At 42.7% G+C, this 53,447-nt stretch carries 44 protein-coding genes, 4 tRNA genes and 1 pseudogene; 30 read left to right on the plus strand and 19 right to left on the minus strand.

The annotated features are described in order from the left end of the window. Nucleotides 1-11: 11 nt before the first annotated feature. From AB4589_RS06215 to AB4589_RS06240, 6 genes are all read right to left on the minus strand, one after another. Nucleotides 12-85 (minus strand) — tRNA-Cys (locus AB4589_RS06215). 64 nt (nucleotides 86-149) lie between these two features. Further along, nucleotides 150-236 (minus strand) — tRNA-Leu (locus AB4589_RS06220). A gap of 80 nt (nucleotides 237-316) precedes the next feature. Further along, a tRNA-Gly gene (locus tag AB4589_RS06225) sits at nucleotides 317-392 on the minus strand. 48 nt (nucleotides 393-440) lie between these two features. Beyond that, nucleotides 441-514 (minus strand) — tRNA-Cys (locus AB4589_RS06230). 196 nt (nucleotides 515-710) lie between these two features. Next, entirely contained in the window at nucleotides 711-2,156 is a 1,446-nt protein-coding gene (viaA, locus tag AB4589_RS06235; protein ID WP_304570641.1) for an ATPase RavA stimulator ViaA, read from the minus strand. A gap of 12 nt (nucleotides 2,157-2,168) precedes the next feature. Next, nucleotides 2,169-3,824 (minus strand): ATPase RavA domain-containing protein, encoded by a 1,656-nt coding sequence (locus AB4589_RS06240; protein WP_372099782.1) that lies wholly within the window; start codon nucleotides 3,822-3,824, stop codon nucleotides 2,169-2,171. A 287-nt stretch (nucleotides 3,825-4,111) separates the two neighbouring features. Between AB4589_RS06240 and AB4589_RS06245 the strand changes: the two genes are divergently transcribed. The 11 genes from AB4589_RS06245 (at nucleotide 4,112) to ylqF (ending at nucleotide 15,010) form a co-directional block, all read left to right on the plus strand. Next, the gene (locus AB4589_RS06245) at nucleotides 4,112-4,627 is read left to right on the plus strand and encodes an NUDIX hydrolase (RefSeq protein WP_372099784.1); all 516 of its coding nucleotides are present in this window, start codon (nucleotides 4,112-4,114) and stop codon (nucleotides 4,625-4,627) included. Nucleotides 4,628-4,667: 40 nt separating this feature from the next. Then, nucleotides 4,668-5,672, plus strand: a complete 1,005-nt coding sequence (ltaE, locus tag AB4589_RS06250) for a low-specificity L-threonine aldolase (RefSeq protein ID WP_372099786.1) — start codon at nucleotides 4,668-4,670, stop codon at nucleotides 5,670-5,672. A 759-nt stretch (nucleotides 5,673-6,431) separates the two neighbouring features. Further along, nucleotides 6,432-6,956 (plus strand): hypothetical protein, encoded by a 525-nt coding sequence (locus AB4589_RS06255; RefSeq protein WP_017097466.1) that lies wholly within the window; start codon nucleotides 6,432-6,434, stop codon nucleotides 6,954-6,956. 77 nt (nucleotides 6,957-7,033) lie between these two features. Continuing rightward, nucleotides 7,034-7,531 carry a hypothetical protein gene (locus AB4589_RS06260; protein ID WP_009845433.1) on the plus strand — a complete coding sequence of 166 codons (498 nt, stop codon included), beginning with the start codon at nucleotides 7,034-7,036 and terminating at the stop codon, nucleotides 7,529-7,531. Nucleotides 7,532-7,645: 114 nt separating this feature from the next. After that, nucleotides 7,646-8,371, plus strand: coding sequence for a molecular chaperone (locus tag AB4589_RS06265; protein WP_009845434.1), 726 nt, complete (start codon nucleotides 7,646-7,648; stop codon nucleotides 8,369-8,371). Between the two features lie 2 nt (nucleotides 8,372-8,373). Next, nucleotides 8,374-9,060, plus strand: coding sequence for a molecular chaperone (locus AB4589_RS06270; protein WP_372099788.1), 687 nt, complete (start codon nucleotides 8,374-8,376; stop codon nucleotides 9,058-9,060). Next, nucleotides 9,044-11,536, plus strand: coding sequence for a fimbria/pilus outer membrane usher protein (locus tag AB4589_RS06275; RefSeq protein WP_372099790.1), 2,493 nt, complete (start codon nucleotides 9,044-9,046; stop codon nucleotides 11,534-11,536). Before AB4589_RS06270 ends, AB4589_RS06275 begins: the two co-directional genes overlap by 17 nt. Next, nucleotides 11,526-12,407 (plus strand): hypothetical protein, encoded by an 882-nt coding sequence (locus AB4589_RS06280; protein ID WP_372099792.1) that lies wholly within the window; start codon nucleotides 11,526-11,528, stop codon nucleotides 12,405-12,407. The genes AB4589_RS06275 and AB4589_RS06280 overlap by 11 nt, the downstream gene beginning before the upstream one ends. Nucleotides 12,408-12,502: 95 nt before the next feature. Continuing rightward, complete coding sequence (locus AB4589_RS06285) at nucleotides 12,503-13,186, plus strand: helix-turn-helix transcriptional regulator (protein ID WP_009845438.1); 684 nt, start codon at nucleotides 12,503-12,505, stop codon at nucleotides 13,184-13,186. 407 nt (nucleotides 13,187-13,593) lie between these two features. Then, nucleotides 13,594-13,908, plus strand: coding sequence for a cytochrome c (locus AB4589_RS06290; protein ID WP_009845439.1), 315 nt, complete (start codon nucleotides 13,594-13,596; stop codon nucleotides 13,906-13,908). Nucleotides 13,909-14,074: 166 nt separating this feature from the next. Next, nucleotides 14,075-15,010, plus strand: a complete 936-nt coding sequence (ylqF, locus tag AB4589_RS06295) for a ribosome biogenesis GTPase YlqF (protein ID WP_017069126.1) — start codon at nucleotides 14,075-14,077, stop codon at nucleotides 15,008-15,010. 185 nt (nucleotides 15,011-15,195) lie between these two features. On the opposite strand, the gene AB4589_RS06300 is transcribed toward ylqF, so the two are convergent. Then, nucleotides 15,196-15,741 carry a GNAT family N-acetyltransferase gene (locus AB4589_RS06300; protein WP_009845441.1) on the minus strand — a complete coding sequence of 182 codons (546 nt, stop codon included), beginning with the start codon at nucleotides 15,739-15,741 and terminating at the stop codon, nucleotides 15,196-15,198. Nucleotides 15,742-15,907: 166 nt separating this feature from the next. On the opposite strand from AB4589_RS06300, the gene AB4589_RS06305 reads away from it, so the two are divergent. Next, nucleotides 15,908-17,050 carry a fatty acid desaturase gene (locus AB4589_RS06305; RefSeq protein WP_029223877.1) on the plus strand — a complete coding sequence of 381 codons (1,143 nt, stop codon included), beginning with the start codon at nucleotides 15,908-15,910 and terminating at the stop codon, nucleotides 17,048-17,050. 262 nt (nucleotides 17,051-17,312) lie between these two features. Further along, nucleotides 17,313-17,603 carry a putative quinol monooxygenase gene (locus tag AB4589_RS06310; protein WP_102250016.1) on the plus strand — a complete coding sequence of 97 codons (291 nt, stop codon included), beginning with the start codon at nucleotides 17,313-17,315 and terminating at the stop codon, nucleotides 17,601-17,603. Between the two features lie 230 nt (nucleotides 17,604-17,833). Here AB4589_RS06310 and manA read toward each other — a convergent pair whose 3' ends face one another. The 4 genes from manA to mngA all read right to left on the minus strand — a co-directional run bounded on the left by manA (nucleotide 17,834) and on the right by mngA (nucleotide 25,048). Next, entirely contained in the window at nucleotides 17,834-19,021 is a 1,188-nt protein-coding gene (gene manA / locus AB4589_RS06315) for a mannose-6-phosphate isomerase, class I (RefSeq protein WP_371709319.1), read from the minus strand. Nucleotides 19,022-19,023: 2 nt separating this feature from the next. Next, nucleotides 19,024-20,190, minus strand: a complete 1,167-nt coding sequence (locus tag AB4589_RS06320; RefSeq protein ID WP_372099795.1) for a glycerate kinase — start codon at nucleotides 20,188-20,190, stop codon at nucleotides 19,024-19,026. 45 nt (nucleotides 20,191-20,235) lie between these two features. After that, nucleotides 20,236-22,875 carry a mannosylglycerate hydrolase gene (gene mngB / locus AB4589_RS06325; protein WP_372099797.1) on the minus strand — a complete coding sequence of 880 codons (2,640 nt, stop codon included), beginning with the start codon at nucleotides 22,873-22,875 and terminating at the stop codon, nucleotides 20,236-20,238. A 238-nt stretch (nucleotides 22,876-23,113) separates the two neighbouring features. After that, entirely contained in the window at nucleotides 23,114-25,048 is a 1,935-nt protein-coding gene (mngA, locus tag AB4589_RS06330; protein ID WP_004731291.1) for a PTS 2-O-a-mannosyl-D-glycerate transporter subunit IIABC, read from the minus strand. 317 nt (nucleotides 25,049-25,365) lie between these two features. Here mngA and AB4589_RS06335 point away from each other — a divergent pair, with 317 nt between their 5' ends. Next, nucleotides 25,366-26,082 carry a GntR family transcriptional regulator gene (locus tag AB4589_RS06335; protein ID WP_372099799.1) on the plus strand — a complete coding sequence of 239 codons (717 nt, stop codon included), beginning with the start codon at nucleotides 25,366-25,368 and terminating at the stop codon, nucleotides 26,080-26,082. Between the two features lie 566 nt (nucleotides 26,083-26,648). Then, nucleotides 26,649-28,016: an anaerobic C4-dicarboxylate transporter DcuC gene (gene dcuC / locus AB4589_RS06340; protein WP_372099801.1), complete on the plus strand. Its 1,368-nt coding sequence runs from the start codon at nucleotides 26,649-26,651 to the stop codon at nucleotides 28,014-28,016. A gap of 219 nt (nucleotides 28,017-28,235) precedes the next feature. On the opposite strand, the gene AB4589_RS06345 is transcribed toward dcuC, so the two are convergent. Both AB4589_RS06345 and narQ read right to left on the minus strand, forming a co-directional pair. Next, the gene (locus AB4589_RS06345) at nucleotides 28,236-28,868 is read right to left on the minus strand and encodes a response regulator (protein WP_009845450.1); all 633 of its coding nucleotides are present in this window, start codon (nucleotides 28,866-28,868) and stop codon (nucleotides 28,236-28,238) included. After that, a complete protein-coding gene (gene narQ, locus AB4589_RS06350) occupies nucleotides 28,855-30,585 on the minus strand; it encodes a nitrate/nitrite two-component system sensor histidine kinase NarQ (RefSeq protein WP_372099803.1) in 1,731 nt (576 codons plus the stop codon). Before narQ ends, AB4589_RS06345 begins: the two co-directional genes overlap by 14 nt. A gap of 253 nt (nucleotides 30,586-30,838) precedes the next feature. Here narQ and napF point away from each other — a divergent pair, with 253 nt between their 5' ends. The 13 genes and pseudogenes from napF to AB4589_RS06415 all read left to right on the plus strand — a co-directional run bounded on the left by napF (nucleotide 30,839) and on the right by AB4589_RS06415 (nucleotide 45,052). After that, on the plus strand, nucleotides 30,839-31,318 hold the full coding sequence (gene napF / locus AB4589_RS06355) for a ferredoxin-type protein NapF (protein ID WP_372099805.1): 480 nt from the start codon (nucleotides 30,839-30,841) through the stop codon (nucleotides 31,316-31,318). A 23-nt stretch (nucleotides 31,319-31,341) separates the two neighbouring features. Then, a complete protein-coding gene (locus AB4589_RS06360; RefSeq protein WP_009845453.1) occupies nucleotides 31,342-31,647 on the plus strand; it encodes a chaperone NapD in 306 nt (101 codons plus the stop codon). Then, a complete protein-coding gene (gene napA, locus AB4589_RS06365) occupies nucleotides 31,644-34,133 on the plus strand; it encodes a periplasmic nitrate reductase subunit alpha (protein WP_009845454.1) in 2,490 nt (829 codons plus the stop codon). The genes AB4589_RS06360 and napA overlap by 4 nt, the downstream gene beginning before the upstream one ends. Before the next feature lie 125 nt (nucleotides 34,134-34,258). Continuing rightward, nucleotides 34,259-34,720, plus strand: a complete 462-nt coding sequence (locus AB4589_RS06370; protein WP_009845455.1) for a nitrate reductase cytochrome c-type subunit — start codon at nucleotides 34,259-34,261, stop codon at nucleotides 34,718-34,720. Between the two features lie 29 nt (nucleotides 34,721-34,749). Beyond that, nucleotides 34,750-35,331, plus strand: a complete 582-nt coding sequence (locus tag AB4589_RS06375) for a NapC/NirT family cytochrome c (protein WP_009845456.1) — start codon at nucleotides 34,750-34,752, stop codon at nucleotides 35,329-35,331. 11 nt (nucleotides 35,332-35,342) lie between these two features. Next, nucleotides 35,343-35,480, plus strand: a complete 138-nt coding sequence (locus tag AB4589_RS06380) for a TIGR02808 family protein (RefSeq protein WP_009845457.1) — start codon at nucleotides 35,343-35,345, stop codon at nucleotides 35,478-35,480. Nucleotides 35,481-35,889: 409 nt separating this feature from the next. Continuing rightward, entirely contained in the window at nucleotides 35,890-37,089 is a 1,200-nt protein-coding gene (locus tag AB4589_RS06385; protein WP_009845458.1) for an HD-GYP domain-containing protein, read from the plus strand. 241 nt (nucleotides 37,090-37,330) lie between these two features. Next, nucleotides 37,331-37,735 (plus strand): hypothetical protein, encoded by a 405-nt coding sequence (locus AB4589_RS06390; RefSeq protein WP_372099807.1) that lies wholly within the window; start codon nucleotides 37,331-37,333, stop codon nucleotides 37,733-37,735. Continuing rightward, nucleotides 37,713-38,699: a TolC family protein gene (locus tag AB4589_RS06395; RefSeq protein WP_372099808.1), complete on the plus strand. Its 987-nt coding sequence runs from the start codon at nucleotides 37,713-37,715 to the stop codon at nucleotides 38,697-38,699. Before AB4589_RS06390 ends, AB4589_RS06395 begins: the two co-directional genes overlap by 23 nt. A gap of 1 nt (nucleotide 38,700) precedes the next feature. After that, a complete protein-coding gene (locus tag AB4589_RS06400) occupies nucleotides 38,701-39,927 on the plus strand; it encodes an efflux RND transporter periplasmic adaptor subunit (protein ID WP_371709315.1) in 1,227 nt (408 codons plus the stop codon). Further along, the gene (locus AB4589_RS06405; RefSeq protein ID WP_372099819.1) at nucleotides 39,917-43,072 is read left to right on the plus strand and encodes an efflux RND transporter permease subunit; all 3,156 of its coding nucleotides are present in this window, start codon (nucleotides 39,917-39,919) and stop codon (nucleotides 43,070-43,072) included. Before AB4589_RS06400 ends, AB4589_RS06405 begins: the two co-directional genes overlap by 11 nt. Further along, a pseudogene (locus AB4589_RS06410) lies at nucleotides 43,062-43,742 on the plus strand (response regulator transcription factor). Before AB4589_RS06405 ends, AB4589_RS06410 begins: the two are co-directional and overlap by 11 nt. A gap of 2 nt (nucleotides 43,743-43,744) precedes the next feature. Beyond that, nucleotides 43,745-45,052 carry a HAMP domain-containing sensor histidine kinase gene (locus AB4589_RS06415; protein WP_135381545.1) on the plus strand — a complete coding sequence of 436 codons (1,308 nt, stop codon included), beginning with the start codon at nucleotides 43,745-43,747 and terminating at the stop codon, nucleotides 45,050-45,052. A 181-nt stretch (nucleotides 45,053-45,233) separates the two neighbouring features. Here the strand turns inward: AB4589_RS06415 and AB4589_RS06420 are convergent, their stop codons facing one another. The 6 genes from AB4589_RS06420 to AB4589_RS06445 form a co-directional block, all read right to left on the minus strand. Next, on the minus strand, nucleotides 45,234-46,163 hold the full coding sequence (locus AB4589_RS06420) for a DUF2860 domain-containing protein (RefSeq protein WP_372099810.1): 930 nt from the start codon (nucleotides 46,161-46,163) through the stop codon (nucleotides 45,234-45,236). A gap of 291 nt (nucleotides 46,164-46,454) precedes the next feature. After that, a complete protein-coding gene (phaC, locus tag AB4589_RS06425) occupies nucleotides 46,455-48,266 on the minus strand; it encodes a class I poly(R)-hydroxyalkanoic acid synthase (protein ID WP_372099812.1) in 1,812 nt (603 codons plus the stop codon). 73 nt (nucleotides 48,267-48,339) lie between these two features. Next, the gene (locus tag AB4589_RS06430) at nucleotides 48,340-48,687 is read right to left on the minus strand and encodes a phasin family protein (protein ID WP_012600514.1); all 348 of its coding nucleotides are present in this window, start codon (nucleotides 48,685-48,687) and stop codon (nucleotides 48,340-48,342) included. A gap of 132 nt (nucleotides 48,688-48,819) precedes the next feature. Further along, nucleotides 48,820-50,031 (minus strand): acetyl-CoA C-acetyltransferase, encoded by a 1,212-nt coding sequence (locus tag AB4589_RS06435; RefSeq protein WP_371709326.1) that lies wholly within the window; start codon nucleotides 50,029-50,031, stop codon nucleotides 48,820-48,822. 26 nt (nucleotides 50,032-50,057) lie between these two features. Continuing rightward, nucleotides 50,058-50,798 carry an SDR family oxidoreductase gene (locus AB4589_RS06440; RefSeq protein ID WP_012600512.1) on the minus strand — a complete coding sequence of 247 codons (741 nt, stop codon included), beginning with the start codon at nucleotides 50,796-50,798 and terminating at the stop codon, nucleotides 50,058-50,060. A gap of 567 nt (nucleotides 50,799-51,365) precedes the next feature. After that, nucleotides 51,366-52,046 carry an SH3 domain-containing protein gene (locus AB4589_RS06445; protein ID WP_372099814.1) on the minus strand — a complete coding sequence of 227 codons (681 nt, stop codon included), beginning with the start codon at nucleotides 52,044-52,046 and terminating at the stop codon, nucleotides 51,366-51,368. A 96-nt stretch (nucleotides 52,047-52,142) separates the two neighbouring features. On the opposite strand from AB4589_RS06445, the gene AB4589_RS06450 reads away from it, so the two are divergent. Together AB4589_RS06450 and AB4589_RS06455 are read left to right on the plus strand one after the other, a co-directional pair. After that, nucleotides 52,143-52,718, plus strand: coding sequence for a hypothetical protein (locus AB4589_RS06450; protein ID WP_012600510.1), 576 nt, complete (start codon nucleotides 52,143-52,145; stop codon nucleotides 52,716-52,718). Nucleotides 52,719-52,978: 260 nt separating this feature from the next. Beyond that, nucleotides 52,979-53,221: a hypothetical protein gene (locus tag AB4589_RS06455; protein ID WP_009845471.1), complete on the plus strand. Its 243-nt coding sequence runs from the start codon at nucleotides 52,979-52,981 to the stop codon at nucleotides 53,219-53,221. Nucleotides 53,222-53,447 lie beyond the last annotated feature (226 nt).

The following is a 53,447-nucleotide window of genomic DNA, read 5'->3' on the forward strand; positions in this document are numbered from 1 at the left end:
TTTCTGAATAGTGGAGGCGCCTCCCGGAGTCGAACCGAGGTCCACGGATTTGCAATCCGCTGCATAGCCACTCTGCCAAGGCGCCTTCAATAGTGTTTTAAGAGAACAACTCTTTTGAACATTACCAAACAAGATAACAATCAAATAGATGGTGCCCCGGGCCGGACTTGAACCGGCACAACGCGAACGTCGAGGGATTTTAAATCCCTTGTGTCTACCAATTCCACCACCAGGGCACGCAATTCTTTATTGCGATGCCGATTACTGAAAAGTAAAACACCATCTTAATGTCGAAATGAATCAACATTACAAAATTTGGAGCGATACATCGGGTTCGAACCGATGACCTCAACCTTGGCAAGGTTGCGCTCTACCAACTGAGCTAGTATCGCAATTTCATTCGTCTAATTTCTCATTAACTAAATAAGAGAGAAAGAGAATGGAGGCGCCTCCCGGAGTCGAACCGAGGTCCACGGATTTGCAATCCGCTGCATAGCCACTCTGCCAAGGCGCCATTTTTCAACACGTTAGCACCGACTAAACGTTAGCACCACTGTGTTCGGGTGCCTACTTTACGGATCGAGGGGAGATAGTCAAACAAAAAAATGAATTTCAATTTCGTTTGCTGACATTTAAATCAAATTGCTGCATGTTCGATCTCTTCAATCAATAAACACGCAGCAAAATGGAGCAAATTAAGGAATTCGACGTTACCACTTCTTCATAAAACGACCGACTAGGCTTGGATGGTAAGCCCAACAATGGTCAAACATCGTCATAAGTTGTGGGTTGCCATATTTCGAAAGACTAACCGCATGGAAACGGTTTTTGTGCTCTTTCAGTTTTTCAACCTGTGCAATCATTTCATCAGATTGCTTAGGGGCAATAAAGTCAGAAAGTACGATCAAATCTGCGTTCTTGTATTTATCACCCGTCATTAGGTCAATCGACTTCATGAGTACAGGTTCTAGATCCGTACCGCCGTGGAATGAATAGCTTAAGAAGTCACTCGCTTCACGTAGGCCATCTTGCCTTGTTAATTCATAGGTAATCTGCTCAGAAGAGAACAAAATCACGTAACAGTCTCTCTCTTCGGCTAGAGCTATCTGCATCAAAGCATAAGCCATAGCTTTGGCTGACTGCTCTGGGAAACCGCTCATAGAACCAGAAGCGTCGACACAGACGATAAACGGGCCTTTTTCAATATCGATATTCTTGCGATCAGGCTTTTGCGCTTTTACTTTACGTAATGTCCGTGATTTACCTTGCGAACGATAGCTCAATAAACGCTTGTCGGCCAAGTGCTTATAAAAGATAACCTCAAGTTCAGGGTAAGCGAGGAACATGGTTTCGTTTGGCAGCATCTTGTTGAGATCATCACTTTCGTGAATCCCAACAATATCATCGACCGCTTCATCGCTTTTCTCTTCAACCATCTGCAGTTCTTCTACAGGAGCTTTGTGTAGCGAAGGATCATCTTCTTCACCAGCCATACGGCCTAGCTTTTCAGCGATCTCTTGCAAGCCCTTGTGCTTATTCAAGAACTCAGCATGACGTTTCATGATGGTAAGGTCTGTTTTGCTTAACTTGGCAGATGCCATGTCCCACAAGCGCCCTACACTGCCTTCATCACCCGACTCTGTCACTTTATCCATGTTTTTCATGGTTTCCATGCGCTGATAAAGATCGGCTAAGACTTTTTCTTTGCTTGTTTCGAGTTCGGTGACTTGAGCTTGTTTAATCGCATCTGATAGTGATTGGTACCATTGGTCGCAAAAGTAGTGTGGAAACATCGCGTTATAAACACCTTTATTGTTTTCCATCAAACGTCTTGCTTGTAGATAAAATGCTGAGTGCCACTCTAGCTTCTTGATAACGCTATCAATCTCGTCAAAGAACTGAGATTCATCCCAGTAAATCACTTCTTGGTAAAGTGCGATTTCCTCTTGGAAACGGTCGGTTTCACACACTTTAGTGACGCGTTTTTTTACTTTACCGCGCCATTTAACTAAGTGGTTTTTGACTGATGTTTTCACACCTTTATTCTCAGCAGCCATCATCACTTGAGAACGAGCGATAAGATCATTCATCGCGGTATCAATGATACCTGAGTCAGCCACCATCAAAGCGAGGTTTAAGCCGTCAGCTCCTAACATATGCTCCCCCTCTTACTCAAAGTACTGACTCATGAACTTGATGCGTTGCGCGATCTTGCTACTCTTCACTTTTGTCGTTTCAAGCTCTTGTGTTACCGCCTGTAAGCTTGATTCCATCGCTTTCGGTAAATCAGGGTCAATATAGTTATGCGGTAATGCGTCATGGAATTCAGTGCGTACTCTTTTTAACTTGAATTCAGCTGAAGTTAACTGTTCTAGGGCTTTCTCAGCGCCATTCAACCACTTGTTATACAGTTCTTGGTCTAAACCGTCAGTAGTCACCACACTCACCAATACAGAACGATTAGCAATGTCTTTGATCACTAATTGATTGGATGCATCCAAGTCGAGCTTTAAACGGCATAGATTTTTGTTTTCGTTTACGTAACCGTAAATGTCGCCATGACCTTCTTTTAGAACACGGTCAAAATCATCTTTGGCTACATACACCCAACGACTATCGCCTTTCTCAGATTCAGACACCGACATATTGCTTTGCAGCATAACCAATTTAATAAGATTGTATGCGCTACCGACGCTGTACATTTTCGCGTTCTTGATATCATGTTGGTAAACGTCTTTACGTCGTAAGCCACTGGTTGACTCCACAGAGAGCGACACCGACAGAGTCGATTCAACATCATCTTGAATCTCTTCTAGCTCTTCACGAGACATTTCGATTTGAGATTTAGACTCTTGCTGCTCAAACGCTCGGTTCAACGCAAAATCTTTTACAACGCTACGAACCACATCGCGAGATTCAGGGCTATGCCACAAACAATCTTGAAGAAGCATAATATCGAGCGGGTTAACGCTATCACGGCCACTGAAGAATGCGCTCGCTTTCAATAGTTTAACCGCTTTCTTCCAGCGTCTGTCCGAAACATACAAATCCGACTCTGATGCTGAACCTTGCTTCTTAACCGTCTCTTCAAGCATGGTTTTTAGCTCAAATAACTTGTTAAACGAGTTATCCGTCAGCTCCAGATTATCGAGTTCTTTCTGCCATTGATGATATTCAATGTCTGTAATCGCTAACCCTTTTGGAATGACGGCTTCTTGAGAAGTACCTGTTGTCAGCATCGATTTGAAGTTTTGTTTGTTTTGAATACGGTTGACGAACACACGAACTAACATTCGGTCATAAAGTGCTTCTAGCCCGCTGTCTTCGTCTGGAAGTTCATTAGACGCTGAAACCAACAAGCGCATCGGCACACGCTCAATGTCTGCGCCGTTTTTAAATGTCTTTTCGTTAACCACAGTCAGTAACGTATTGAGAATGGCAGGGCCTGCTTTCCAGATCTCATCAAGGAATACGACTTGCGCGGTTGGTAGGTAGCCTTCGGTCAGCCTTACGTAACGACCGTTGTCTTTTAATTCTTGAATGCTTAGTGGGCCGAACACTTCCTCAGGAGTAGAGAAACGTGTCATCAAATATTCGAAGTAGCTACTGTTGTCAAAAGCCTGGATGAGGCGTTTAGCGATAAGGCTTTTTGCGATACCCGGAGGGCCCAATAGGAACACACTTTCGCCAGCCAGAGCCGCCAGTAAACAAAGCTTAATGGTGTCTTCTCTTTCATAAACGCCATCAGAGAGAGCATGCGCTAATTTATTGATTCTTTCAGAGAGTAGCGCCTTGTCAGCATGTGAGGAAATAGAAGGGTTCATGCGTTACTCCGAAAATCTTTGAACAGTTGAGAGTGTAGATACGTTTTTATACATTTGTTAGCACTTTGTTACAAGTATCTTTTATTATTGAGTTGCCTTTATATCAGATGGTTAAGCTGCAATTTTCGCGCAATCATAGATTCCAATTATGAGAGTAGCATCACGAATGGTGTGAAACTAAATCTATTGTTAACCCTAATTTTTCTTTTATTTTCGACACCATAGACGTTATGGTGGTACACGTCTTCAGTTATAAGAAAAATTGGCAAGGAAAGTGGCCAGATTGCATGAGTAAAGTTATCCATCAATGGAAAAGTATTTCTCTTATAGAAGAGAACGTGACGCTCCCTACGACCGTCGTGGTAAAACATACAACAATAAACCACCCCGGCGCGGCCGTTATTCTTCCTATCACTTCGTCTGGAAAAATCATCCTCATTAACCAGTTTCGTCCTTCTCTTAAGAAATGGCTTTTGGAACTCCCCGCTGGCACGATGGAAATTGATGAGACACCTCTTCAATGTGCACAACGCGAACTCGAAGAAGAAACGGGTTACAGTGCAACTTATTTCCAGAGCTTGGGACAAGTTACCCCTTTAGCTGGCTTCTGTGATGAGATCCAACACTTGTTCATCGCAAAAGACTTAAGCCTTACTACCCGCTTTGAATGTGATGAAGATGAAGTAATAGAGGTTATCGAACTTAGCTTGGAAGAACTGCAACATAAAATTCGCAACGATCAAATTACCGATACCAAAACCATCGCTTGTTTAAGCAAAGCCCAACTATGTGGCCATCTATAGCCAATTATATGACTACCTAATAGTACTCTAGGAGATAAACATGGACTTTCGTTCTGACACCGTAACTAAACCTTCGCAAGCTATGCGTGATGTAATGGCAAATGCAGAAGTAGGCGATGATGTATATGGCGATGACCCAACCGTCAACGAACTGGAACAATGGGCTGCAAATGAAACCGGTTTTGAAGCGGCTATGTTCACTTCTTCTGGTACACAGGCCAACCTACTGGGTTTAATGGCGCACTGTGAGCGTGGTGACGAATACCTTTGTGGCCAACAAGCGCACAACTACAAATACGAAGCTGGCGGCGCTGCAGTATTAGGCTCGATTCAACCTCAGCCAATCGAGAACAACCCTGACGGCACGTTAGATTTTAAAAAGCTTGCTGCAGCGATTAAGCCAGACGACAGCCACTTTGCTCGTACTAAGCTTCTTAGTTTAGAAAACACAATCAATGGTAAAGTGCTGCCAATCTCTTACCTAGCGGAAGCGCGTGAGTTCGTAAACCAACACGGCCTGCAAATGCACTTAGATGGCGCGCGTGTCTATAACGCGGCGGCTGCACTAGATGTTCACATTAAAGAGATCGCACAACACTTCGATTCGATGACAATTTGTTTATCAAAAGGTTTGGGTGCTCCGATTGGCTCTCTACTTCTTGGTAGCAAAGCGTACATCGCTAAAGCTCGTCGATTGCGTAAAATGGTCGGTGGTGGTATGCGTCAGGCTGGTATTCTTGCTGCAGCAGGTAAAATGGCGCTCACGGAGAACGTGGCTCAACTTAAAGTAGACCATGAAAACGCAAAAAAACTAGCGATTGGTCTAAGCAAGTTAGAAGGTTTCTCAGTTAACCCTGATTTCATTCAGACTAATATTGTGTTTGCGAAGTTAGATCAGTCGATTGATATTAACCGTATCGCACGGGAGTTAGGAGAGCAAGGCATTACAATGTCACCAGGTAACCCTGTACGTTTTGTTACTCATAGAGATATCAGTTCAAAAGACATCGCGACTTTCCTAACTAAGTTGGAAAGTGCGCTTTAACGCTGAACAAGATTCGCATTAAAGCAATTAAGACTAGAGCTTCCCTTACGAAGCTTTAGTCTTTTAAAAAAATCATTCACCTCTTCCACCGAAAAATAGCCACCTCACCTATACCTATACCGACTAATCTGCCTAATAGACTCAACTAAATTAACTGCAACAGAACGCAATCTTGTTTTGGCCTATGTTAATACCTTCTATGTATTAAACCTGCGTTTAAGTATTAAATTATTGTTAAATTTCGATTTTCATTTGTGAGATTAAATTTTTCATGCACGATAAAATCAAATAATTTAATTTTTATTTTCCATGCGTACGGTATTTAAGAATAAAATACACCAATTCTAAAAAAACATCGTAAGAGGCTAATTTAAATAGAAATTACCAACTAATATAGATAGCCACTTTTCACTATTACAATTAAAAATCGTCACATTCAAATTATAAACCAGTGAATAAAACTAAAAATAAAATATTCCTGGAAGAATAATCCATCGAAAAATTCACCAAAAATAACGCCGTAGACCATAGTTCTAATTTTATCAATTAATAAAAATCCACTCGTAAATTTAACTGTGGGTCAAAAACTGCCTATCTAATTGAAAACAAAATTATTATCTAAAAATGTACTATTTATACCTTACCTTAAACTCATACTAAAACTCATACTTCGTCTAAATAATAAACTTTTTTTACTACTTCACCATTTTTTAAAGCACTTATAGTTTTGAAAGTTAAGCAACAGGTTACATTCAATCAATGAGAGGTGAAATGATGATTAGAGCATTCGTATTTATTCACAAATTCATCGTCTCAACGTTAATTTTTAGTCTGTCACTTTCATTCTACACCAGTGCTAACACCTTAACGTTAGGAATTAATGGCCAGATCAAAGATCGATGCGAAATAAATTTCTTTTCTGGCAATGTCATGAAGTTTACGGAACACCGTGATGTGCAACTATTGCCTTTTAATATGTATTGTAACCGTCCGTTGGGTATAACGATTAATTCAAAATATGGAGGCTTAAAATATCAACACCAAGGGGTTGATATTATTGAAACTTATAATCTGTCATTACAAATAGACGAGCTTCGTCTTTATGAAAGTAGGCACAGCAGCCAACTTACTTCACCAGTAATGATAAACAGTTCTGGTGTTATTCCTTTCTCTCAACAGGGGAGCCTTAGGGTAGCACTCGAAAATAGCTTGCGTTTCGCGGGTTATTATCAAGACGTTATTGAGATCGAAGTTTACCCTTCGATTCATAGCGTGACCAAGTAAAAGCTCTGCAATGTATCTGCAGAACAACATACGCTCAGCAGTATTCGAGCCAATCATTTAAGATAAAGGAATTTCTAATGAAAAAGCTAACACTCTACGCAGCAACAGTCACAGCTATTTTTGGTGCTCAAGTTCAAGCCGCTCCTGGTGATGTCCAGCTAGTTGGTTTTGTTTCACCTGTATGTGAAGTTACTGGTCTTTCAACACAACTGATGGACTTTGGTAATGTATCTCAAATTCAAAACCTTTCTGTTAGTGGCCTTAACATGAAGTGTAATGACGTCGATGGTGCAACTGTAACACTGACGAGTGCTGAGGGTGGTCTAGAGTCCGATGATAGCGAAGACTACGCTCTTACATACGAAGCAACATTTAACCCTTCAGGCTTAGCTCCTTTCACGCTTAATGCGCCAGGAGGCCCAGGCCTAAATGACGTTTCAATCAGTAACTCTTATGGTGGTTCAGGAGTATTGGCGACTGGTGTTGCCGCGTCCATTGATATTGTGACAACAGAAACCTCCCCATGGGCAGGTGGTTATTCAGATACGTTAACCGTAAATATCACCTCAAATTAGAGGTTGAATAAGTCGGGGGCTATTATTTGGCCTCCGACTTCATCTAAGCCTTTGTTGTATTAAAACTTAACCTCAGTTGTATTACGACTCTAGTTTAATTTGGAGCTCATCGCGATGTATAAATGGATCATGCATAAATGGACTGTTCTCTTATTATTGTCACTCACTTGTTTGTCAGCTCATGCGTTCAAAGTAGAGCCGATGTCTATGGAGATGACGCCACTTGGTAAAAGAGCTCAAATGACAATGAGGGTTGAGAATTCGTCTACCGAACCACTCACAGTCGAACTGTCTCCAGTATTTATGACTATGAATGAATACGGAAAAGAGACCACGACGCCTGCAGATGACGAGCTATTAGTGATTCCAGTAACTGCAATTATAGAGCCTGGACGTTCGCAATCTATTATGGTCCGATATTTAGGCGATCCGTCCATTACAGAGTCAAAAGCTTTTCGTATTGCTGTTAAGCAAGTGAAAGTTCAAAGAGCAAGTAGCAACCAAGGGCAAGTGAGTCTGTTACTTCAGTTTAATACGCTTATCAACGTGCGACCTCAGAACACTGCCTCTCAACTAGAAATTAAAAGTATCGAACCAAATAACAAGAATAACAAATGGGTCCTTGAAGTACTGAACAGCGGTAATAGTTATGGTCGGTTAACCAATACGACATGGAAAATTTCTGACGGCAAAAAATCAACCTATTTAAAAGGCGTAGAAATCGCCAAACGTATTCCAGGAACTTTAGTTCTTCCCTATTCCACTCGTTTTTTCGAAATGCAGCCACTTGAAAATTACAATGTAGAGACGCTATCGATTGAAATCGAGCAGGATCAGTAGCAATGAGACGTTATATTTTTGGTGGGTTCATTTCTTGTTTTCTGTGTGCACAAGCGCTTGGCATAACACTGTTTCCAACCGTCATTGAACTCAATACCGATCACAGGGCAACATCGCAACTGGTTGTGACTAACAACTCAACGCGGAATCTCCCACTTGAAGCTAACGTTCGTCGTTTGAAATTCTTACCTGATGGTACGTTCCAAACATCAGATCTATCGAGTGAGGTGATGTTTGTGTTTCCACCTGCCGCTATGTTGGCACCCGGTGAACGTCAAGTATTCCGTATACAATGGTTGGGAAACCGCCAACTCGAAACTTCCCAAAGTTACTTTGTTCGTTTCAGTACCGTAAATATTGGTCAAAACAACGAAAAAATGGACAGTCCTACCAGTTTAACAACCGGTATCAATTTGCAAGTTCACTACAATGCGTTGTTGCACATTCACTCATCCTCGCTAGAGCCTGACGTGAACTTACATATAGATGAACAAGGAAAACTAACACTCACTAATTCAGGGTCGCGATTTACCTATACATCGTTACTTCATTTTAAGGGGCTCGAATCTCAGAACCAAAAGGTACATGAGGCTTTAGGTGAACAGTTTATTCCACCACGCTCGACTATTACTTTGCCTTCTTCTTTAAATTACTTACCAGTAGGCACTTATCATGGATATGAAAACTGAAACCTCTCACAAGATGTGGCAAGTTTTCTATGTCTTGGGATTAGTACTGTTTTATTGTGCCGCCTTAAGCCCTGTAACTTGGGGCCAGGATATGGTATTGAACCCGACAGGACGCGACATTCAACTTACCTCTTTACTAAGGATAAGTGACACCATTCTTGGTGAAGCGGATATTATCATTACCGCAAACAACGAAATTCTTTTGCCAAAGGAAAGTACGCTGTCTCTCCTTTCGTCTGTCGTCACTCAAGAAGGTATTGGTAAGCTCCATGACACGACAGACGATGAGATGCTGTCACAGCACCACTTTATGAGCGTAGGGCTGGGACTAAATTTCGACTTTTCTTCGTTGGAATGTATCGTGACAGTTCCGCCAGAATTTAGCTTAACCCAACAACTCTCGATGAACGGCGCAGATGATTTTTATAACTATGCTGAGCCAAGTCTGTTAAGCGGATACGTTAACGTCGCCCTTTCCGCCAATGAGAGCCAATATGTCGATCAAAAATCGTCAAGGCAAGATCTTTATCGCAGTCAATTCGACTCTGCACTTAACATTGGTTTTTTCAATTTTGAATATGAATCCTATTTAGAAAATGGTTCATCGAAAAAGTCACAATATGTGAGAGAAGGAACTCGTCTTAATATTGACTTTGCACAGCAAGGTACACGACTTGTGCTCGGCGATATGTACAACAGTGGCCAATCTTTTCAGGACAGTACCGATATACTTGGTATTGGCTTAACTCGAGATTTCACACTGATTCCAACCAGAAATGCACGACCACGAGCCAATCAATCATTCACACTTCAAAGAGCCTCGAATGTCGATGTCTATATAGATGGGATTGCAGTCCAACGACTAACTTTAGGCGCTGGTAGCTACAACCTGAGTGATATACCTCTTGCGCAAGGTAGTAACGATATTGTACTCGTCATTACCGATCGTTCTGGAAACGAAGAGCGTATCGAGTTTTCTATTGCGACGGGTAACGACTTGCTCAATAGCGGTGAGTTTGAATATAGCATTATGTACGGAGCACCCTCTGAACTCCAAAATGGACAACTAGAATACCTAACCGATGAGCGTATTTTCCATGGTTATGTCGATGTGGGGATTAACCCTTGGTTAACGTTAGGTACCAACTTTCAAACCCGTGAAGATTTATACCAATATGGTACTACCGCACTCATCGCTTCTAGATGGGGAGTCACTGAACTCAATGCTTCACGTAGCGAACATCCTGTATTTGGAAACGGCGATGCTTACAAATTTGCATTCGATGCGGAATTTTCCAGTAAGAATACACTGGCTCCACAACTGAGTGTTAGTTATGAGTATCTGAGCAACAATTTTACTGGTGTTGCTGGGTTTGCCGCCTCCGATAAAAACATCAACTTAACCACTCATTATGCTTCTGCATTCGGTTCGATTTATCTAAGTCGGTCATTACGTGCCGCCATGACAGTCAATTACCGTTCAGGAATAGACAAAGAGAACGACTATTGGCTAATTAGCCCGAGTTTATCGGACGGACTGTTTGATACTCACGCGACTTGGAGTGCCCGTGTTAGCTATCAAGATCACGCCAGTAAAGACGATGACATCAGCACTACGCTCACCATAAGTTGGCCTCTTAGCCGACAAACTCGTGTCGTCGGTCGTTACAGTACAGAGCTAAGAGAAGCCGCCTTAGATTACAGCTATCAGAATAATATAGGTAACACCGGAGGGATATCAGGCTTTGCGAGTGTCATTACGAATGAAGAAACGGACGCCGATATGGACGCTGGTATTAACTATACAGCAAACCGTTACGAATTGAGTGCCACCCATGCCTCGCGACTTGACGACATTAGTGGTGACACAAGAAACCACAGTACCGACGTGACCATCAGCAGTGCACTTGCGTTTGCAGGTTCATCGGTAACGATCGGCAGACCGGTCCGTGAAGCATTTGCTATTGTCAGCAAGCACGAAAGCCTCGCAGAGAATGAAGTGGCATTGGACCCAACAAAAGACGGAGATTATGCACGTGTTTACCTTAACGGAGATGCCAGTGCCATGGTCCCTGATCTTGTTGCTTACAATAGCCAAGTCATCGGTTATGAGGTCGATAACTTACCACCTGGATATGATTTGGGTGATGGTGCTTTTTGGGTTAAGCCTGACTATAAACGGGGCTTCCAACTACAAATTGGTTCCGATGCGGTCTTAACCGTGATTGGCAAGCTATACGACCGTCAAAGTAACAATCCAATTTCACTTGTCGCTGGTGTAGCACATTACCTTGGTGAAGCTAAACAGTTACCGATTGACTTCTTTACCAATCGGAGTGGCATATTTGCGATATCTGGGTTAAAGCCAGGGAAATATCAACTGATTCTAGACACTAAAGGACAAGAGTCAGCCGTCATTACTCTCAGCGAGCGCAGTGACAACTTGATCAGACTAGGAGATGTGTATGTGGATTAAACAACTTCGGTGGGGTGGATGGTTCCTCATCGCCATAAATTCTGTATCCTCTGTATTAGCATGTGAAGCTAGTGCATTGACGATTCAACCCGTCTCATCCCAGTCGCAATACGACGTGTTCAACACAGGTACTTACGCAACAATTAATACTTATAGGATCGATGCGAATATAATTGGAGAAGCCTGTAAATTGAGTTTGGTTTTACAACTTAACGATACCAGTCGGACGTTAAAAGGGTTAAACCAAGACAAACTCAACTTCGAGTGGAGTGGACAAGAGGGTGTGCCAATCGCGAATCAGTGGCATTTATCATTAACCGACAGTCAACCTTCGACAACCATACAAATGCGTTTCCCAAGCAAACAGTGGCTAGCGTCAGGAACCTACCGGGGGCTTTTAGAAGTGTCGCCCTCTTATACCTCAGACAACCAACAAATAGAGATCAGCCCTAGCTCACTCCCTGTATCCGTTACCGTGCCACCAGCTGCAAAAGTTCACTTTTATGGGTTAACTCAACAGCATTATGACCTTGATCTAGGAACATTATATTCAAACAAGATTATTCGTTCTGCACCGAACCTATGGGTGCAAAGTAATACAGCGTATACCATCGTATTGGAATCATCCCATCAAGGGATGCTACGTCATGAATCTGATGAGACAAAATGGGATATTCCATACGAACTTTCCCTAGATAACGATAGAGTAAACCTCGGTCAACTTGATGCAAAAATTCAGCGTATTTCGGCTACGATCGGTCAACCTATTCCTTTGAGTTTTGTAATTGGGGAAACAGAGAACAAACCGGGAGGAATATATGACGATACATTACAAATTTCTATAGAACCTCTCCTTTCACAGCAGCCTTAAATATGTAATTATATAAATCCTGAGATATGCAACGCAATTATATAAAACCCAGTGTCATATAATCACAACACGATTTGTCAGTTTCGGAGTAAAGTATGCATAACAGTAAAAATAATTTAAAGCACATGCTCCTAATTGGCGATAACGGTATAAATAACCAGTTTATTCAACGAGAAATAGAGAAATACAGTGACTTTTGTTTTAGTCGCGAATGTATTTCAGGCATTGAACGTTCGAATCATCGCAAGACGTTTGATGTCATTCTCATTAGTTACTTACTCTTAGCTGATATCAAAGATGTCTACATCACCTTATCAAAAGTAGAGTCCAACAAATGGGTAATCTATGACGTTCCCTCTGATATTACCGGACAGAGTATTACCGTAATGCAACTATTCAACATGTTTAATATAAAAGGCATAATCTATCAAGATGCTCCTGTAGAGCACCTTACACGTTGCTTGAAAACGGTCTGCGATGACGACCTATGGTTACCGAGGAAGTTAATGTCGCATATTTTATCCAATGCGCGCTCCCAAACATTCAAGTCACAGGTAATATTATCTACCCTTACAAAAAGAGAAGCTCAAATATTTAAACGAGTTATCAGAGGAGATACAAATTTAGAGATATCAAGTGAACTATTTATTTCAGAAAGTACAGTGAAAACGCATGTATATAATATATATAAAAAAATAAACGTAACCAACCGAAAAGAAGCAATAAGAAAAGCAAATTTTATCAATAGTTTAGAGACTATTATACAACCAGGTATGTAGTTAATATTTTAGTAACAAATATAGAGACACTGGATTGCTGTTATTTTTACAACAGATCGTATTATAATTTAGGCCCTTGAACAGGTGAGCTTCTATTATCCCCCCTTCCATCATAGAATCACAGTCAGACTGAACAATGAAGTTTAAATCATATCACCAGTGAGTTAATTACATTCTGCCCTCTAAGGTACGAATAGAATTTTTGAACTCACAAAACATCACTTCTTAAGCCCTCTACTCGCCTAACAGAACGAAGTCAGTTGTAACTGTCAACACTATTAGCTTCTAAAATATCTAAAGCATAAAGCATCTAAAGCATCTAAAGCATCTAAAGCATCTAAAGCAATTCGGACTTGAGCTTCCCCTTAGGGTAAGCTTTATTGTTATGTTTTTACCGGAGCAAAAGCATGACTTACCGTTCCTTCACTTTACTATTACTCACTCTTTCCCCTAGCCTTCATGCCTCTAATTTTGGCGATCCTGAACTGGGTAAAATGAAGTCACCAAGTTGCATTTTCTGTCATAACCCCACGGGTGAAACAAGTAACACTGCTTACCCAAAACTTTCTGGCCAAGATTCAACTTACCTCTATAACACAATGAAAGCTTACCAAAACGGTGATAGACAAGGCGCTTACGCTGAGATGATGCAAACACAACTGAGTAAACTCAATGATCAAGACTTGAAAGATATTGCGGCTTTTTATGCTTCACAACAGTAATGGATTTCACCTTCATTAGATCAGTCTAAGTTAAATAAACATCACTAAGTCGCCTATACTTCAAGCAAACTCACTGAGCTCATTGAAGGTCGGGAGAGATATACCTTTACACGTATCATCCAACCCTTACAATGTGCAGCAAATATATTTATCAAGGTTTATCTCTATGTCTATTCAATGGTTTCCGGGTCACATGCATAAAGCCCGTAAAGAAATCGAAGAAGTTATCCCACAGGTTGATGTGATCATCGAAGTACTGGACGCTCGTATCCCGTTCAGTAGTGAAAACCCAATGATCTCTTCACTGCGCGGCGATAAGCCTTGTGTAAAAGTGTTGAACAAACGTGACCTTGCGGATCCTGAACTTACTCAGCGTTGGATTGAACACTTCGAGAAAGAGCAAGGCGTTAAAGCGATTGCGATTACTACTAGCGCTAAAGAAGAAGTTAACCACGTTATGGAGCTAGTACGTAAACTGGCACCGCACCGTGAACAAATGGGTAAGAACATTCGTACAATGATCATGGGCATCCCGAACGTGGGTAAATCGACCATCATCAACTGTTTAGCGGGACGTACGATCGCGGTTACTGGTAACCAACCTGCGGTAACTCGTCGTCAACAACGTATCAATCTACAAAATGGCGTGATCCTTTCAGATACTCCTGGAATCCTATGGCCTAAAGTAGAAAACCCACACAGTGGCTTCCGCTTGGCTGCAACAGGCGCTGTAAAAGATACGGCAATGGAATACGATGAAGTGGCATTCTACACAGTCGAGTACCTTGCAAAGCAATACCCTAATCTTTTGCAAGAACGCTACCAAATTGAAGAGCTTCCAGAGTCTGACATCGAATTGATGGAAGCGATTGGTCGTAAGCGTGGCGCACTTCGTGCAGGTGGTCATATAGACATTCACAAATGTTCTGAAATCCTACTTCATGAACTGCGTAATGGTACTTTAGGTAAAGTAACGTTAGAGCTACCAGAAATGATCACACAAGAGCTGATCGAAGTTGAAGAAGCGGCTGCGCTGAAAGCCGAACAACAGATTAAGAAAAAAGAAGAGCGTCGTAAGCGTTACTTGAAGAACAAGCGTTAATCTCTCTTCGTTTTAAGAAAAAATCACTTGGTGCGACTAAACGCCAAATAATTAAAACGTCTACTCTAATCAAAAAAGCCCCGAACAATTTAATGCTCGGGGCTTTTTGGTTTGTTCTTCAGCTTTAAAGCAACTTCAGTAAGAGGCAGCTGTTGAGCAAGGAACCATTATTCAACTTGAAGTGACTAAGAATACACAATGCTTGCTGTTTTCTGTTCAAGTTCAACGGGAGAGCTCCAAGAAATCACCTTCTCATTCACTTGACTTCCACATGGTGCATTCCAAACTTGCTCTAGCTCTTCTTTACCACCAATCGCTTGATAAAAAGCAATCGCTTGGTGATTTTCAGACATCACCTCTAGGTACAGACCTGAATCCGAATAGTATTGCTGCAACCACTTCGATAATTCAGACAATAAACGCTTACCAACACCACGACCGCGATAGGCATTATCTACATGTAACGCATCGATGAACGTGCCACGCTCAAAGTTGTGATTACCAAACGCGCAGACGAAACCAACCAGTAAACCGCCCTCTTCAAGCAATAAAACATGTTGGTTAAAAGGAGGGTTAATCAAACGAGTCTGCCAAATAACAGATCTGTCCTCCAAAACATCATTTTCTAAGTAATCATCAGCAAGAATGCCACGATAATATAGCTTCCAGCTATCCGCGTGTAATTGGGCAATCCGCTCATAATCTTTATATTCAGCTACCTTAATTTCCATTTATTAGCCCTTAGTACTTCCATTTATGACTTGCTACTACATTTCACACTACCTTTATACAATATTTAAGCAAAACATACTAATACACGTTTACACTTTCAATATTGACTTACACGTGTACGCTGATATTCTAGCGCACAGATGTAAGCTCAATGGAAATTTGCTAATGAATAGTGCCGACAAACAATCTACAAAAAAGCCGCCATTAATCTGGCTCAATATTTTTGTATTCTCTTTTAGTATGCTGCTTGCTGTTGTTGCGGCTCCCGTTTATGGCTACTTTTTTGGCTATGGTATGGAGCACTGGATATGGCTAGCAATCTGTTTTACGTTCTGTAACCTTTCAATCACAACGGGTTATCACCGCTTATGGTCTCATAAAGCGTTTGAAGCGCATTCGAGCCTAAGATTTTTATTTGCATTAGGTGGCGCATTTGCCCTGCAGAACAGCGCGTTACACTGGTCTTCTGATCACCGTGTGCATCATAAGCACGTGGATAACAATGACAAAGACCCGTACTCTGCAAAACGCGGCTTTTGGTACTCGCACATTGGTTGGATGATTCGTAACTACAGTACCTCAATGTACGAAAACTATGAAAACTGTCGTGACCTGAAGAAAGATAAGATCGTAATGTGGCAGCACAAGCACTATGTTCTTCTGGCGTTGATCATGAACTTCGGTGTTCCTATTGCATTGGGCGTGATTTACGGTGACGTGATTGGCATGTTGTTAATCGTAGGTGCGGTTCGTTTGGTACTTAACCACCACACAACATTCTTCATTAACTCTCTTGCCCACATCTGGGGTAACCAACCTTTTACCGACAAAAACACGGCCCGTGATAACGGTGTGTTAGCAGTACTCACTTTTGGCGAAGGCTACCACAACTTCCACCACATCTTTGAGAACGATTACCGCAACGGCATCTACTGGTGGCAATACGATCCTACAAAATGGTTGATCAAGAGTGCTTCTTTGATGGGACTGGCAAGCAAGCTTAAGAAAACCCCTCAAGCTCGTATCGAAAAAGCAGAAGCATCAATGTTACTTAAACGCACGCAGCAAAAGATCATGCATCGTGCCGACAAACAACAAATCGCAGACAAACTTCAACAAGAATTCGATGCTCTAGTATCAAACATGAACGAGTATTACGAAGTCAAAAAGCAGCTACTTGAAAGCAAACGCGAAGATGTTGTGAAGAAGTACGAACACTCTCTACTTAAAGTTCGTTACCAACAAATCAAAATGAATTTTGAGCAACAGAAAAAAAATTGGGCAATGACAGTGGAACAGTATGCTTAAGATAGAACAATATACTTAAGGCAGGATAGTCCGCTTAATGCACCAGTAACGACACTGCTTAACTCTTATTTGAAGCCCTCATATTACTATGAGGGCTTTTTTATGAGCGTAACCTATTTGCCATTAGCCATTAGCCAAATACTCTCAAGTCTAAATTATGGGCTTCAAGAACCATAGTTATTGGATTCCAGAACTCTTTCTTCAATCTGAATTTATAACTATATTACTTTAACTTACTGAGTTTAGACCTAAGGAATTGAAAATGAGCAAACTGACTATTATTGCAACAATCGTCTCTAAAGAAGATAAGATTGAGTTAGTTAAATCAGAGATGATTAAATTGATCGATAGAACCCGTGTTGAAGACGGTTGTATAAACTACGACTTACACCAAGATAACAGTAACCCTGCTCACTTCGTTTTTCATGAGAACTGGGAGTCTGAAGCTCACCTAGAGAAACACTTAGCGAGCCAACACATCGCTGAGTACATGGCTGCGACTGAAGACTGTATCGAAACCTTTGTGCTTAATAAAATGACGCACATTGCCTAACCAGTCACTCAGTACTGATTCAATAAAAGCCCTGCTCTGATCGCAGGGTTTATCTTTTGTACACACTTATATCTGCTCATTCTACTTATAAAAAAACCCGCAAGAGTAGCGGGTATGGTCAATAATTAATGCTGTCAAAAACAGATAAGTAACAACCATCAATCCAATATTGAGTACCACTTTACAGTGGCACTCTGACATTTCTTTTGCTGATCGCTAGCACGGGGGCACTAGTTAAAAGCACGAGCCAAAATGCCATTCCCTTGATATTGGTAAACACTTGAATTACTACTTACAAAGACCGATTCTCCGGGTTTAAGAGAAACTGACCGTCCTTCTGAAGTGACGGTCGCCTCTCCTTCCACACAGAACAAGATCTCCGCGCTACGTAAATACTGTGACTTGCTCTCATCAGTCGCAGACAAGATATCAAATCCAAAGTCATCCACAGGAATCGGATAGCTCATCTTGCCCTCTTTCAATACAGGCTTAAGACGAATATCTTCTGGCTTAATCGGCTCAAAGATCGTGTTATCGATAAGTTCAGGAACGTCTATGTATTTGGGTGTAAGACCGGCGCGCAGCACATTGTCTGAGTTTGCCATGATCTCTAAACCCGTACCTTGCACATAAGCGTGAGGTGTTTCTGCGAACAGGAACATCGCTTCACCGGGCGCCAGTTCAACCGTGTTGAGCATCAATGGGGCAAACAAACCAATATCACCCGGATAGTGCTGTTTGAATTCAATGCTGTATTGCAGAGCTTCACGCCCCATGACCGTTTTAGCTGGTCGCGCATGTGCAGCATAAAGCTCATTAAGCGCAGACGCTTTGCGGTCACCTTCAAGAGACATAATTGCGCTAAAGAAAGACTTCAGAGAATCACTGTCGGCATTGGCTTTAAGTACATTAAGCTCAATCGCTAACGAACGAATATCTGCTTCTTCGAACAAGGCAATAATATCGTCGATTGGACGAAAGCCATTCATCGCTTTGTAGAAGGTCAACGCATAAACCAACTCAGGCTTGTGGTTTGGATCTTTGTAATTACGATTTGACGCATTCAAAGGGATACCAAGTGCATTCTCTCGCTCAAAACCTAATTCAGATTTACGCTTATTCGGATGAACCTGAATCGACAACGGTGTTTCAGCTGCTAATACCTTAAATAAGAAAGGTAGTTCACCGAAACGTGCCGCCGTGTACCCACCTAAGACATCGATTCTATTTTCATCAATCATGTGAGAAAGCGGCTCACCGGTATCGCCTACTTTTGAGCAACCATTAGGATGAGCACCCATCCAAATTTCTGCTTGAGGTTCTTGGTTTGGGTTCACAATACCAAACAGTTGGTTAATGGAGTCTTTGCTTCCCCATGCGTAGTTTTGAATAACGTTGTCGAGTTTAAATAGAGACATAATTACTTCTCATTAAAAATCTGGCTGCCAAGCTTGAGCGTGGCGGCGATATTACGGGCAGTACGAGTCAGGTTTTGATTCGCTTCTAATAAAACTTGGTCTAAAGACTGAGGTGAACGTACAGTTCCAAATAAGCTAGACATTGAACCGTAAAGCTTTTCAACGTCTTGCCCCAAAGAGCCCGCAATTCCTATCGTTGGAATATTCAGCTTTTGAGCTCGCTGAGCGATACCGAAAGGTGTTTTACCTTGCAGGGTTTGGTTGTCCATCTGCCCCTCTCCAGTCACGACCAGTGAAGCACCGTCAAGAACCTTATCTGCACCCAAGGCATCTAGTACCATCTCAATACCCGCTTTAATTTGGATATTGAATGCAAGACTTAACCCCAGTGGTGTACCACCAGCCGCACCAAAACCAGCTGTGTCTCGATGATTAATACCCGTACGCGCTTGAGCGATATCGGCAAAGTGTCCGATCGCAGTATCAAGTTGTTCAACTTGAGCTTTTGATACTCCCTTCTGCGGACCAAACACAGCACTTGCTCCGCTTTCGCCACACAGTGGATTATTTACATCACACGCGACCACGAACGTGACTTCTTTACATCTCGGGTGCAGCCCATCAAGATCGATGCTTGCTAGCTGACTTAATTCGGCACCGCCACCAGATAGCTCGTTGCCTTGCTTGTCTAATAACTTGCCTCCCAACGCTTGTAAAATGCCTGCACCTGCATCGTTGGTTGCGCTACCGCCCAAGCCGATAATGATTTGTTCAACGCCTTGATCTAAAGCATCTTTAATCAATAGCCCTGTGCCAAACGAAGATGCAGTTAAAGGTGATCTTTCTTCTACGGTTAATCGGTCTAAACCCGAAGCTTGGGCAAACTCTACCAAGGCAGCGTTTACGCTTTTTCCATCAACCTGTTGTACAAGTGAAGCCCAGTAAGCCGTGCATTCACGTCCGATTGGATCCGTCGTTTGCAGCCCTTGCTTCTTACCATTGAGCGCGTCTAACAACACGTCTACCGTGCCTTCTCCGCCATCGGCGAGTGGCATTTTCACAAACTCTGCATGAGGGAAAACGTCAGCAAATCCACGCTCAATACAAGACGCAACTTGATGAGCGTCGAGTGATTCTTTAAATGAATCGGGGGCAATTACAATTTTCATTGTCGTTCACCATTCCCGCCCATCAAGGTGAGCGGGTGATTGAAATTAGAATTTGATTTGGAATGTTTTTGCTTGGCAAGATGCCAACTGGCCGAAGTCTTCAGATGCTACATCACCTTCGCGTACTCGCTCGTCCATGCTTGTCTCTTTCCAGCTTGAAACTGCTTGAGTGAAAGAGATTGAATCCGATACTGAACCCGTTTCTGCTGGGTTGTAGACACGCATGATCAACGCATCTTCGTCTTCAGCTTTCTTAAGCACACTTAGAACCGCACCTGCTTGTTGCTTCGATAGCAAACTGAAGCTCATTGGTAGATTTTGCTCGCCCACATTCAGCTTCATCGCGTTGTAAGGGATCTTGTTGTAGCATTCGATTTGAGTGACATTGTCACGTGCTTGCGCCATGATGTTCGCGTCAATGTGGTTACCAGAGAAACCACACAGCGTGAATTCACACATTAACTTGCCGCGCACTTGTGAATCTGGTGTCGGGATCTTGATACCTGAAGGACGACCTGGACGAAGCAATAGCTCTTCTTTACCTAACACGCCAATACCGCGGAATAGTGTCAGTGCGAAGGTATCTCGGTTTTCGTCACCTTGAGATGCAATCACTTCAAATTCACGTAGACCATTCGACATAATAGCCATGCCCGCTTTGCCGTTTTCTAGCGCTGCAAAGTTCATTAACTGATACACAGGAACTGGCGCTTCTTTCCACTTCTCTTCTTCCCAAACCGCCATAGCAGGGTCATTGGTCGGGCGAGTAATACAACCGAACTGGTTATCTGCAACGACAGTTTCAGAGACAAATGGTGTTGGTACTAATACACGAACACGGTGGTCGTCGGCTTGGTTGTCTAATTCCATGCGGACTTCGATGCGGCGAGAGCCTTGTTTCAATACCACTTGGCATTGCGCTTCAACAAAACCATTTTGACCCGTGCGTTCTTCACGCTCTGCAAGGTTTGCAGGCACGTTCATGCGGAAAGCGATGTTCGCTACCGATTGGAAGCCTTGGTGGTCAATCGATGTTTCCACTGGGAATTCGTCTGAGTACAGCAACCATTCTTGGCGAGATGGAGAGTAATCGTACTCATCGCCGTCATCAGAACCGTCTTCTAAACGAAGGACTTGGTCGAATACTTGCTCTGTCTCTTTATCGAAAATAGTCAGAGTACCGTTGTCGTTTACATTGATTCGGTAGTACTCGTTCTCTAGTAAGTAGTCTTTTTGTTCTGCAACTTTTACTGCACCCTTCTCGTTACCTTGGATGTGTAACGTGGTGAAGCCCATCGCTGGCACAGTGCGTTTGATTTGAATATCAAACTCCATAAACGGGTCGTAGTTACCGTAGTGAACGATTTGACGGTCTACTTTACCCGGGTCAATTTGGCGCTTGTCTTGGATGAAGTATTCAACAGGGTTTTCGTTTTCATCAAAGATAGAAAATTCTTGAGCACGGATAGTGATAGTGGTGTTAACCACTTCTTCACGCTCGTATGGAGAAAGGTTGAACATCGCCAGTTTGTCGCAACCTTCGCGATCTGGCATGTGGTCAACAATCTTACGCTTGTAGAAGTTAATCAGGTTGGTCGCCATGTCGTCCGCAAGGATGTAACGGTTTAGAATTTCAGCGTGAACCTTGTCTGAACAGCAGCAACCAATCGAGTCATGAGCGTGGTTCTTCATGCTCTCTTTCCACATTTTCTCGATCAAACCATGGTGGTATTCAAAGCCTAATGTCCAAGCGATAGACGCTAGCGGTTCTAAGATATTTACAATCTTGTTTTCGATTTCTGCGTGGATCAGTTTGATATCCATACGCGTAGAAGAGATCGTACGGTGAACACGCATGTATTTACCGTCGTTGAACTCGCCTTTGATTGTGTCGAGTTGGTCGCGCGCCGCTTCTACTTTCTCGAACACTTCTTCGTAACGGCTCATTGAAAATTCACGATCTGGGTAGATTTCGCGAAGCTTGTCCATTACTTCAAAGATGTCTTTTTGAATCGGCATTTGGTCGTGGCCGTTCGGTAGCAAGATATCTTTAGTCACCGATGGCTTTTCTAGCACTGGGAAGTACTTATCTAAACGAGCACGTAAGCCTTCTTCGTCTTGTGGAAGGTATTTACCAATCGCGTAACCCAGCGGAAGCACTTGTGCCGTTACTTCACTGCCGTCATTAGACTGCCATAAGAATTCTGTTTTGTTGGTGCCGTGACGCTCTGAACAACCACGCCAGAACATTGCACGCGTGATGTCGAAACCGTTATAGATCATCGGCAGTTGAGAACTCATGCTGAATGAATCTGGTAGGTAACCAATCTTCATTGCGTCGCCAAATTTCATACAGTCACGAATGCCATACATCATGTTACGCACAATCGACTCACCAGAAACTTGCATTGTGTCGGTTTGAGAATACCAAGGGCCAATAATAAGCTTGCCCGCTTCAACCAATGCTTTTACGCGTTCTGTGTTCTCTGGTTTGATCGCAAAGTAATCTTCTAGAACCGCTGTTTGGCCATCTAGAACGTAGTATTTGTATTCTGGATCACTCTCCAGACGGTTCATGATTTCTTCCATGTTGTTCACTAGAAGAATACGAGACTCTTCTGTTGTGAAATACCATTCACGATCCCAGTGCATGTGTGGAGTAATATGTACGCGTGATGTAGTCATAATCATTTACCTAAATGTGTCGTTTCGAGTAAATCTAAAATTCGCACTCAAATACGACTAAATTAAAGTTTTTCAAGGGGTTGAAATTGGCTGCCACTAAATTTAGGGTGCAGAAAACCACGCCCAGAATCTGTGAGAATAAAACCGTTAGGAGTACAGGTATTTAGGACAGCCAAGTTGTTCGTTATTTTTTATATGGTGTTTTTACTTACGAGCTATAAGTGAGCTCAAAATTCAGTTAGTTCTGTGTTGCAGTACTTGCTTCAAACTTACCCTTTTTTACAGCATGACCACGCCACATCAGAAGAGTAACAGTTGAAATCACTGTGCCGACAATCGCAGCACCGAACCAGATTGCAGCAGCAGAGAATGCGCCCAAACCTGAATCGTGTAACAAGAAGATAGAGAAGATACCTGCACCCGGAGTCGATAGACCAATACCTGCCGCACCAACCATCGCACCTGTAACCACTGATCCTAGTAAGAATGAGCCGATTACACGGATTGGATCTTCAATCGCCATTGGGATCGCACCTTCGGTAATACCCGCTAGGCCAAGTAGCCATGTAGATTTACCGGTTTCAATCTCAAAGTCTTTAAATAGGCGTGGAGCAATCATGGTTGAAGCCGTTACGGTGAACGCTGATACCATTTTTACTGAACCAAAGATTGCGTATGGGCCATAAACACCGTTCGCCATTGCACCTAAACAGAATGCGTAAGCGGCTTTGTTTACCGGACCACCTAAGTCGAATGATACAAACAGACCTAGAATCGCACCCAATAACAATGCATTGGTGCCTGACATACCGTTCAGCCAATCCGTCAGACCTTGGTTTAGAAACGCTACAGGTTTACCGATAACAAACAGCATCAAGCTACCTGCCACCAAAGTACCGATTACAGGGTAAAGGTAGAAAGTGAGGAAGCCGTTAAACGCAGGGCCTAAGCGAACATGCTCTTTCACCCAACGCATCACGTAACCCGCAATCAAACCGCCAACAACACCGCCAAGGAAACCAGAGCCAATGATGTTTGCTGCAATACCCGCGGCAAAGCCAGGACCAAGTGCCGGTTTATCTGCTAATGAATACGCTGTGTAAGCCGCCAGTACTGGCACCATCAATGTACCCAGTAGGCCGCCACCTAGTTTGCGATACATCCATAGCCAAGAATCTTTTGTTGCGTAGAGCTCTTGCAGGTCAAAAATTTGCGCGATAAGAACAGCAACCGCAAGAACAGTACCACCGGCAACGATAAGAGGAACCGCGTAAGAAATACCAGAAAGCAGTGCTTGTTTAAGCTCAGTTTTCAACGGAAGTTTCTTCGGTTTGTCGTCGGTAGCAACTTTACGTTCTGCACCGTTACCTTTTTTCGACTCTTCAATCGCTTCATTAAGAATGCGTTCACCGTGCTTAATCGGTTCTGCAACTGGGGTTTCAACACGAGGAATGCCATTAAAGCGCTCAGATTCTTTAATCGCAACTTCAGCAGCAAACACACACGCTACAGCATTGTTAAGTTGTTCCGCAGTTAAACGATCTTCAATACCGTTTGCGCCCTGCTTTTCAACATGAACCTTGTAGCCAAGCTTTTTGCCGGCTTTTTCTAGGTATTCTGCCGCCATATAAGTATGAGCAATGCCTGCTGGGCAAGCAGTAACGCATACAATTGTCGGTGCATTTGTATCTAAGTTGTCTTGTTTTTCTTCTTGTTGATTGTCGCCATCAAGAAGCGCAAAGATTTCTTCAGCCGTTGTCGCTTTTAATACCGCTTCGCGAACATCGTCGTCAACCAATGTAGTTGTCAATGCAGTGAGCAGATGCATGTGGGTAGAACCCGCTTCTGCATTTGGAATCGCAATTAGGAAGATAAGATTTACATCTTCGTCTTCATCCAAGCCTTTCCATTTCATATCTTCTTTAAGCGTTGCTACAGCGAAGCCAGCTTCTTTAACCGCGTCAGTCTTGCCATGCGGTACTGCTAGGCCTTCGCCAAGCGCTGTCGGGCCTTGCTCTTCACGAGCAAATACTGCATCAAGATACTCTTGCTTGTTATGCAGTTTGCCTTGCTGATCCAGTTGGTCAGCAAGTGCGTAAATCGCTTCTTCTCGACTGCTAAACGTGGTTTGCAGATTTACGAGCGACTTATTCGTTAGAGTAGTAAGTTTCATAACCTTTGTCCCATAGTCACGGATTAGTACGACAGTCGTCCCTGCCGACGAGAGGAATAATACAACTTCAAGACATTTAATCCGTGATCACGATCTCACCAATACATATTTGTATTTAATTTGTATTTAAATGGTATTGGCAAATCCTTTAAGAAAGCTTGTTATGTATCGTTTAATTTGTATTATATGTACTACAAAACGCCGATACGACGCTCACACTAACCTTTAAAGCAAGGCTTATATAGAGCAAATTTACGTATTTAAGGTACAGGTTGTTAATCAAAGTCTAGTTGTTCTAGCGCACAAATGAGGCAAAAATGGCAAGACTCCCTATGTATCGCCAAATCGCAGATGCAATAAGAGAAAAAATCAGTTCTGGTGAATATAAAGTTGGAGAAGCACTTCCAACAGAAGCACAGCTACGTGAAGTATTTTCTGTCAGCCGTGTCACCGTAAGACAAGCACTCAAGCTACTGATCGAAAACGATGAGCTTGAAAGCGTTCAAGGCAGCGGCACTTACGTTAAAGAGAACAAAATCAATTACGACATTTACAAACAATCGAGCTTTCAAGAAAAGTGGGCGCATTTGGATGTCGTAACGCACAGTGAGGTTTTGGCCTTTGAAATCAAGCCCTGCTCTTTGGCTATGTCTGAGCATCTGGATATCAAAGAGGGCGAATTGGTTTTCTACGTAAAGCGTGTTCGTTTCATAGACAACAACCCAATCACGGTTGAAGAAACTTGGTTACCTGTTGCCCTATTCCCAGATCTTACCTATCAAGTGATGCAGACATCAAAGTACGACTTTATTGAGAACACCAAAGGCATGGTGATTGATAGAAGTGAGCAAGAATTGGTGCCGATTCTTCCGCCTGAAGATGTTGCGAAACAGCTAGGTATTGACCCAGCTCAGCCTATCATTGAAAAACGTACTCGCGGTTACCTTGTCAATAACACGGTGTTTGAATACAGCCGTAACTACTTCACGTCTAACGATTACCGATTTACTTTGGTCGCAAGACGCCAAAGGTAAGCAATACTATAGGCTTTGGTTTACCTAAACGAATGCACCAAAGAAGCTCTTCCACACTTAGAGCTTCTTTTACCTTTAATACCAAATCACACACCAGATACGCGTTGTGTGATTTGATCACCGAGAATTAAATCTCCCTCCAGGCTTCAACGCGAAGTGCTCGATAGCATTAAAACCACTCTAAAAAATCATAAAGCTGTAACACTTTGATTGTGCTTCCCACATCAAATCGCCCGTTCGTCTCTTGCCCCACATAACTCTCTTTTTCTCGCTATTAACACCATTTTCACATCAACGGCTAAAGTTATCCAACCCTTCCTGTCATATGAAACTAAAACAAGCAAAGGTGATCCAAGTTATATTCTAGGGAGTCACAAATTTTGTTTATTAACACCCAAACAACAGTAGTTAATCAATATTTACAACCACAATTAACATAGAAAAAAATGTTTGTCTTAGATCATACCAACCTCAACTATGCCTCGTGCCACAGTGCAGTTTTCTGTACATTCATTGTCATATTCTGAAACACTTTCTTATATTTTTTAAACTTTGTGGAGATTTCTATGTTAGAGCTCTTGATCGGATTAGTAATTACCATCGCTGTTGGTTACTTTATTGTGAAAGGCTATAAAGCGGCAGGCGTATTACTAACTGCTGGCCTTGCCCTACTTCTTATTACTGGCCTTATTGGTCACACAGTCTTACCAGCTAAAGTCGCCTCAACAGGTAACATGGTTACCGACTCACTAGAGTTTGTTAAGTATATGTTACAATATAGAGGTGGAGGCCTCGGAATGCAGATCATGCTTCTTTGTGGTTTTGCTTCTTACATGACGCACATTGGTGCTAACAACGTAGTAGTGAAACAGTTCTCTAAACCGCTTGCTGCTATCAAATCTCCCTATGTACTTCTTGTAGCGGCTTACATCGTAGCGTGTCTAATGTCTCTAGCGGTAAGTTCTGCAACGGGTCTTGGTGTGCTATTGATGGCAACCCTATTCCCAATGATGACGGCAATGGGTATTTCTCGCCCAGCAGCCGTGGCGGTTTGTGCGTCACCTGCAGCCATCATTCTTTCACCAACCTCTGGTGATGTGGTTATCGCAGCTGAAAAATCAGGCATGTCTCTTGATGTGTTTGCTGTTCAAACAGTATTGCCTGTTTCTATCTGTGCAATCATCGTGATGGCTGGCGCGGCTTTCTTCTGGAACAAATACCTAGATAAAAAAGAAAACACGCCAATGGAAAAAGTAGACGTTTCGGAAATCGAAACAACAGCACCGGTTTTCTACGCTGCACTGCCATTCCTACCTATCATCGGCGTTTTCCTATTCAACGGCCGTACGATTCCGGGGCTTTCACTTGATATCTACACTATTGTGGTAGGTTCTATCTTCGTGGGCGCAGTTATCGATTACGTTGTTAAGAAGTTTGACGGCGAGAAAACATTAGAAGACTTAGATTCTTGCTACCAAGGCATGGCTGACGCGTTCAAAGGCGTGGTAATGTTGTTGGTTGCGGCGGGCGTATTTGCTCAAGGTCTAATGTCTATCGGTGCAATTGATAACCTAATCGGTCTTGCTGAATCGGCAGGCGCAGGCGGTATCGCATTGATGCTTATCCTAACAGGTTTAACGGTTGCTGCAGCTATCGCGACAGGTTCTGGTAACGCGCCTTTCTATGCATTCGTAGAGCTGGCTCCATCACTAGCGGCGAAAATGGGCTTGAACCCAGCGTTCCTAATCATCCCTATGCTTCAAGCTTCTAACTTAGGCCGTACCATCTCTCCAGTATCTGGCGTAATTGTTGCGACATCGGGTATGGGTAAAATCAGCCCGTTTGAAGTTGTAAAACGTACTTCTGTTCCAGTAATCTGTGGTCTTATCACGGTTATCTTTGGTACGCTGGTATTGGTTCCAATGGCAGCTTAACTTAAAGAAACACTCAATCTAGACTGATACAAGCTAAGATAGAGATGCCGATATAAAATGCCCTAACAAAAAGGCGCTGAACTTAATAAGTTCAGCGCCTTTTTTGCGTCATATTAATTAGAGAATTCAAAACTCTATCTATTGGAGCTTGACACTAAAAATGTCACAAGGGATTGAAACAGCACGGCTTTAAATAGTATTACTTAAAAAGAACAAACCCTACTTCATGTCACCATAACGTTCTAAATAAAGAACGGTTGCTGCGGTACGAGAAGGCACTTGCAGCTTTTTCAACAAACTCTTCATATGTACCTTAACTGTCGATTCAGAAATAAACAGGTGATCGGCGATCTGCTTGTTACGGTAACCTTTCGCGACTTCTTGAAGAATTTGCATTTCACGTTCAGTCAATTGGTCGAAGATATCATTTCGACTGTCAGCATCATTCAAATAGCGAGCGACCACACTGCTGTATGCCTTATCGCCGCTATGTGCTTGTTTAAGCAGTTCAATCAACTCATCGGGTTCAGTATCTTTCAGTAAGTAACCATCAGCGCCCGCTTTAACAATCGCTTCGATATCCGCAGGGCTATCAGAAACCGTTAAAATAACGATGTTAGCGCTTGAACCATCAGTACGAAGTGCTTTCAGGGTATCTAGCCCAGACATGCCTTTCATATTCAGATCCAACAGGATCAAATCAGGTTCTTCTTCATGGGCAAGAGCGACCGCTTCAGTACCGTTACTTGCTTCTGCAATCACTTCAAATTCATCTTCAAAGCTCAGTAATTGGCTTATACCTCTGCGCATCAATGGATGATCATCAACCAACATTACTTTACAAATCGTCAACTTTAACTTCCTTTAAACTTTTATATTTCAATATGACTGTACAGCCCTCACCTTGAGCCGCTTCAATCGTTAAGTCACCATTCAGTCTTGCCGCACGCTCCTGCATAATACTCATTCCGTAGTGGTTCATCTTCGAACTACTTGGGTCAAAGCCTTCTCCATTATCTTTAATCACGACTAATACTTGTCCGTCCTCATCGATACAGCATACATCTATCAAGTCGGCATTGGCGTGTTTTATTGCGTTTATTGTTGCTTCACGAATCAATTGAAGCAAGTGAACCTGACTGTGTGCATCAAGCTCGAGCGATGAAAGGTTATTAGTTAATTTAATCTTCGCATCGGTTCTTTCAGTGAGTTGCTCTAGCATGGTGCTCAAAGCATCTCCAAAGCTACCCTCTTTGATGGATAACCTAAATGTGGTGAGTAGCTCTCTCAATTGAGTATAAGCACCCGCTAATCCATTCCCTAGCTCAGATGCTATCTGCTCTGACTGCTCTCGATGTTTGTGCTCCGGAAGTTTACCAATAACACGCTTTAACAATGTCACTTGGATTTTTAAATACGACAGCGATTGGGCCAATGAATCATGCAGTTCACGCGCAATCGTCGCTCGCTCTTCCATAATAATAAGCTGCTCAGCTTTCTTTTGAGCACGATTATAGTAGATAGCTCTCGATAGCAGTTGGATAAAACTCTCAATTAGCGTCTTAGTTGAATGACCGTGATGATATGAGCAATACAGATAACCCAAAACAAGTTCGTTATCATCCAGTTTCATTTCAAACTTTTCATAATCGCAAGTCGGGTCGTAACCTTCATCCATAATCAAAGAACGTCCCGAATTATCGACGATTTCTAACCTTAGCGATTCAATCCCTTCTAGACTGACCAAGTGCTGCAAAATAGCTCGGAAATTTTCCGGTGCAACACGCGTTACCGTGAGTTCTTGAGAAGAATAATAGAGTGCTTGTAATGATTGGTTAGCATTTTGTAACTCAACCGTCTTGGCATCGACAACATCTTCAAGGTTTCGATACAGCACGCCTAAATCTTTCGCCATCGAGTTAAATGTTTTGGTCAAAATGCCCAGTTCATTATTGTTGGTAACCTCTAACTTAACCTCGAAATCACTATTTTTGATTCTCTGGCTAGCTCTAACGAGAGCGTGTAGAGGCTTAACAACTTGTTTACGTACAAAATGAACAACAAAAAGAGATATGACGAGTATTCCACCTAGACCTATACCACCAGCCCATGCCAATTTAATTAATTTATTTTCTGAAAATTCTTGTAACTTAAAAACAAAGCGGTCGATTTCAATAACAAAATTTTCAACGAGTACCAGGTAGTGTTTTCTATCTTCGCTATTTAAAACCTGCTTCAATTCATGCCAACGGCCAATTATTAAATAATAATCATTTGTAATATCAGTTGGTACTTCCCAACTCACCAAATTAGTCATCGATGTGGAATAAAGGGAACTTTCAAATTCACGAATATGAGAATCGTAATCCACTGATTCTATTTGAATATCATGCGCTAAACGGTAGCTTTGCATGCGCATCGAGCCAGCAACATTAACCGCCTCGGCATCATTAAGGCTGGACGCCAATGTAAAAATAGCAAAACCGGTGGTGGCAACTGAAAGGAGCAATATAAATAGCAATGATTTAGCTATTGTACTCGTCACAGATGAAACAGGTTTAATAAGCAAAGTTAATATCCTGAAGGTATAAAAATGGCTATCGGGAACCTATTGTCACACATCAAAAAACAGAGCTCCATTCAATATGTGACCAAACGCTTCATAATTTATTGATCTAAGACAATATAGGATCCTATTTAGCCCTTAAGGGGTATTTATACAAATATTTCTAAAACTACACTACTTGTGAGGATAAATGACAAGATATTAACGAAACAATGATCTACAATTACAACATCTTAGCAACATTAGTAGGCATTTAATGATAGACCTATCGAGACGACGCCTATTTTCTAGGCGAAAAGTAGATTCAAGCCAAATTCGATTGCCTTGGATTAAAAGTCTAGAAAGCTTCGCAGATGATTGTACACGTTGTGGTAAATGCATCGAAAGTTGCGAGACACACATCATCATTGTCGGCGACGGTGGTTTTCCTACTGTCGACTTCTCAAAAGACGAATGTACATTCTGTTATCAATGTGCAGACGTTTGTCCAGAGCCAATTTTTAAACCCGAGGAAGAAACGCCTTGGCTGGCAAAAGCAACTATCTCTGATAAATGCTTGGCCCAACAAAATGTTGAATGCCGAAGCTGTGGTGACATGTGTGAACCTATGGCGATTCAATTTCAACTTAGAGCAGGCAGTGTTGCTCTACCAAAAATCGAGTTAGATGAGTGTAGCGGTTGTGGAGCCTGCGTAGCAGTTTGCCCTACTTCGGCTATTCTTGTGAGTAATGCATAAAACAAAAATAACGAGAGCAATTTATGGCACTAAATGAAGTGCATATATCAAGTTTAGTCGTGCATGTGAGCCCAGAGCATCTAGACGAGATCAAAGCACAAATCGAGCAATACGATAATGCGGAAATCTACGGCAGTAGCCCTGAAGGCAAAATCATCGTGGTCCTAGAAACCGAGAACCAAGGTTTTGTTACGGACACCATCGAAGAAATTAATAATATTACGAACGTTTTAGGGACAGCTTTGGTTTATCACCAAATCGAGACTGGACTAGACGAAACGGATTTAGAAACTGGAAGCAACAATTCTCAACTTGAGGGTGAAGTATGAAAATGACAAGACGCGCGTTTGTGAAAGCAAACGCAGCTGCATCAGCGGCAGCCGTTGCAGGTGTAACTCTACCAGCAACAGCAACCAACCTGATTGCTAGCTCTGATCAAACAAAAATCACGTGGGATAAAGCGCCTTGTCGTTTTTGTGGTACGGGCTGTTCGGTACTAGTTGGTACTCAAAACGGTAAAGTGGTCGCGACTCAAGGCGACCCAGAAGCACCTGTAAACAAAGGCCTTAACTGTATTAAAGGCTACTTCCTTTCAAAAATCATGTACGGTAAAGACCGTCTTGAACAGCCTCTTCTTCGTATGAAAGATGGTGAGTTCCACAAAGATGGTGATTTTGCACCAGTATCTTGGGACAAAGCTTTCGACGTAATGGCTGAGAAATGGAAAGCCGCTCTGAAGAAGAACGGTCCAACAGGCGTTGGTATGTTCGGTTCAGGCCAGTGGACAGTAATGGAAGGCTACGCAGCGGTTAAGCTGATGAAAGCGGGCTTCCGTTCAAACAACATCGATCCAAATGCTCGTCACTGTATGGCATCTGCGGTAGGTGCATTCATGCGTACTTTCGGTATCGATGAGCCAATGGGTTGTTACGATGACTTTGAACACGCAGATGCATTCGTACTGTGGGGTTCAAACATGGCAGAAATGCACCCAGTACTATGGACTCGTATTACAGACCGTCGTCTAAGCCACCCACACGTTAAAGTAAACGTACTGTCTACTTACTACCACCGTTCTTTCGAGCTTGCAGACACAGGTTACATCTTCGAACCTCAATCAGATCTTGCGATTGCTAACTTCATCGCTAACTACATCATTCAAAACGATGCGGTGAACTGGGAATTCGTGAACAAACACACGAACTTCAAGCAAGCAACAACAGACATCGGTTACGGCCTTCGTGACAATGACCCACTACAGAAAGCCGCTGCGAACCCTAACTCAGGTAAAATGACTGATATCAGCTTCGAAGACTACAAAGCTTCTGTTGCTGAATACACCGTTGAAAAAGCATCTGAAATGTCAGGTGTATCTCAAGATGACCTTATCAAGCTGGCTAAGCAATACGCAGATCCAAACATCAAAGTAATGTCACTTTGGACTATGGGTATGAACCAACATACTCGTGGTGTATGGATGAACAGCCTTGTGTACAACATCCACCTTCTTACAGGTAAGATTTCTACTCCAGGTAACAGCCCATTCTCACTTACTGGCCAACCATCTGCATGTGGTACAGCTCGTGAAGTAGGTACGTTCTCTCACCGTCTACCGGCAGATATGGTGGTTGCTAACCCTAAACACCGTAAGATTGCAGAAGACATCTGGAAGCTTCCAGAAGGCACTATCCCACCTAAACCGGGTAAACACGCTGTTGCGCAAGACCGTGCGTTAAAAGATGGTACGATCAACGCGTACTGGGTAATGTGTAACAACAACATGCAAGCTGGTCCAAACATCAACACTGAACGTCTACCAGGTTACCGTAACCCAGACAACTTCATTGTATGTTCTGACCCGTACCCAACAGCAACAGCTCAAGCTTCTGACCTTATCCTTCCAACAGCAATGTGGATTGAAAAAGAAGGTGCTTACGGTAACGCTGAGCGTCGTACACAAGCATGGTACCAACAAGTTAAAACCGTAGGTGAAGCAAAGTCTGACCTATGGCAAATCATGGAGTTCTCTAAACGCTTCACTGTTGAAGAAGTTTGGGGCGAAGAGCTTCTAGCTAAAGCACCTGAGTATCGTGGTAAAACCATGTACGACGTGCTATACAAAAACGGCAACGTTGATGCATTCCCACTGTCTGAAGCACAAGAGCTTAACGACGATGCTCAAGCTCAAGGTTTCTACGTTCAAAAAGGTCTATTCGAAGAATACGCAGCCTTTGGTCGCGATCACGGTCACGATTTAGCACCTTACGACACTTACCACAAAGTCCGTGGCCTACGTTGGCCTGTTGTTGATGGTAAAGAAACACTGTGGCGCTTTAAAGAAGGTTCAGATCCATACGCTAAGAAAGGTTCTGGTTGGGATTTCTACGGTAAACCAGATGGTAAAGCTCTTATCATCAATGCTCCTTACGAGGCACCACCAGAAGTACCAAGCGACGAATACGACATGTGGCTATGTACAGGTCGTGTTCTTGAGCACTGGCACACAGGTACTATGACTCGTCGTGTACCAGAACTTTACAAAGCAGTACCGGATGCACTTTGTTACATCCACCCTGCTGACGCTAAAGCTCGTGGCCTTCGCCGTGGTGATGAAGTTCTTATCGAAAACAAACGTGGTGAAGTACGCGTTCGTGTTGAAACTCGTGGTCGAAACCGTCCACCACAAGGCTTGGTATTCGTACCATTCTTTGATGCAAGAATTCTGATCAACAAGTTGATCTTGGATGCAACGGATCCTCTGTCTAAGCAGACGGATTACAAGAAGTGTCCAGTTAAGATCACTAAGGTTTCTTAAGAGCCAAGCGCTTTTCGAACCTAGATACAAGATCTAACGTATTTAATATTGCGACTACTTTTTTCATCACTTTTTGAAGGAAGTAGTCCACTCAAAGAATTAGCCTTTAGGCGGAGAAATTAACCATGAAAAAACTGATTACTGCCCTACTATCAGCTGGTCTTTTGCTAGCTGGTGCAGTTCAAGCTCAAGCTGAGCTGGATAACCCAGGCGGCATTGGTGGCGTAGAATCTCTACGTGGTGCAAGTGAACTTGAAGCAACTCGCGCAGCAGATGACTTCAAAAAGTTTCCTCGTGACCAAGTACTTGAGAGTGACTACGTATACCAACCACCTTTAGTACCTCATACTATTCGTAGCTATGAAGTGTCTCTTAACGCTAACAAGTGTCTTGCTTGTCATAGCTGGAAAAACGCAAAAGAAATGGGTGCAACTAAAGTGAGTGTAACTCACTACATGAACCGCGAAGATGCGGTACTTGCTGATGTTTCACCTCGTCGTTACTTCTGTCTACAGTGTCACGTACCTCAAGCTAATGCTAAACCGCTAGTTGAGAACGAGTTCAAACCTGTAGATTCACTGCGTTAATCGTAGCCGGACTGTAAGAGAGGCTATATATGATAAAATTACTTAAAGCGTTTTGGAAAAGACTCGCGACACCAAGTAAAGCAGCGGTAGGCGTTGTTTTGTTCTTGGGTTTCTCGGGTGGTCTTTTGTTCTGGGGTGCATTCAACACGGGTATGGAAGCAACCAATACGGAAGAGTTCTGTTCTGGTTGTCACGCACCTATCGTTGCTGAAATCCAAGAAACAATTCACTACTCTAACCGTTCTGGTGTTCGTGCTATCTGTTCAGACTGTCACGTACCTCATGAGTGGACAGATAAAATTGTTCGTAAGGTTCAGGCTTCTAAAGAGCTATACGCACACTTTATTGCGAAAACCATCAATACTGAAGAAAAGTTCAAAGCACGTCGTGCTCACTTAGCAGAACGCGAATGGGCTCGATTGAAAAAGAATGATTCACTTGAGTGTCGTAACTGTCACCAGTTCGATTACATGGACTTCTCAGAGCAGAGCCCTCGTAGTGCGAAACAACACTCGACAGCGCTAGCTTCTGGTGAAAAAACGTGTGTAGACTGTCACAAAGGTATCGCACACAAACTACCAGACATGCACGGCGTTGAAGGCTGGCAATAAGGAGCGATTGAATGAGTACTTTAGAGAACGTAATTTGGCACATCCTAGGTTACAGCGCTATGCCAGTTATCATTCTTGGTGGCTTTGCAGGTGTTGCAGCCGTATCTCTTTGGCTTTTATCTATGACTAAAGACAAAGAAATCGATTAGAAATCGAAGAGTACGTCAACTTTTATCAGCTAATTTTAATCCATTCTGATATGGGTTGACTCTAAAAAGCCACTGATTTCAGTGGCTTTTTTAATATCTAACGTTTTATCTTTTTATTAATAGGTGGCAACCTCCCTACCTCACCTCTTAAGTCACATCCACAATACAAAGTACCTTTCTACAGAGCCCTTTAGATAGACACTTCGATTAGAAAAGAACGCTTATTACTACACCACTGCCACTTAACCGTTGTAAACAATATCGCTAAGATCGAAGCATAACTCTGTGACATTTCGGCCTTTTGTTTTTAATTTCAGGTGTTTTGAGTAAATAAATCAACAATTTGACTAGATTCGTCGCGAAATTGGATTAGAATCACACTGTTTTTGACAACACTTAATTGAATTTAATGCAGTTCGACCTTAAAGACTCAGTAAAAATTTCCATAAACACATTGGTTGTGGGAATGTTTGTTACATCAATTCAGAAAAGTGAGCGTGTTTATTTATCTAACGCTGGACGCGTGTCTTCAAAAAAAGGAATTGATACATTAGTTAATAAAGGCATTAAGTATGTCTGGGTTGACAAGAAGCTCTCTGCTAAAGGTTGTAAATTTCACCCCGTTCCTGATGACGAAACGAGTGAGGAACAACAAAAGAGCAGTAAAAATTCTCCAAGTAAATTGGTCTCTCGAGAAGTAAGACAAAAAAATGCAGAGCGAATCATCCAAGAAGCGCGCGGTCTTGCTCAGAAAATTATTACGGCAACATTTGATTCGCATACGTTTGTTGCGGATGAACTGGATGGTTGGGCGGATGAGCTGATTGAATCAGCACTGATCAATTCAGATGCCTTGCAATGTGTTTCTGCATTACGTAAGAAAGATGCCTATTTGCTTGAACATTCCGTTAATGTCGCCACACTTTTGGTCACATTTGGCAAGCATTTGGGTTTTGGCAAAGACCGATTAAAGCCATTGGCTATTGGTGGGATTATTCATGATGTCGGTAAAGTGCATATCGATGATAATGTTTTGCACAAGCCTTCTCGTTTAACCGAGGAGGAATTCGCTCACATCAAGCAACACCAAGTATTTGCTAAACCTATCATCAAAAAAATCGAAGGCTTAAGTCAAATTAGCCGTGATGTATGTTTAATGCACCATGAAAAGTTAGATGGTACAGGTTACCCTAATGGATTGAGTGGCGAGCAAATTCCGCAGCACGGCCGAATGGCTTGTATCGTCGATATCTATGACGCATTGACGGCTGACCGTTGCTACAAACGTGGAATGAGCCCAGCGGAAGCGTTTAAAATAATGTTAGGTATGACACCTAATCACTTAGACCGGCAATTGGTGTACAAATTTATTAATTGCATTGGTATTTTCCCTATTGGGGCCATCGTTGAGCTGAGCAATGGCCATCTTGGAATCGTATGGTCATCGAATGATGATGCTCCTGTTGAGCCTGTCGTTAAGTGCTTCTATTCACGAAAGAATAAACGTTTCATTGACGTCAAGTATGTGGATTTAAAACACAGCTGGCATACGATTGTAAAAGCAATTTCTCCTACGAAGGCTGAAATTGATGTCACCCCTTTCTTTTAATAGAGCCTGCTATTCGAGGGGTATGAGGTGAGCACATTCCATGTATGGTCTGATTAGATAAAACGGACAAGTCTAGAAAGCCACTGATTTCAGTGGCTTTTATTTTTTCAGAAGTTCTTTCATAAACCCTTTACTAGCCCATATCCATATCCAATTTTAATCAATAACCAAACACTCATTTCACCTCCAATTTACTCGCTGTTAGGTATATCTATAGATAAATACCTTAGAGTAAGACAGCATGAACACACACCACCCCCTATCCGCGTTATTACTACTGGGTAGTCTGACCTATCTCACGGGTTGCGCTTCTCTATCACCAACGCCGCAAGCCAGTTTGAACAATACAACCCAGATTCCCGAGCAATGGGAAAGCTCTCAACGATACGTAAACACTACGATGTCGACACAATTGCTCTCGCTGTTCAACAATCAAGCTCTCGCCGATCTGGTTCAAGAAGCCCTCACCAATAACCACGACCTACATAAAACTGCACTTCGCTTGAAGCAAGCTGAACTATTAGCGGCTCAAAGTGATCAATACCTTCAACCTTCTTTAAATACAGACTTTCAAGCCTCTAGACAAAAAAACAAGTCAAATTCAGAACAGTCACAAACTGTCTTTGAATTTAAGTTGGGAGTTTGATGTTTGGGGACGCTTAGCTGACTCAGCAAGCGCAGCTAACGCGAAACAACAGGCAACACAACTCGACTATGCTTACGCACAAAACTCTCTCGCGGCTCGCGTAATAGAGGCGTGGCTTGATGTTGCTTACAGAGCAAGAGTGATCGGGGTTGAACAACGCTGGCTACAAAGCCTTTCAAACACTGAGAATATTGTACTAGAGCAAGTGCTCGATGGGTTTAAAGAACAAGCAGACCTCGACACCGCTCGTGCTGCAACATCCAGAGTAAGAGCGAGTTTAGCGGCTAAAGAACAAGATCAGCTTATCGCAATCAGAGGCCTTAATACCTTACGAGGTAAGAGCGACACCCAGCTTAACCGAATGATTTTCACGATCCCAGAAGTTGAAGCTCCGCCATTACGTCTTCCCGGAGAAATGATTGGATCACGTCCTGACCTCCTTGCCGCTTATCAGCAAGTGCTCGCCGCCGACAAAAGCGCGGCAGTTGCTTACAAAGATCTACTGCCTAAATTCACGCTGTCTGCCTCTGTTTATCGTAGCGGTTCAACACCAAACCAGCTTATCGACAATCCTTCCCTGTGGAATCTCGTTGGGGGGATCCGCGCACCTCTTCTTGACCAATCATCACTACAAACCCAAGCAAAAATAGCTCAGCTTCAAGCAGAAGAGAGCTTTGTTGATTACCAAAAGAAACTATTGGTTGCCATCAATGAGGTAGGAAATGCACTAGACAAAGAGTTCTACCTCAAACAACAAGAACAGCATTATCGAGATGCTTTTACATTCTCCAAGGCTAGTATGAAAAACTATCAAAACCTTTACCAGGAAGGAGCCAGTGACGTTTTGGCACTGCTTATCGCCCAACAATCTATTTACCAATCTAAAATCCAGTTGCTTAATACTCAGCGTACTCGGCTCTCAAACAGAATTACCTTAGGGTTAGCATTAGGAATGGGGGTTTAAAATGAAACAGATACTTGTTACGGCTTTGGGCTTGCTCAGTATCATTGCCACCGCGATGTACATCATGAAGTCAATCCCCGAAGAAACAACGTTAGCGCTGGAAGCTCAGCCTCGACAATATATCAAAGTCACAACAGTCGACATTGCTGCCGGGCAACACCGCTCTACCATTGAAGGTTACGGGCAGGTAATTCCAGAAGAAACTTTAACGCTCACGAGCCAGGTTTCAGGAGTGATTCTTTCGAAAGCAAAAAAATTTAAACTAGGAGAACAAATCTCTAAAGGTGATCTGCTATTTCACATTGACGATTCCAGTTACCAAGTACTGCTGGCTAACGCAGAAAAGGATCTAGCTAACGCACAACTTTCATTTTTCCAAGAACAACGCAAACATCAACGTGCTCAAAAAGAATGGAAAACTTCAGGTATAGAAGAGGCACCGAGCCCCCTCGCTTTGCGAGAGCCTCAGTTTAAAGCAGCAAAGGCACGATTAAACGCCGCACAACAAGCAGTTGAAGATGCTAAGCAACAACTAAATAACACGAATATCCATGCTCCTTATAATGCCATTGTCAGCCAAAGCAACGTCACCACAGGCAGTGTTGTTGCATCCGGAACCTCGTTGGGACAGATCAAATCCATAGAAACTGCTGAAGTACATCTTCAGCTCACAGAACGCGACTGGCAACAGCTCCCCTCCGATTTGAGTGCACTGTCGGTGACAATTCAGTCAGCATCTGATTTAGATTCAGGGCAACAATGGGCAGCACGGGCGAGTCACCTTTCACTGCTCGTGGAACAATCAACACGTATGCGTAACCTCATATTAAAAATAGACTCCCCTCTTCAACAGCCAGATCCTTTGCTGATCGGGAGCTTTGTTAGAGTTGTCATTCAAGGTAAGAGCCACTCAGATAGTTTTGTAGTTTCATCCTCTTCCATTACTGCAGACGGCAATATTTGGTACGTCAAAGAAGGTCAACTTCATCGTCACAAGACTCAATCACTGTTTCAAGATATCGATGCGATTGGTTTTGAACAGGGCAACCTAAATCAACACATCACTTTGGTTGTAAAGCCGTTGTCCAGCTACGTGGAGGGAATGCAAGTATTAGCACTTTCGGATAGCTCTCACGCAGACGACACGGAAAAACTCGCATTAAATCGGAGCCTCCCGACTCCTGCCTCTGGGGACAAATCACTTAAAGAGGTGAATGATGGACAATAACCTAAAAACTCATGGCGTTATCGCATGGTTTGTTCACAACCCAGTTGCCGCAAATCTTTTAATGGTTTTGATCATAGTCGCGGGCGGTTTTTCGGTTATCCAATCACGGGTAGAAAGCTTCCCCTCACTCCCCCCAACCAATATTACGGTAAGTGTCGAATATCAAAGTGGCTCAGCCCGCTCGGCTGAAGAAAGCATTGCGATAAAAATCGAAGATTCATTGTTAGGTGTAGAAGGCATCAAACAAATACACAGCAGTTCAAATAGTGACGGTGCAACGGTAACCATCACTAAGTCGAGTGGCTATTCACTCGACAAACTGCAACAAGATGTAAAAAGTGTGGTTGATGCTATTGGCGATTTACCTAGTGAAGCAAAAAAACCAGTGATCACGCGTCAAGCCGACCTTGAAGAGGTAGTTTCAATTAACCTGTTTGGTGACGTGCCTATCGGTGCATTACAGCGTTATTTAGACGAGTTACGACACAAGCTCCTAGACTCTCCTTTGATACAAAAGGTTGATTACATTGGCCGAAAATCTCAGCAGGTCTCGATTGAAATTGACGAGGCCAAATTGCAAGCTTTCAGTCTTACGATGGAGCAAATCGTCAGCCAAATTAGAGCAGAATCATTAACCCAAACGGCCGGCCAGCTCAAAGGTTCTCAAGGGACGTTAGTTCTTAAAGCGGACCAGCAACACCGAAGCGCGAAAGAGTTCGCTTCGCTGCCAATTAAACGCACAGCAACAGGGCAAACCATACTCTTGTCCGACGTGGCACATATTGAATTAGGATCTGACGACGACGGCATCATTACTCGTTATAACGGCCATCCATCAGTAGGATTAAAGGTGAAAATGTATGGTCAATCAAACATCAACCAGCTAGCCCAAGAGACCAAATCCATCGTTGATGCTTACCAATTGACTCTGCCGAACGGTATCCACCTGACCCAATGGAATGATCAAAGTGAGCCGATTAAAAACCGTTTATCTTTGCTACTTAAGAACAGTGCTCAAGGTATCGCTCTCGTTGTTATTTTACTGGCTCTGCTCTTAAACATACGTGTGGCTTTCTGGGTTGCCGTTGGCCTACCTGTTACGTTTGCCGGCGCAATGGTCCTTATGGGAGATTCTTTCTTTGGACTCACCCTTAATGAATTAACCACCTTTGGCTTCATCATGGCCCTCGGAATTGTTGTTGATGATGCAGTCGTCATTGGTGAAAGTATTTACGAACAAAGAGAGAAACACGGAGCTTCCGTTGAGTCGACCATCGCTGGCGCGCAAAAAGTGGCAACACCAACCACATTTGGTGTGTTGACGACCATCGTCGCTTTTATGTCTCTCAGCTTAATCGAAGGGGAACTCGGTAAGATCTTTGCGCAATTTGCCATGGCTGCAACTTTCTGTCTGATTTTCTCACTCATTGAGTCCAAATTAATTCTCCCAGCTCACCTTGCCCGAGTCAAAATGGAACCGACTTCAGCATGGGGTATCCCTGCCGTATGGCACTATATTCAACAGCGTGTTCTACGTGGTTTCAAATACATCACTTGGCATCTCTACAAACCCTGTTTACAACTGGCTATACGCTACCGTTATGCTGTAATTTGTGGCTTTTTTTCCCTGTGTATTCTAGTTGGCGGTTCGCTAATAACCGGCAAACTTAAGTCGGTATTTTTCCCGGAGATTTCTACTAACTTCATCACGATCGAGCTCGCATTCGAAGATGATACTGGCTACGGATTAGTACAACGTGAAACACTTAAAGTTGAACAAATGGCGGCATCATTGAATGATTCGTTGGTGAAGCAATATGCGCTGTCTGTACCACCAATCCAAAGTGTATTGGTAGAAACCACCAATAACAGTTCGCAAATCATTGTTGGCCTTTCGAGCAACACTCAACGCCCAATCAGCGCGGGTGCTATCGCTAAAGAATGGCAATCCATGGCCCCAACACTTGAAGGCATAGACAGCGCCAATTTCTTAGCCGATATGATCAGCGATAAAGCAATAAGCATAGAATTAAGAAGTCAAAATGAAGCAACGATCAGCAACGCAACTCGCGAACTGACTGAGCATCTCAGTAATGTACAAGGTGTGCATGGCATAAAAAGTAGCCTCGCGAATACACAAGCCCAAGTTGATATTAAAGTTAACGATATGGGGTTAACGATGGGGCTTACTACATCGAACCTCTTACAACAACTCAACATGGCCTATCAAGGTTATGAAGTGCAGCAATTTCAAGAAGGTTCGCATGAAATAAAGGTCAAAATTCAGTATCCGCGGGCAAAAAGACAAACACTGGATAATCTCAAATACGCACAAATTCGCTTGGGCAATGGTAAGTTAGTACCACTCAATGCGGTAGCCAATATATCGACTCGATATGTGTCCAAAAACATTGAACGAATGAATCGTAACAGAGTCAATGTGATATCAGCTGATGTTGATAAAACTATCGCCTCTCCAGAAGAGATCATTGATAAGTTAGATAGCGACCTGTTTAAAAGATTACAGAATAAGTATCGTGACCTAAACATTGTCCTTTCTGGACAGCAACAAGAGCAGGAACAAATATCTAATTCACTGTATAGCGTGTTTGCTATCGCTCTTGTCGGCATCTACGCATTGCTTGCAATACCACTCAACTCATATTTCCAGCCACTGCTGATCATGTGCACAATTCCATTTGGTATTGTGGGCGCCTTGATGGGACACTTAATCCAAGGGATACCCATCAGTATACTTTCTCTGTTCGGAATGCTTGCATTAACCGGGGTCGTCGTGAATGATAGCCTCTTACTTATCTCACGCTTTAATACCAAGATAATGAGTGGTGATACCGTATACGAGGCGTTAATTGAATCAGGAACAGGACGCTTAAGGGCTATTGTGCTGACTTCTGCAACCACGTATTTTGGCTTAGTGCCCTTACTGTCAGAAACCTCTCCTCAAGCTCAGTTTTTAATACCAGCAGCTACGTCAATGGGGTATGGAATCTTATTTGCAACGGTAATAACACTTCTTTTGGTACCCGTATTGCTAATGGTTCAGCAAGATATCAAGCAGCTGTTTCACAACATAACCACCCAACGATCCGCTTCTTTTACTGGGGTTAAGAAAAATGAAATCTAACTTATCTATCAACGTGTTATTAGTTGAAGATGACAAGGAGCTCGCCGCTTCAGTTGCAGAGTTTCTCGAATTTGAAAACATCAAATGCGATCATGCTTACAATGGGTTAAGCGGTTTTACACTCGCAAAACAAAACTACTATGACGTTATTCTTCTTGACCTAATGTTACCCAAAATAGATGGTTTTACTGTCTGTGAAAGACTTCGAGACGACGGTGACGATACGCCTATTTTGATGCTGACGGCAAAAGATACGCTGCAAGACAAAGAAGCTGGCTTCAATGCAGGCACCGATGACTACTTAATCAAGCCATTTGCAATGAAAGAGCTCACCTTACGTATCAAGGCGCTCTCTAAGCGAAGAAGTAGCCAACAAAAAAGGTTAGTACAAGGTGACTTAGTCTATGACCTAGAAAGCCAGCAAGTATCAAGATCAGGACAAGTCTTGGACTTAAATCGACTCAATCTAATGCTTTTAGAACTCCTCATGCGCCGAACTCCACAAGTCGTTACTCGTAGAGAAATAGAGGAGTGATTGTGGCCAAATGACGCACCAGAAAGTAACAACATAAAAGTACAGGTTTATCAACTGAGACAAAAAATCGATAAGCCTTTTGAATCTAAGTTGATTGAAACCGTCGTTGGCCAAGGTCTGAGGATAAAAGAGTAACCATGAGCATGAAAAAGAGCTTCCCAATACGGGGTCACCTTACTACCTTTTTCTTGGGCTTGTCACTTCTGACAGCCTTACTATTCGGAGAACTTTTAATCCGTCACTTTGAATATGGAATAGAAGATTCAGTAAAAATGCGACTCGCCAGTGAATGGTTGAGCTTTAACGAAGTACGCCTTATAAATCCAGAAGCCAAACTACCTAAATCTTACGTAGTGTCATTTTATTATGACCAATTGCCTAACATAAAGGTCGATGGTAAAGACGTACTTCGGGATGTGACATTTGTTAATGATGAGTTCACTGTCGTCTTCGTTGATGAAACGGTTACCAACGACATCAAGAAAGAGGCTGTCTTTGGTGTCTACCGTTTTGCTCTCGAAGACGGACGATTGGTATTCGGAGTCGCTCGGTACGACTACCGCCTAATTGGCGACACAATAGATGTGTGGTTCGATCATCGCTTCAACCTTATTATCTATATTGCTCTTGGCTATATATTTTTTATTGTATTAGCGCTTTGGCTCTACAGTTACCGAGTAGGAAAAAAAACCGAACAACTCGTCGAATGGTCAGAAAGCGCGTCCAACGACCTATTGGCGAACCCCGCTCCCAACTTTAAATTCAGTGAATACAATCGAGTTGCGCTTTATCTAGAAAAGGCACTCAGTAAGAATGCGCATTTGGTAGAAAGAGAACAACGTTTTCTATCTCATGCTAGTCACGAATTGAGAACGCCTATTGCAATCATACGAGCAAATATGGAGATCTTAGAGCGCATCTCCCTGCCCTCAGATTTACAGCGCCCGATCAATCGTATCGACCGCGCGAGCAGCAACATGCAGCAAATTACCGAAACCATGCTCTGGCTAGTCCGAAAGAGTGAAACGCCACCGAATCAGAGCTTAGTTTCGGTCGTCGCTTTATTAGATAATTTGATAGAAGAGTTGGAGTATTTAATTCAAGGTGAAGAGATCGACATCATCCGCAATTACCTTCATGCCCCAACAGTGGAACTTCCAGAGACTCCAATCAAAATTGTCGTTGGTAACCTCATTCGTAACGCTTTCCAATACACACATAGCGGCACTATCCATATCTATTTCGAAGAAAACAGCATAGTCATCAAGAATATAAACACACAGGAACTTGATCTGCCATTTCAAGATAGCTTTGGCCTTGGGCAGGATTTAACCGAGAAAATATGTAAGAAGCTAGGATGGCACCTTGAAGCAGAGGAAATAGAGGGAGGCTTGTTGGCTCGGCTTCATTTGCCGGTCGAAGAAAAATCAAATACCAATACTTAACTTCGTTTAAGTTGAATGACCAAGCTTCATGGCGGTCCGACCGGACATTTTGGGTCGCCATTGACTGAATTTAAGCTTCATCACTCATATTCAGTCGCAGCCTCTAGCCGAAAAAGTAAACAGTAAAAAGGGCTAACAAATATGCTAGCCCTCAACTCATCGTGATTAAGTAGTCAATTACTTAAAAGTGATAGCTAACACCAACACTCATCAAATATCCGCTGGTATCATAGAATGCGATATTGGAATTGTTACTAGAATAACCCGCTAATGCGTTGAATCCCCAGTCTTGCCAACCCATAACGTCCATATATTCATAGCCAAGCGTTGCGCTATATCCATTGTCTTCACGTGTTTTCTTGAATACTGGATTGGATGCATCATATGAGCGGTGGCTGTAATCTGCATTGACCGAGAATGCATGATCATCCACCATCATTATGTAGGTCAACGAGCCAGAGTAATAAGAGAAAGAAACTGCTTCACCGTCTGCAAGATGTTTTTGATAAGACAACGATGGTTCGATAAAAGAGCTCCCACTAACAGGCATCTCCATAGATAGGCTTGCATAATAGCCTTTAGCGTCACGTTGGAGTACACCTGTTGGCACTCCTAGGTGAACGCCCGATTTGTCATTTTTAATGTCTTGCTTGTAGACAGCGAAATCACCCGATAAACCAATATCTAATAAGTTGTCGAGTTGTACACGAAAGGTATCACCAGAGATATCGGTTTTAGTCCTCGCAGTATTGGCTATGAACGGGTCTTCCCATACTTCACCATTTGCGATTGTTGGAAGGTAAGAGAACGATACAACCGATTCATTGCCATATTCCAGTGCGTAGCCAAATTCAAAAGCAAAAACACCTTCAATGATATCGCCACGCGAGGTCCCCATAAAGACCTGCTGGTCGCTATCTGAACCAAACGTGTAGCGCAACTGTCCCAGTGGTACAACAAGCGCACTCGAATCCGATTCTCCCTTGCTGTTCAAGCTGCCTTTTTTTACAGCCTCTGAGTCATCGGTTTCACTACCAAAGCCGACCAATACTCCAACTTCGCCTCCCCAGCCTGGTTCATCAAGTTCAGCCAATACATTTGCACTAAACAAAACCCTAGAGTCATTAACATGCGGTAATTCATCGCTACTTCTCCTTATGAAAGTAGCGAATAGTTTGCCAACTCGAAGGTAAATTTAGGGTGAATAGAGATATTTCATAGTGGGAGCATACTGACGGCATATGCAACAACTCTAGACGGCCGTTTTTTTTACGACGATTTGTATTGTTACACCTCAAGTGGTATTCGGCGTTTGGGTATTGAGGCGCTTGATAAGTGCACCTCTGATATAAGTGGCTAATACCCTAGTAGAAATAGGTATCAACCACTCACGTTAAACAAGCTAAGCGTCGCTTTTCGGAGCCTGTACATCAACGACTTCTTTATCGACGATAGGAAGTACCTGTTTTACATAGTTACCCGGAGCCTTGCCAATCACAGGGTGTAGCTCGGAACCTTGATTGAAAGGTTCGACTTTCTCGTCAGCTTCAAAGCCTTGTAACCATTGATCCCAGTGTGTCCACCATGAGCCTTCGTTGTGACTTGCGTTGTTTAGCCATTCGTCAGCAGAGTCATCTAAGTTGTCGTTCAACCAGTAGCCGTATTTCTTTTTCTCTGGATGGTTAACAATGCCTGCGATATGACCAGACTCGCCCAGAACAAACGTCTTGTTGCCACCAGTGTTCAATGCACCACGGTAAGTCCCCTGCCACAACGCGATATGGTCTTCTTTGGTCGAGATGAAGTAGCTTGGTATCTTAATTTTATTCAAATCAATCCATACGCCGCCCACTTTCACGCCTTTGTCTTGAACCAGTTTGTTTTCAAGATAAAGCTCTCGCAGCAAGAAGTTATGGCATTTAGACGCCACGTTAGTGCTATCACTGTTCCAGTACAGAAGATCAAACTCCATCGGGCTACTGCCTTTGAGGTAGTTATCAATATAGTAGTTCCAGTATAAGCTGTTCTCTCGAAGCAAACTGAACGTCACGCTCAACGAACGACCATCCATATAGCCCTTGCCATCGTTTTGCTTCTCAATAGCATTGATGATTGTCTCATTGATGTACGCGCCCACCTCACCCGGCTGCGAGAAATCCAACAAGGTGGTAAAAAAGGTCGCTGTTTTGATGCGCTTTTTCATGCGCTTCGCAGCGTAGTAAGCCACCGTAGATGCGAGTACCGTGCCGCCAATACAATAACCTGCCGCATTGATTTGTTCTTTGCCTGTGATATTTTCAATCGCAGCAACGGCTTTAACCACGCCTTCCGTGACATAGTCACCAAACTCAGTATCCTTCTGCGCTTCACCTGGGTTGCGCCAAGACATCATGAATACGCTATGTCCTTGCTCAAGTAACCAGCGTACCATCGAGTTCTTCTCACAAAGGTCAAGAATGTAGTACTTGTTGATGAATGGCGGGACGATCAGCAAAGGCGTCGCATTGACCTGCGGCGTCTTGGGATAATATTGAATCAGTTCAAACAACTCGTTTTGAAAGACAACATCACCTTCCGTGTTAGCAACATCAACACCTAATCGAAAAGCGTTGTTGTTGGTCATGCGGATCTTGAGTATATCAGCACTCGCTTCAACGTCTGCTTGTAACTGCTCTAACCCATCAAGCAGGTTTTCACCATTTCGCTCAAGCGTCAGTTTCATCAACTCTGGGTTAGTCGCAATGAAATTGCTAGGAGAGAGAGCATTGATTGCCTGACGTGAAAAGAACGCCACACGCTCTTTGGTTTTCTCGTCGATGCCTTCGATAGAATTGATGGTGTCGATGTAGCTTTTACTGAATAACAAATAGGATTGCTTGATGAAGCTATAGAAAGGGTCGTTCTTCCATGCATCATCGATAAAGCGCTTATCACTGCGATCTTCTGAGATGACACTTTCAGTGTTGCCCATCAGTGCTGCGTTTTGCCAGATTTGCAGTTGCTGTTCCCACCATTGAGATTGCAGCTGAAGCAGGACGGCGGGTTGGTTGGCGGCTTGCTCGAAGATTTTTGATGCATCATCAAAATTCAATTCTTGCATCGCTTGATTTAGGGGAGATTGCGCGGCTTCCTTGTTTTGTTCAAAGTTATCCCACCATTGCTGGTTTGTTTGTTGAAGTTTAACAAGGTAGTCCGAAAAGAAGTGTTGAAACATAACATGACCCCAATAATCGGAAAATCGCCACCGAATGTCACAGTAAAACTGCCTCATTCGATGGCGATTAAATTTATGCAGGTGTGACTGTTTTCAAGTTTTCAGTTGTTAGTGTTTCAACATCGTCTTTGAATTCTTTGGCAGCCGCTTGCAATTTTGTACTGTCACTCATCATTTGCTGAGACAGTTGAGTTAATGCCGTGAGTTGTTGACTATTGAAAGCGGTCAGGCTGTTTACGTCTTTGATTTCGCTTACTGCCTTCATTTGAGAAAGACCCATATCCGTATAAGTCTGCATCGCATTCATTTGCAGTTCTGTCATCGTTTGAATGTTCTTAGCAACCAACTTGTTGAACTTTAAGTACGGTTCAAATTGCTTTTCTGTTTGGTCAGTAATTGTTTTGAAAATATCCGTGTACATAAGTAACTCCTGATGAATACATAGTTTAATAAATTTGTATAATCATCGTTTCAGCCAACATTCATCTATGAGCTCGCGATGCTTTGAAAAGCTGATCCGATGTTTTTAAGCTTGCTACCGATACCTTAGGCTCTAACCTTCAATACCTTTTAGCAAAACAGCGGTTCCCATTCCTCCACCCACACAGAGCGAAGCAACGCCATAAGTCGTTTTCTGTTCAAGCATTTCATAGATGAGTGAAACAATAATTCGATTGCCAGACGCACCTAGAGGGTGACCAAGCGCGATTGCACCACCATTCACATTGACCTTTGGCTTGAACGCATCAAGCGGTAAATCATGCTGCTCTGACAATTGGTACATTACGCCAAGGGCTTGTGCTGCAAACGCTTCATTCAATTCAAACAAATCGATTTCTTCGAGGGTGAGATTCGCTTTATCAAGCGCTTTAGAAACCGCTTCTACAGGTCCTAACCCCATGATCTTTGGGTCCAAACCTGACTGTGCGTAACTGGTCAGTTCCACTAAAGGTGTCAGGCCATATTTCGCTACCGCCGATTCAGACGCTAAGATAATGGCACTTGCGCCATCATTGATGCCCGAAGCGTTACCTGCCGTAACCGAACCTTCACGGTCAAAGGCTGGGCGAAGCTTTTGCAAAGCTTCGAATGTCGCGTCTGACTTCGGATACTCATCGGTATCAAAAATGACGGTTTGTCTGCGCTGCTTGACTTCTACAGGCACTATTTGCCCGCTAAACTTACCCGCCTCAATCGCTGCGACGGCTTTCTGTTGGCTTTCTAGGGCATAGTTATCTTGAGCTAGGCGCGAGATATTTAACGTGTTCGCGATATTTTCAGCCGTCATGCCCATGTGATAATGATTAAACGCATCGGTTAAGCCATCACCAACCAACAAGTCTTTCATCGAGATGTCACCCATTTTGTGACCATTACGAACACTCGCGGGCACTACAAAAGGGATTTGGGACATCACTTCAACGCCAGCAGCAATAACCACTTCAGCATCTTGTGCTTTGATGTGCGACGCTGCGTCCATCACCGACTTCATGCCGCTGCCGCAAATCATGTTCACACCGTATGCAGGTGTTTCCTCAGGTAACCCTGCATAGATGGAAGCCTGACGAGCAACCCCCATACCTTGACCTGCCGAAATCACATTACCAACGATCACTTCATCAATCGCATCCAACGAAAGATCGACAGACTCCAACGCGCCTTTGATCGCAACGCCAGCCAACTCGCCCGCAGATACGTTTTTTAGCGACCCGGTGAATGCACCAATAGGAGTGCGCTTAGCCGCAACCATAAATACTTTTTCCATCATTCCAATCCCTTCAGTTTCGCCAATTAGTGCATGTACAAGCCGCCATTCACAGACAATGTTTCACCTGTAATGTACGCCCCAGACTCACTCGCTAAAAAGCCAACTGCATCGGCAATTTCAACAGGCGTCGCTAACCGTTTCATTGGAATTTGATTCTTTATAGAATCAAGGACTTCAGGTTTCATTTGTTCAACCATAGGCGTGCCTGTGTAGCCAGGGGCAACAACATTTACCGTCACACCACTCCTAGCGCCTTCAGCGGCAAGCGCTTTTGAAAAACCAATCATCCCGGCTTTCGCTGCTGAGTAGTTAGTTTGTCCGAATTGACCTTTAAGACCATTGACGGAAGAGATGTTGATGACTCGGCAGTTACCCTTTTCACACATAGGCGCAAACAGTGGTTGAGTAACATTGAAAAGGCTGTTTAAGTTCGTTTCAATCACGTCTTTCCATGCTTCGGCATCCATCTTCTTAAAAACACTGTCACGCGTTATACCCGCATTGTTGACCAACACATCCACCGTGCCTTCTTCTTCTAACAACTTGCTTAAGCTCAGCGCACATTCCGCAGTATTGGTAACATCTAATTCAAACAATCTCACTTGATCTTCGGTGAATTGTTTTTCGTTAAACCAATCCAAGGCACATTGGTAATTCCCAGTAAAATAAGTCGCGATAACACGATAGCCGTCTGCAACTAACTTAGAGGAAATTGCTGAGCCGATACCGCCTTTTGACCCTGTAATTAAAGCAAGTTTTTTCATTAATGATTCCATCCCTTACAAGCAATTAAATAACAATGATGTTAATAAGATAATGTCTTAGTTGATAATTAAACTTTACGTTTTGCTTTAATTAAACCCTACAACTCAAAATCAAAAAGTATTATTACAAATAGATAATATTTTCGCATTATGATTAAAAACTAGACTTACATCCCAAAACCAATGAAATGTTAAATACATGTAAACAAATGCAAAACTCTGATATTAATAAAGTTTATTTAATTTCAGTTTTATCACCAAGCAGATAAGCCTTTGTTAATATGAGATAAACCTATATCTCTCAGCTTGTTTCAAGAAGAATGCAATGTGGGAATTTGAAATGATTGATCATGAGAATAATAGGAAAGACCTTATTACTCATTAATAAATATTTAATGATGGTTATATATAATCTTCAATATGAATTGCAGGGTAAATAGAAAAACAAGCATTATAGGTAGCATAAAAAAGCCCACTCAATCTATGAGTAGGCTTTAGTTAATATCTTGGAAAAATAGAGTAATTAAAAGTCAGTGACGAATACCCATATTAAATGGGAGTCGGCTCCTACTTCGTGAATGTTTCATTAGTATTTACATCTAGATAAATTTTGTTTTCAAGAGACAACCCACCACAATAAATAAAATAAACATCTCGGTTACTGTATTTAACTGATTTAACCCAACCGCCTAACTCTTCAAAATCACTTGGGTCGCACTCCCCTTCAGAGATAAGTTTAGCTACCGTGTTGCGGAACTTCTCTTGATGGAGCTTCAGATCATCGGATTTAGATAAGTATGAATCTAGTATCTCTCTGTTTTCTTGCTCAGAGATAATCACTTCATCACTAGATAGCCCAGACATTGAAATCCATTCCGCCGTCTGTGGTCCGCCTTCCTTTAAAACAATATAGTCAGAGATACGAGCCCATTCGCCTTGCTTCTCTAGTAGTTCGACCTTTTCACCCTTATAAAGATAGTCGGTTATCAAACCATCAATTTCGGGCTGCTCGACTACTTTTAGTTTTCTATCTAAAACGTAGAACTCAGTCTGTTCTGGCTCAGGCTGAGTAGTAGTGAGGGATGCAAGGTCAGATTCAGATTGCGCCGCGACTTCAACAGCCGGCGCTTCCTCTTTATCTGGCGGAGTGGGGTCTTTTTTCATGACGAAGAAATAGTATGCAGCCCCTCCTCCGCCCAATATTAATAACACAAGTAAAGCGATCAGCGCTTTTTTCATCAAATCCACCAGCTCTTCCGTTTTAGGTATGTTTCAAGTGTACATCAACTCATGTTGCTGCTCATCTATACTCTTAATAGAGAGCGAGTTAAGTAGAGGTAAATCATGAATTTTTTGGTGAAGGTTGTCATTATAAGTGTACCTCTGAGTGCCGATATCGCGTTAGCAGACCATTGTGACCGTGAAAACTGGCAAACACTGTTAGATCGCCAGTTATCATTTGAAGAACGCTATAATCAATACACCAAAGAATTTAACCAAGTTCTCTCGACCTATGAATCACAAACGTTGCTATCTAAACATTTCAACGAAAAGCAGATCATTGGGCTTTGGGCAAAGTACGAACAAAGATTTAATGTGCAGCTCAATAGTCATATGAATACCGCTTATGATGTCTCTGAGGTTCTATTAAAACAGGCGTATATTGTGTCTACAGAACTAGATGGAGCGGAGTCTCTAACGCATTCGTGGCAAACCATAGCTAAACACTGCGCTAAAGCAAGACTACCGCGTCAAACAGAAAGTGCACAGGTACACGTACAAAGCTCACAATCACTCTCGCAAGATCTTTATACACTCAGTAAAAAATTTCGTCAGCTCTCTTCAAAATACCGTAAAGAAGCGACGATGATTGACGAAGCTCGCCACACAAACCAACCGATAAACGATGTACAAAACTGAAATGATTACTCACTTGCTTAACTTGATTATCCCAATAATCATAGTTCGAACAAACCAACACATTCAGAAATATAATCAGTCAAAGCTTTATCAATAAGTTGTAAAACTAATGTGGTAACTATCAACAATGACGTTCAATTTCCGACCAATGCAAGCGACTATGTGAGATATTCATCACAAAATAGATTTACAAACGCCAGAAAATTGTTATCATGATTATTCATATAACTTAATAACAAGAAATATTTTGGCTAGGTAATATGCAAAAAACTATGGCTTTCAACTGCTTGAGTAACACGGAAGGGACTGCAGAGATAAGAGGTAAACTTTTATCTGTCGCTAAACACATGGAAGAGTTCGGTTCAGTAAGTGAGCTAGAGCTATGTAAGATATTTGGAGAGACGATTTGGAATGACGGTGTGGATTATCATTCACATGCTTTTTCATTCAGAATCAACGCTCAAACCGGGGATTGTTCAATCTCTAACTTTAAGTATCACTAAGTTTTGCACCTATCATATACGGAGTACCTTTCACGAGGTGCTCCGTTTTTTATTGTTGCGTATCCGCATTCGTCAGATAGCCGTTAATAGCGACCGTACTTCCTATTAGTCATAAAATCATTTCTTTTTCAGCTCATGTCATCGGGCAGCGTGTCACCTACCTACGGCTTAGTCGGTGTAAACTGTTAGTTCGTATAGACAGTTTGTTCGTATAAACCGTTAGCTC

The sequence above is a fragment of the Vibrio sp. 10N.222.49.A3 genome, from assembly GCF_041475145.1.
Classification (GTDB): Bacteria; Pseudomonadota; Gammaproteobacteria; order Enterobacterales; family Vibrionaceae; genus Vibrio; species Vibrio tasmaniensis_A.

Excerpts from the sequence above, each read along its gene's own strand:
- viaA (WP_304570641.1), bottom strand. The coding sequence starts at position 2,156 with ATGTTAGGAGCTGACGGCTTAAACCTCGCTTTGATGGTGGCTGACTCA.
- AB4589_RS06240 (WP_372099782.1), bottom strand. The coding sequence starts at position 3,824 with ATGAACCCTTCTATTTCCTCACATGCTGACAAGGCGCTACTCTCTGAA.
- AB4589_RS06245 (WP_372099784.1), top strand. The coding sequence starts at position 4,112 with ATGAGTAAAGTTATCCATCAATGGAAAAGTATTTCTCTTATAGAAGAG.
- ltaE (WP_372099786.1), top strand. The coding sequence starts at position 4,668 with ATGGACTTTCGTTCTGACACCGTAACTAAACCTTCGCAAGCTATGCGT.
- AB4589_RS06255 (WP_017097466.1), top strand. The coding sequence starts at position 6,432 with ATGAGAGGTGAAATGATGATTAGAGCATTCGTATTTATTCACAAATTC.
- AB4589_RS06260 (WP_009845433.1), top strand. The coding sequence starts at position 7,034 with ATGAAAAAGCTAACACTCTACGCAGCAACAGTCACAGCTATTTTTGGT.
- AB4589_RS06265 (WP_009845434.1), top strand. The coding sequence starts at position 7,646 with ATGTATAAATGGATCATGCATAAATGGACTGTTCTCTTATTATTGTCA.
- AB4589_RS06270 (WP_372099788.1), top strand. The coding sequence starts at position 8,374 with ATGAGACGTTATATTTTTGGTGGGTTCATTTCTTGTTTTCTGTGTGCA.
- AB4589_RS06275 (WP_372099790.1), top strand. The coding sequence starts at position 9,044 with ATGGATATGAAAACTGAAACCTCTCACAAGATGTGGCAAGTTTTCTAT.
- AB4589_RS06280 (WP_372099792.1), top strand. The coding sequence starts at position 11,526 with ATGTGGATTAAACAACTTCGGTGGGGTGGATGGTTCCTCATCGCCATA.
- AB4589_RS06285 (WP_009845438.1), top strand. The coding sequence starts at position 12,503 with ATGCATAACAGTAAAAATAATTTAAAGCACATGCTCCTAATTGGCGAT.
- AB4589_RS06290 (WP_009845439.1), top strand. The coding sequence starts at position 13,594 with ATGACTTACCGTTCCTTCACTTTACTATTACTCACTCTTTCCCCTAGC.
- ylqF (WP_017069126.1), top strand. The coding sequence starts at position 14,075 with ATGTCTATTCAATGGTTTCCGGGTCACATGCATAAAGCCCGTAAAGAA.
- AB4589_RS06300 (WP_009845441.1), bottom strand. The coding sequence starts at position 15,741 with ATGGAAATTAAGGTAGCTGAATATAAAGATTATGAGCGGATTGCCCAA.
- AB4589_RS06305 (WP_029223877.1), top strand. The coding sequence starts at position 15,908 with ATGAATAGTGCCGACAAACAATCTACAAAAAAGCCGCCATTAATCTGG.
- AB4589_RS06310 (WP_102250016.1), top strand. The coding sequence starts at position 17,313 with ATGAGCAAACTGACTATTATTGCAACAATCGTCTCTAAAGAAGATAAG.
- manA (WP_371709319.1), bottom strand. The coding sequence starts at position 19,021 with ATGTCTCTATTTAAACTCGACAACGTTATTCAAAACTACGCATGGGGA.
- AB4589_RS06320 (WP_372099795.1), bottom strand. The coding sequence starts at position 20,190 with ATGAAAATTGTAATTGCCCCCGATTCATTTAAAGAATCACTCGACGCT.
- mngB (WP_372099797.1), bottom strand. The coding sequence starts at position 22,875 with ATGACTACATCACGCGTACATATTACTCCACACATGCACTGGGATCGT.
- mngA (WP_004731291.1), bottom strand. The coding sequence starts at position 25,048 with ATGAAACTTACTACTCTAACGAATAAGTCGCTCGTAAATCTGCAAACC.
- AB4589_RS06335 (WP_372099799.1), top strand. The coding sequence starts at position 25,366 with ATGGCAAGACTCCCTATGTATCGCCAAATCGCAGATGCAATAAGAGAA.
- dcuC (WP_372099801.1), top strand. The coding sequence starts at position 26,649 with ATGTTAGAGCTCTTGATCGGATTAGTAATTACCATCGCTGTTGGTTAC.
- napF (WP_372099805.1), top strand. The coding sequence starts at position 30,839 with ATGATAGACCTATCGAGACGACGCCTATTTTCTAGGCGAAAAGTAGAT.
- AB4589_RS06360 (WP_009845453.1), top strand. The coding sequence starts at position 31,342 with ATGGCACTAAATGAAGTGCATATATCAAGTTTAGTCGTGCATGTGAGC.
- napA (WP_009845454.1), top strand. The coding sequence starts at position 31,644 with ATGAAAATGACAAGACGCGCGTTTGTGAAAGCAAACGCAGCTGCATCA.
- AB4589_RS06370 (WP_009845455.1), top strand. The coding sequence starts at position 34,259 with ATGAAAAAACTGATTACTGCCCTACTATCAGCTGGTCTTTTGCTAGCT.
- AB4589_RS06375 (WP_009845456.1), top strand. The coding sequence starts at position 34,750 with ATGATAAAATTACTTAAAGCGTTTTGGAAAAGACTCGCGACACCAAGT.
- AB4589_RS06380 (WP_009845457.1), top strand. The coding sequence starts at position 35,343 with ATGAGTACTTTAGAGAACGTAATTTGGCACATCCTAGGTTACAGCGCT.
- AB4589_RS06385 (WP_009845458.1), top strand. The coding sequence starts at position 35,890 with ATGCAGTTCGACCTTAAAGACTCAGTAAAAATTTCCATAAACACATTG.
- AB4589_RS06390 (WP_372099807.1), top strand. The coding sequence starts at position 37,331 with ATGAACACACACCACCCCCTATCCGCGTTATTACTACTGGGTAGTCTG.
- AB4589_RS06400 (WP_371709315.1), top strand. The coding sequence starts at position 38,701 with ATGAAACAGATACTTGTTACGGCTTTGGGCTTGCTCAGTATCATTGCC.
- AB4589_RS06405 (WP_372099819.1), top strand. The coding sequence starts at position 39,917 with ATGGACAATAACCTAAAAACTCATGGCGTTATCGCATGGTTTGTTCAC.
- AB4589_RS06415 (WP_135381545.1), top strand. The coding sequence starts at position 43,745 with ATGAGCATGAAAAAGAGCTTCCCAATACGGGGTCACCTTACTACCTTT.
- phaC (WP_372099812.1), bottom strand. The coding sequence starts at position 48,266 with ATGTTTCAACACTTCTTTTCGGACTACCTTGTTAAACTTCAACAAACA.
- AB4589_RS06430 (WP_012600514.1), bottom strand. The coding sequence starts at position 48,687 with ATGTACACGGATATTTTCAAAACAATTACTGACCAAACAGAAAAGCAA.
- AB4589_RS06435 (WP_371709326.1), bottom strand. The coding sequence starts at position 50,031 with ATGGAAAAAGTATTTATGGTTGCGGCTAAGCGCACTCCTATTGGTGCA.
- AB4589_RS06440 (WP_012600512.1), bottom strand. The coding sequence starts at position 50,798 with ATGAAAAAACTTGCTTTAATTACAGGGTCAAAAGGCGGTATCGGCTCA.
- AB4589_RS06450 (WP_012600510.1), top strand. The coding sequence starts at position 52,143 with ATGAATTTTTTGGTGAAGGTTGTCATTATAAGTGTACCTCTGAGTGCC.
- AB4589_RS06455 (WP_009845471.1), top strand. The coding sequence starts at position 52,979 with ATGCAAAAAACTATGGCTTTCAACTGCTTGAGTAACACGGAAGGGACT.